The sequence below is a fragment of the Clostridium sp. DFI.1.208 genome (genome assembly GCF_024463855.1).
Classification (GTDB): domain Bacteria; phylum Bacillota_I; class Bacilli_A; order Erysipelotrichales; family Erysipelotrichaceae; genus Clostridium_AQ.
The window spans coordinates 1-57,671 of record NZ_JANGCA010000017.1 but is presented as its reverse complement, the minus strand read 5'-3'; the positions used below and the strand labels follow the sequence as shown (position 1 = coordinate 57,671).

The following is a 57,671-nucleotide window of genomic DNA, read 5'->3' as shown; positions in this document are numbered from 1 at the left end:
TATATTTGCCAAATGCAGACATGGCAGTCTGAAAAGGGCTATGTGAGAAAAGCTGTCGTGTCCTTCACGCTTTTGTGCAGTGAGCCTTCCTGCGCAAAGCATGAGATTGTTCTTTATAAAGCGTGGTGGAGCTGCCAGCATAGGACAGGTTGCTCTCCATGAGACATGTTCTAAGAATTGCGTTCTCCTCGATAAAGGGGAACAGCTCTACAATATGTTTTCTGTTCCCTTTGCTGTCTGCTATTTACATTTGTAAAAACGGCGCTATAATTATAACCATTGGAGGAATGGTATCATGCCTAGAATTGGTAAACGAATCCTGAAATCATCACTGGCAGTATTTTTATGCTTTCTTATTTATCTGCTGCGAAATGAAGAGGGGGTAGTATTTTATTCCTGCATTGCGGCTGTGTTATGCATGCAGCAGGATACATCCAATACACAGCGTGTAGCGGCCAACCGTGTTGTCGGAACCCTGATTGGCGGCTTTTGCGGAATGCTCGTGCTGCTGTTTGAAAAGCATATCCTGCCGGGGAATACGCAGCTTATGCAATATGCTCTCATATCCTTTATGATCATCCCGGTAATCTATATTACTGTGCTGCTGAAGAAAACCTCAGCCTCGTATATCTCCTGCGTGGTGTTCATGAGTGTTACCGTATCGCACGCTGCGGATGTGAATCCCTACCTGTTTGCGATTAACCGTATGATCGATACCCTGATTGGTATTGCGGTTGCCTATGGTATCAACTGCATCCATCTTCCGGTGCATTTGCAGAAGGAGACGCTGTATGTATCTACACTGGATCACACGCTGCTGCAGGAAAATGAACAGCTTTCTCCCTATACGAAGGTGAAGCTGCGTCAGCTGCTGGAGCAGGGGGCTGCCATCACTCTGGCGACGTCCCGCACCCCGGCAACGCTGCTGCCGATCCTGGAGGGTATTCCATTGACGCTTCCGGTTGCTGTCATGAACGGAGCTGCTTTGTATGATTGCCGTACGCAGACCTATTCCCACAGTCGCTGCATGAAAAAGGAACAGGTGGCACACCTGCTGCAGCTGTTGGACGAGGAAGGAATGAATTGCTTCCAGCATGTCATCCTGCATCATATCCTGCATGTGTATTACAGTGATTTCCGCAATCCTTTGGAGGAGGAATATTATCATGAAATGCGCAAATTGCCTTATAAGAGCTACGTGTATGAACATAAAGCACAGGCACATGCCTGTGTATGTATAACGATCATGGATACTACACCGCGTATCCGGCAGCTGTATTCGCGGCTCCAGCGACAAGATGATGCGGCTGATCTACAACTTCATATCCGCACCAGTGAGGAGCATCAAGGATATAAGGTATTGGATATTTACAGTGTGAGTGCCACAAAGCTCGCAGCTGTTCGCACCATACAGAAGGAGGGAGGCTATAAACGACTCTGCGTGTTTGCCTGCCATCAAAGGGATGCTGCACTGATCAGCAGTGCAGATGAAGCGTATACCGTATCTCAGGAAGATGCGGATAGTCAACCGGTCTTTCGCGTGCTGGGAAGCAGGGAAAAGGACAGTGTGATACGTGAGATAGAGCGAAGCTATCACGGTCATCGAAAAAAGAAATAAAAAAACAGAAATGCCAATGCTGTTTTACATATCCCAAGCAGGGATATGCATAAAGCACAATAGTTTTCTGTTTTTTTTCTGTGATGGGGTTATCGTCATATCTGTGAATGACATGCTAGTACAGATTATTTTCAAGCTCTACACAGAAGCGGTATGCATTTTCTGGAAACAGCAGAATGTCACGACCGTCATGGCAGTGAATACAAACCTTATCCTTTGCATACCCGACGTTGAAGGTATCCTGCTGCTTGACGCTTTCAATCTCATCATAGCGCAGAAATCCGCCCCTTCCATTCCACAGCGATTTATGATAGATCAATCCGCTTTCATTCAGAATATATGCATTGTGCGGTGTATAAAAACCATAATAGCAGATCATAAACAGAATCAAGAGTGTCCCTGCGACGATGCAAATTTGAAACAGCGCGTCAAAGGAAATCGGCAATATGGATATGATGATAATTGCAATAATGATAAAATTAACGATCTGCTTGCGGGAACGAAAATGGATTTCCCCCTGGTATATCTCCTGTTCCATGGCCTGCCTGCCCTTTTGATAGACCCTGTTTGCCCCCAGATAAAATAAAATGAAATACAAGGGCCATAAAACTGTCGTAATGCGGAAAAAGAGTGCGTCTGCGTCAAACAGCAACCCGCATACATGCAGGGCGTTCATGAGCAGCGAGGGGGTGAAGCCAAGTGCCGGAATGACGAGGATTTCAAAATTAACATCTATGCCGATTACCTGCTGGTAACAGGAGCGCAGCAGATAATAATAGGTGATAGCTCCAAGCAGACTCATTGCGAGGCTCATATAATTGAAGGTGCTTTCCTTCTGATAAAGCTCTTTATAGCCGTAAACGATCATAAATACCATAAATGCGAGGATTACGGATTTTGCCAGCTCCATATACAAATCCTTCAGGGTATCCATCTGCCGTTCATCCAGCGGGGCCTTTCCTTTGGTTTTCGCATAACGGATGATGTCGCGAAGCAGTGAAGTCTTCATCCTATAATTCCTCCTTGTCATAGTCATCCTCCCAGAACAGATCATCCAGATGCTTATGCAGTGCAATGCAGATTTTGATGCACAGCTTAATGGATGGATTGTAGCGTCCTGCCTCAATCAGTCCGATGGTCTGCCGTGTTGCGCCCACCTTGCTGGCAAGCTCCTCCTGGGACATATTCAGCTCCATGCGTGCCATTTTGATTTTTAGATTTTTCATAGCTGCACTCACCTGTTCCTTCTTCTACGTATATTATTATAGGAAAATCAAGATAGAAAATCAAGGAGATATGAAAAATATATTTTACAAATGCAAAATATATATTGCATTGAATGGGAATCTGTACTATAATGCAAATAGATTAAGGAGGGAAACAGTATGGAACTGCAAGTGCATGATCTGCATAAGAGCTTTGATGGAAGAGAAGTCCTGCATGGAATATCCTTTTCCATTTCCAGCGGTAAGGCGTTGGGACTGCTGGGACGTAACGGTGCCGGTAAATCTACGACGATCCGTATTCTGATGGATGTGTTCAAGGCAGATCAGGGAAATATGAGCATGAACGGCAAAACCTTTCATGCAAAGGATTACAATATCGGCTATCTGCCGGAGGAGCGTGGTCTGTATCCGAAGAAAAAGGTATCCGAGCAGCTGATTTATCTGGCAACACTGCGCGGCATGTCGCACGGGGAGGCAAAGGCCAATCTGAAGAAGTGGCTGAAGCGCCTTGGTATCGAGGAATATGAAAACCGTATTCTGGATACCTTAAGCAAGGGGAATCAACAGAAGGTACAGCTGGCACAGACACTCATGTGCGATCCGGATATCGTGATTCTGGATGAGCCGTTTTCCGGGTTGGACCCGGTCAACTCCCAGACGCTGAAGGAAGTCGTACAGGAACAGATTCAGGATGGAAAGCTTGTTATTTTCTCCTCTCATCAGATGAATTATGTGGAGGAATTCTGCGAGGACATCGTTATTCTGCATCATGGAGATGTGGTGCTGCAGGGGAATCTGAAGCAGATCAAAAAGGAATACGGAAGAAATCGTATCGTGATTCGTGCATTGTATCCCGAAAAGCAGGAGCTTTTGGAGCTGCTGGAAACACAGTGTCAGGAGCTGCTGCATATTTATGAGGAAGTCGAAAACGGCTTTATCATCGAGCTACAGCCGCATGTGAATAAGCGGGACGTGTTGATGAAGCTGCTGGAGCTGGAGGTTGACCTTGAGGCATTCCAGCTGTATGAGGCATCCCTAACGGATATATTTGTTTCAAAGGCAGGTGATGAGGAATGAGAGAATTCTTACTGGTTCTGAAATTTGAACTACAGACGATGATACGCAAAAAATCATTTCTGATATCAACCGTGCTGGTGGCTGCTGCGGCTTTCGTCCTGCTGTCCATACCGCGTGTTTTCTCGGATGATAAGAAAACGGATGATCCGGCATCAGAAAAGGATAAAACAATGCTGATTTATGATGGAAGCGGAATTTTGAAAAACCGGGAGCTGGCAGAAAAGAATTTTCCGGAATTTCGGATTTCCTATGCCAACTCCTTATCCGAGGTAGAGGAAAAGGTGAAAAAAAGTGAGGCAGATGCCGGCTTTGAGGTGAAAACGCCAACCAGCTTCCAATATTATGTGAACAATTCCTCTTTGAATGATGCGAATTCTTCACGCTTCGCAACGCTGCTTCAGCAGCAGTATCAGGCAAGTGAGCTGGCAAAGCTGAAGTATGATGCAGGTAAGGTACAGGCGATTTACCAGACAGAGATATCCTCGGATACGACGGTATTGGGAACGGATGGTATGAATAATTATTTCTATACCTATGTGCTGATTCTGGTGCTGTACATGATGATTTTGATTTACGGCAATCAGATCGGTGTCGGCGTGGCCAGTGAAAAAAGCAATCGTGCGATTGAAATACTGACAACGAGCTGTTCGCCGAATGCTTTGATTTTCGGAAAGGTCATTGCGGGCGCGATTGCCGGTGTCATACAGACAGCCATTATGCTTGGCTCCTTCCTGATCGCCTATCAGCTGAATGCGGATGTATGGGATCATATGCTAGATAAATTTTTGGATATTCCCGGACTGGTGCTGATTACCTTTGCCCTGTTTGGAATTCTGGGATATCTGCTGTTCAGCTTCCTGTTCGGTGCCATCGGAGCCCTGTGCTCCAAGGTGGAGGAGGTCAACGGTGCCACCATGCCAATCCAGCTGCTGATCATCGCAGTCTTCATCATCAGCTTTATCACCCTGCAGAATCCGGATACACTGCTTGCCAAAATCATGTGCTATGTGCCGTTCTCTTCCTGGATGTGCATGTTTATCAATGTGGCAATGGGAAGTGTATCCACAATGGAAATCGTAATATCTCTGGCTCTGCTTGCGGCTACTACGATTGCAATGGGCTTGCTCGGAGCTCGATTGTACCGCAGGGGTACACTGTCCTACGGCAATTCCGTGAAGCTTAAAAATATCATAAAAATGGCAAAGCAAAAAGATTAGAGGCGATGTACTTGGAATATATCATGTATGCCTTTGTGGCAATGGTGCTTTTGATGCTGCTATGGGCATTGCGCTTATTGTACCGTATGCATCAGGAAGAAACAGTGTATGCTGTTTATAAGAAATCAAATTATATGTTCTGTGCCGCCTTTCTAATACTTGGCAGTTTAAATCTATTCAATGAGAAGCGGCTGCTGTATGCGATCATTATGATGGCACTTGGTATTCTGTATGGAATGAGAAGAAGCGGTATCACACAGGATCACCTGTATGTAGAGGGAAGAAGAATTCCTTTGCAGCCGGGGAAGCTCATCACGCAGAAGGAACAGGATGGGTATCTGCAGCTGTATTATGAGCTGGGAATTCATTCCGGTACACTGATTTTTTCAATCGATAAAAAAGAACAGATTGACCAGATTCTGAAAAATCAGGGATATTGAGCAGCGCTGTGCTGTGGCTATAAGAATGAGGCTTTTCTTTCTACGATATAGAAAGAGTGCCTCTTTTTTTCTGCCTGTATAATCAAAGCATAGCGCAGATATTCCGGTTTGATATAGGAAGTGAGAAGTCTGTGGTTCACCACGCAAAGCATTTTGTTTTTCTTCTGTTTGTATCGGGTTAAGATTTTGTAAAACGATGCTGTTTTCAATGATGCCATGATAAACTATCAGGGAGGTGAAGTTATGATGACAAGCTGGGAACCGGTGGTGGATTACCTTCTAGAGAACATGCAGAAGCAGACATATAAAAAGGATGAGCGTCTTCCAAGCGAGCATGAGCTGGCACAGCGTTTTGATCTGACAAGGATAGAAGTACGAAAGGCCTATGACCGATTGAAGGAAATGGGCTATGTATACTCCCAGCAGGGCAAGGGCAATTACTATGCGGGATATCTGGAAAAGGTGGAGCTTGTACTGTCCTCCACAGACAGCTTTTCCATGAAGATGAGTCCATTGGCAGGCCGTTTTTCTACACGCCTGGTAAGCTGCGAGCGCATTGCCTGGCACAAGGATATTCATGAGCGCCTATCGGTGGCGCAGAAAGAGCCTGTTCTCTGTGTGAAGCGGCTTAGATATCTGGATCATATGCCTGCGGCAATGCATATTTCCTATGTGCGGGAACATAGCTTTCCCAACATCAGGGAATGTCTTCAGAAAAATCCGAGCTTGTATGCATATTTCCAAGGCAGAGGCATTCAGGATATCGCCGCGGAGGATACGCAGCTAACCATTTCCACACTGAATACAGAGGAGCGCCTCTACATGAAGGTCAGCGGAATCGTCCCCTGTCTCATGCTGAAGGGCGTAAGCAGAGATCGTAAAACAAATGAAATATTGGAGCTTTCGACCATTATCTATCGGGGAGATAAGTTCATTTTCCGCCTTTGATTGTTTGAAATATAACAATTTGTTTACCCGGCATTCACAAATTCCCTGCCAAAAAGCTTTATCATATGCATGTGCTGAGAAAGCATGAACAATGATAAAAGGAGAAGAATCAGTGATGAAAAAGATGGTGAATCTATGCATGGCAGCGCTCTTATCCTGCAGTATGCTGGCTGGCTGCAGCTCTGGAAAGGATAACAGCGGTAGCGGGGAGAAAAAGGATATTACAATCGCCTTTTTGCCGAATGAGGATGAAAATGCAGAACGCAGCAGTGAGGCTTTCCATATGCTGAAGGAAGAGGTACAGGTGGCTCTGGGTGATAGCTACAATGTGAAAATCGCAAAGCTGGACAATTACAATGCAGTTATGGAGGCAATGGTATCTGGGACTGCACAGATTGCATGGGAGAGCGGCGCAACATTTGCGGCTTCCTATATGAAGGATGATAAGATTCAGCCGATACTGTCCTATGGACCCAACGGTGATCCGGAAAAGAGCGGTTATAATGCCTATATTGCGACGAATAAAAAGCATGCGGCTGATTTTCAGGGAATGAGTCGGGATGAAAAGCTGAAGTCACTGAAGGGAAAATCCTTCGGATTTGTATCTCCGACCTCTACCTCCGGATGTCTGGTACCGACAACGGCGTTCTGGAAGCTGTTTGGACCGGATGGTGATAAAACCGTGACCAAAAAGGAACAGATCAATATTAAAAATGAGGCCGAGGGAGGTATTTTCTCTGAGGTACAAAACGGAGGAGATCATCAGGGTGCAGTGCAGCTGCTGGTAAATGACAAGGTATATGCAGGGGCTTTCTGCTGTACGTATGGCGACAGCTTCAAGGAGCAGCTGGAAATACTGGATACGACCTTCGTTCCAAACGGACCGCTCTGGGTAAATACCGCGGCACTGAATGAAGAGGAAATCAGTAAGCTGACGGATCACTTTGTGAACCTGACAGCGGATAACGCAAAAAACAAGGATTTCTTCGATCAGGAAAAGGGCTTCTTCTTTGAGGCAGAGGAGGATCCTGCGACCTTCAAATTCTTCAAAACCGACATTTCCCGCTATCAGTTTATTCTGGATATGTATCAGGATCAGTAGGCGTATACAAAAGGTATGCGGCTTACGGGAATACGAAATCAAATTGAAAAAAGGGAATCCAATGCTCTTGTATACAACGATAGCGGCTGGATTCTCTTTTTCATAGACACTCGCAGCTGTTTAACGCCGTGCTTAACAGACGGGGCGATCCATACAACCGGCAATGTCAGAAAGCAAACCGGTGCCTTTCTTCGTTAAAGAAAGGATTACGAAGGCTTAACAGCCACTTAACACACACCGGTTAAACCCAGAGTACAATAACCATGTGGTATAAAAAAGAAAAGGTGGTATTGTGAATGAGTGATATATTACGTGTTCAAAACGTTTCAAAGACATATGAAGACAATGCGGTTCAGGCCCTGCGTCATGCCAGCTTTGAAGTGCATGAGGGAGAGCTGATTTCGATCATTGGACCAAGCGGTTCAGGGAAAAGTACATTGCTGCGCTGTATCAATCGGATGATCGATGTGAGTGAGGGCAGTATTCAGTTTCTCAATTATGAGGTAACGAGTGCAAATAAACGGCAGATCAAGGATATCCGCCGTAATATCGGTATGATATTTCAGCATTACAATCTGGTGTATCGTTTGAATGTTCTGGAGAATGTACTTCATGGAAGACTTGGCTATTATCCGACATGGAAAAGTACGCTGGGGATGTATTCGCAAAAGGATATCGAACAGGCCGCAAAGCTTTTGGAAATGCTGGGGCTGGGAGATAAGCTGTATGATAAATGCTGTGATCTTTCCGGTGGACAGAAGCAGCGTGTCGGAATTGCACGGGCTTTGATTCAGAATCCGAAAATTATGCTATGCGATGAACCAATCGCTTCTTTGGACCCGCAGTCCAGCAAGGTGATTATGGAGCATTTAAAGGCGATTACCACAAGCATGCGAATTCCCTGCATTGTGAATCTGCATCAGGTGGATGTTGCGCTGCACTATTCGGACCGCATTATCGGTATGCATCAGGGTAGCATCGTTTTCAATGGAAAACCGCAGGAGCTGGGAAGTGATGTAATTGAAAAGATTTACGGCGTCCCTATGAAGGAGCTGATTAGTAAGGTGGAGGAGGTGAAGGCATGAGCTATTTTACGAAAAAAAGATGGTCTCTGGGCGTATATGCTGCTGTTATCATTATTCTGCTGGCACTGTGTACCTGGCGTCTGGAAATTGACTGGGGTCTCATTCTTTCAAACTTTCAGGTATCCGTTGTGCGCTTTACAAAAACGTATCTTCCGATGGACTTTTCACAGCTGCGTGAACAGCTGTATCAGCTTTGGATCACCATCGTGATATCCATTGCCGGAGCGTTTGTCGGCATGCTTCTTGCCTTCTTCTCCTCGCTGGCCATCTCCAGCAAAACCTCCCGCTATCGGGTGCTGAAATATATGGTTCGCGCTCTTGCGTCCTTGACCAGAAATATTCCGGAGGCTGTCTGGGCGGTTCTGTTGCTTCCACTGCTGTGGTACGGTGATTTTCTCGGCTTCCTCGTCTTATGCATTATCTCCTATGGCTTTTTGACCCGCTCCTTTGCGGATTCCATTGACGAAACAAATGCCAGCTGCATCAAGGCTCTGGAGGCAACCGGTGCTGGCTACTGGCAGATTGTCGTACATGCTGTTATTCCGGAAACCATGCCATCTCTGATTTCCTGGACACTGTATGCGGCGGAAAACAATATCCGAAGTGCTACGGTAGTCGGCATGCTTGCCGGGGGCGGGATTGGGTATCTGATGAGTATTTATCAGGGAGGACTGTATATCGGCTATACGGGGTATCAGCTGATGGCATCCTGCATTCTGCTGATTATTATCACGGTGATTATCACGGATCAAATATCTGCACAGATTAGAAAGAGGATTATCTAATGGAAACATATACACTGACCTCCCCTGGGGCACCGGCACTGAAAAAAAAGAAAAAGGGGCGCTATATCCTGCGCAGAAAGGATACCTCACGCCTGTTGTCCTGGAGTGTGGTGCTTGTCTTTGCGTTTGTCTTTCTCTATTTTGTCCTGCTCATCTGCCCCTATCGATGGGATCAGGTACGGCCACAGCTGCTTGCTACGTATCTAAGCAGCTTTCTGGACTTCACTGCCGTTACACAAAAAACGGCGATGGAGGTATTCACCAGTCTGATCAATACAATAGCCCTTGCCTTTGTCACGACGATTATCGGGGCATGTATCGGACTCCTGCTGGGACTTTTGGCAGCCCGTAATCTTTCGCATCCATGGATTTGCAGTACGGTACGCGGCTTTGCAGGGCTGATTCGTGCCGTACCGACAATTATCTGGGTGCTGATCTTTATATCCGGCTTCGGATTAACCGCTACCACTGCCATTGTAGGGATGAGCTTTCACAGTGTTGCCTATTTCATCAAATCGTATTCCGAAGCCTTTGAGGAGGTTGATCCGGGTGCGATGGAGGCGATGAAGGCAAGTGGAGGAAGCTGGTGGCAGATCGTATGGAGTGCTGTCATCCCGGTATCCTTTACAAAGCTTTTATCCTGGATTGCCATGCGCAGTGAAATGAATTTCGCAGCTGCGGTAATCATCGGTCCTGCGGTTGGTGTTCCGGGGACGATTGGCTCCATTTTGAATTCCTATCAAAGAAGCGGCGGCTATGGTACCGTGGGGCTGTGTGTACTGGCAATCTTTACGACAGCGCTGCTGTTTGAAATCATCATCACCCTGTATAAGCAGAAAAGTATCGTAAACGACTAGAAGCCGATGCGTTTTGCCGAAGCAGGCTTAGATAAAGAAATAAAGCAGCATATGTGAGAAAAAAAGAAGCTCTTTTGCTGCAGCTTGCAACGCAGCTGAAAGCTTCTGATTTCAGAAAATCATGGCAGCACGCGCCGATCGCATGGTGGACACTACCATGCTTTTTGTGTTTCGGTCCGTGCACAGAGTCAGTCCTGCACAGCCTGCGGATGCTTTTTGATCCAGCGGCGATGGGAGGTGTTTCGTTTGACCTCCAGAAATTTCTCTCCGGGAAAATGCAGTGGATTCTCTTTTGTTTTGGCATAGATTTCCAGAATATCCTCTGCATCCTCACGCAGGTATTCCAAATTCATCGAACCATATAGGCGTGCAGGGATTACATACAGGGGAAGCTGGATTTTGTTCTTGTCTGTCATTTGCTGTGCATAATACATCGTATGCGGACAGAGCATTGCAATATCAAATTCCTCCTGATGCTTTTCAAGAAATACAAGGGGCATGAAGGCAACCGATATTTCATCCTCCCAGCCCTTCTCCTGTATTGCTTTTTTAACTTGTACAGAGATAACGCTGGAAGACATGCCCCCACCGCAACAGATAACCATTCGTAACATAAGCTCCTCCTTCGTGTCGCTATTTAGCGACATCATTGTATCACAGGAATAGCAAAAAGGAAAGCGGATTCAGGAAACATATACAATCCCATGGAATTATCGTATAATAGGAAAAGAGTGTGACAAGACAGGAAATCAAAGTAGAAACAAGCAGAACGGATATTCTGTACGATCAGGGAGGGAATGTATGATCAATCTGGATGAGGTGCTGACATTTACAGAGGCAGCGGATAAATGGGGATTGGCGGATGGAAAAACCATTCGTAAGGCAGTCGAGCGCGGACGGTTTGAGCCGCATGAAATTAAAAAGAGCGGGAATGTCTGGCTGACAACCTATGAGGCCATGCAGCGAGTGTTCGGCTGTCCGAGAACCTCTCCCTCTGTCTTGTATTATACGGAGCTTTACGAGAATACAAGAGAGCGTTTGGAGCGTTTCTTTGAAGACGCAGGGAATACCCTGCAAAGAGGGGATATGATTTCCATCGTGGAAAGCAGGGAGCATCCCGAGCGGATATTCTGTATTTTGAAAACAGAAGAGGAGCTGGAGGGCTTGAAGCGGCGATTGAAATATTTTATGAAGTAGTAATGCTGATATGCGAGAAGAAAGGAAGGTCTGCAAGTGAGCCTTCCTCTTTTTGAATCAGCTTTGATATGATCTGGGCACACAGCAAGGGATCATCCGAATTTTCGCTTCATCAATATGCGTACCTGCACGCTTGCATAAACTGCGGCATAAAGCAGCATCTGCAAGGTGTATAGGCCTGTTTCCCTCATGGGCAGCTGTGTCCATTTTGCGCTTTGGATACTGATATCGGAAACCGGTGGAAATACACAGGCAAATATTTTGGGCAGCTGCATATCCTGCAGCAGCGCAGAAAACGTCATAGCGGCTATGATGAGCATACAGGCAAGGGGCAGTGCCAGCTTCTGGTTGGAAACAATGCGCGGGTGCAGAAGTGAAATCATCATACCACCGCATAGGCCGGCACTGACATGCAGGGCAAAATACCCAATCAGCATATCCGCATGGATGGGATACAGTGTAAAGGATGGCCCATTGACCAGATAAAACAGACAGGGAATAAGGAGAATGAAGAAGCTGATAAACAAATCGCACAGGAAAAAGAAGAACAGGCGGCTGCCGTAATACAGCAGTGCATTTCCCCTGCATTGCAGAATCAAAATCTGTTCCTCCAGCGCCTCCTGCTTCTGCAGCACATGCACGCTCCAGCCCACGATGGCGAAGGACAGCATGATGGTTGCCGCAAAGCTGCTGTAGGGATTGATTCCATTCTCATTATAAAAGATGCCGCAGAAGACAACGGTAACCACCAGCGGCATAACCAGTCTGGTTGAGGTCAGGGTTCTGCGTATGTAGTAACGGTTGAGCTCAAAGATTGTTTTCATGATGAAGCTCCTCCAGATGCCAGCCCTGCATCAGATACTGCTGAATACAGGCATCGCTTTCCTCTTTTGCACAGACAAGCTTCTTTTCCTCCTGCTGTCTGCTGAAATGCACATATACCTGTTCCATGACAGGCAGTGAAGCGATCGGCCGCAATACACCATCCTGCAGCTCATATACGATATCCGCAGCCTCCTTAATCAGGCGCTGCTCATGCACGGCCATAAGGATGCATACGTCTTTTTCCTTCAGCTCCTCCATCAGCTCGATGAAGACCCTTTGGGAGGCGGCATCCTGTCCGTTAAGCGGCTCATCCATCAACAGAATATCAGGTGTCTGCAGCAGTGCCTGTATCACTGCCACCTTTTGCAGGCTTCCCTTTGACAGATACTGCATCGGAGTTTTCAACAGGTCATCCATAAAAAATTTATGCGTATATTCCCAAATGACAGCTCGTGCTGTATCTGCATCCATTCCCTGTATGGCACCCATATGCATCAGAAAATCACGGGCATTCATGCGGGTCGTGAAAAAATGATCCGGTATATATTGCAAAACAGCATTATGAAGCTGCAGCTCTCCGCTGTCGATTCGTAAAAAGCCTGCCACAGCATTCAAAAGGGTGCTTTTTCCGCAGCCGTTGTGCCCGCAGATTGCAATGCATTTTCCCGGTATCAGCGGAAGCGAAACATCCTGTAAAACCACATTGCTTCCAAAGGATTTACGAATATGTGTTATCTCCATCGTATCACTCTTTTCCATATACTGTTATGATAGCACAAACGATAGGACTTGTCTGAAAAATACCGTGGCAATATAAAAAAAAGAACAGCAGCAGCTGTCCTGTAGAAGCTTATTTCTCACTGAAATCCTTCATTTTCTGAAGTCCGAAGATGATGGCACCGCCGATGATGAACCAGAGAATTTCAAAGGTTTCAAGGCTGAGGGGAGCCTGTGGAGTTTCCAGTGTCTGCGGTCCCATGATAATTGCATAGAAGGAGCCGAGCATCATTCCGATAATCAGAAAGACCATGATACTGCGGTGCTTTTCCAGCGCAAACTTAATCAGCCGCACAACGGTAATCACGCCGGTTATGATTCCCAACCCGAAGACAAACAAAATCGGCACATAGGAGAAATCAAATCCCATCAAGGCTTTGATTGCAGAGATAATCGGAACATACAGCCCAAAAATCAGCAGCAGTGTGGAACCGCTGATCCCCGGCAGAACCATTGCGGAAATCGCAAACATCGCAGAAATAAAGACGTAGACGATTAAACCGATATCCAGCTTTGCCAGATTGACACTGGAGCCGCTGCCTGCGACCGGATTGAAATAGGTGATCAATGCAACGACGGCGATACCGACAAAAAGCGCTATAATGCTTGGTACATTGAGCCTCATGTTTTCCTTTTCTTCCCGTATCACGATTGGAATCGCAAATAGAATAAATCCCATAAACAGAGAGGATATGGCATAAATCTGTGTATGAAAGATGCTGGCGAGCACAGATACCGCCATAAGGAAGCCGACGATCCAGCCGATTCCCAGCTTCAGCAGAAAGATGACTGCCTCTTTTTTCTGCTGCATATTCCCGCTCATCAGCGCATCCAGTGAACCGATGAATTTATCATAAAAGCCGAGCAGAAATGCAATCGTTCCTCCGGAAACCCCGGGAACACTATCTGCCAGCGCCATACAGAAGCCTCGAATAAAGTTTAATACCACGATGAAGTACCTTCCTTTCGTATCAAGGTTTATTATACTGTATATTTTGTAAAAGCCAACCGCTTTTTTATTAAATTTTCCTAAACAAAAGAAGGAAAAATACTTACCTGTGAGGAACCCTGTACGCTTTTTTACATAGTATGTCCAAAAAGGAGGTAGTTTCATGGCGGTAAGAATCTATGTGGATCAGGGACATAACCCGGGGAACATCAATGCGGGGGCAAGCGGTAACGGGGTTGTGGAATCGGAGGTCACCTATTGGGTGGGAATCTATCTGGCAGGCTTTCTCTATGCAGATCAGCGCTTTGAGGTAAAGGTATCCAGACCGTTTCCGGATACGGTGCTTGGCTATGATCAGGCGAGCAGTCTGCGTGCAAGAGTAGATGAGGCAAATGCATGGCCGGCGGATTATTTTGTCAGTATCCATGTCAACTCTAATCCAAATCCTGCAATCAACGGCTCGGAGGTGTATGTATACCGGGAGAATTCCACAGCATACAATCTGGGAGTGGATGTTTTGGAATCTATAGTCGATCTGGTAGGTACACGCTACAATCAAGTACGGACCAATCCATCCCTCTATGTATTGCGACGGACAAACATGCCGGCAATTCTGGTGGAGCTGGCGTATCTTTCCAATCTGCAGGATGCCGAAAAGCTGCTGAATGACCAGTACCTGTTCGCGTTCTCCATCTATATCGGAATACTGAATTATCTGGGCTATTCCTACGATCCCTTTCCCAGACGCTGAGTGAGGGATTGGAAAAAAGCGTGGATTTCCCTTGCATAAAACAGGGGTTTCTGCTCACTTTGAAGTGTAAGAGGTTACAAGGTAATAAATGGAAATAAAGTAGGAAAAAGTTTTAAAAAGGTTAGTATTTGGGGAGAATTTAAGGTATAATTATGAATCGTTGAGAAGTGAGTGGTGAATGTATGGATATGAATGAATTACTGAAGGAATATAACGTAGAACTGGATGAAAAAAAGCAGGAGCTGTGTTGTGAACTGCAGCATCCTCTTCTGATCAATGGAAAAACAGGGAGTGGTAAAACATTCCTTTTATTAGCCCGTAATGCGTATCTGATGAAGGCTAAAGAGGTTGAGCCGTCGGCTATTTTGAATATTGTGCATGATCCTGCCATCGCCAAGAGAATGGCGAAGGATTACCGCTATATATACTGTGATGATGAACGAATGCCTTCCTTTGTGGATATGCACAGCTTCGCTTATCGAATTATCCGCTTTCATGATAAAACGATACAGCGGGAATCCTGTAAGGCATATCGAGATATGGAGAAGGTGGTTCGCCGTCTGATCAAGGATATGTTTGCATTGGAGCTAAGCGGTGTGCAGCTGCGCCGTTTGATGCGGCAGATCAGCACCTGCCGTACGATGATGATGAGTGAGCGCGAAATTTCCTCTATCAGCGTTGAGGGGATTGATTTTCCGGCTTTTTTAAAGGCATATGATAAGTTTAAGAGTGAGCGCAATATTTATGATCAGGATGATATTCTGTGTGAATGCGCCCGTATTCTAATGAGTACACCGGCTGTTTTGCAGACCTTTGCCTCCCGGTATCAGTATGTGCATATCGATGATGCACAGGAGCTGTCCTTCGTTGCTCATGTCATCATTAAGCTGTTGTTTTCATCGGATTGTCAGATGATGATGCTGGCAGATCGCGATCAGTGTCTGGATTATGATAAGGCGGCGTATCCACAGGCACTGGATAGCTTTGCGGAAGCATATGCGCAGGCGCGCATAGAGCAGCTGGAGGGAAACTGGCGCAATAATCAGACCATCAACGCTCTGGCAAACGAATTTTTCTATAAGGATGAAGCAGCGATGAGCTGCAGCAGTGAGGAAACCTGTGAGGTGAAATTCAAGGGCTTTGCACAGCTGGAGCGGATGTATGAGTATGCGATGCGCATGGTGGTAGAGGATGAAAGTGACATTGCCTTCCTGTATCGTGACGGCGCAATGGCAATGCCTCTTGTGGAGCTATTCATGCAGCATCAGGTACCGTTTCACCTGCATGGAAGCGTAAAAAAGTTTTTGCAGGAGCCGGTTGTCAAGGATCTTTGTAATATCATTGAGCTTTTGATCGATCCAAAGGATATGCGTGCCTTTTATGAGGTATATGAGAAGCTTGGCTTTGATATTTCAAAAAAGGTATTGCTGGAGGTTGCACAGCGTCTGCGGGATGATGAGCATGTGGATGTCTATCAGGCGATGATGGAAAGTAGCTATCGTGCTGCCGGAAAGAAAAAGCTGGCTGCTTCCATGGAAAATATCCGAACCGCATCCACACTGGAAACACACACGATGATCACCTTTATTCTGGATAAGCTGGGCTATCGCGCGCGTTTGCTGAAGGCGAATATCCTGATGAACGATTCCAATCTGCTTGCTTTGCGTGTTATTGCTGAGCGCTACAGCGATCCGGCACAGTTTCTGAATCGTCTGCGGGAAATGGGGGAATTCCTGTGTGAGCCAATCAGCCGTATCCAAATTCGCAGTGTAGCATCTGCCAGAGGTCTGGAATTCAGCCGTGTTGCGCTGCTGGATTGTCTGGGATCGACCTTTCCAAAAGCCGGTCTGCAGGAGGAAGAGCTTCAACTGGAACGCCGTTTGTTTTTTACAGGTATCACCAGAGCAAAGCATCAGCTGGAGTTTTTTACAAGCAAGCGCTGTGATGTAACTCGTCTGGAAATATCTCCATTCATATATGAGCTGCATGCTCCAAAGGAAGAAGAAACAAAGGTGGCGGCACAGCGGCCTGCTGCACAGCCGAAAAAGCTACGGGAGGGCGGCTTACGACGCGGTATGCGAATTACCCATGCCACGCTTGGAGAAGGCCGCATTATGAAAATCAGTGAAGGTATGATGCAGGTACAGTTTCAGACGGAAAGCAAAACACTGAATATCCGTCACTGTATCATGAATGAGCTGATTGATCTGGTATAGAGGAAGCAATGCTAGAAGCTAACATAGGGAAGTCTTGCGTCGATGACAGCAGCAAGGCTTCCTTTTTCTGTGCAGTGACCTTATGGATACATTTACAGAAACCTTTAGCTTCTATACGTTTGCTGTTATAAAAGGACGTCAAAACGAACGTCAATGCTTTACCTGAAATATAAAAAACCCCGCGTTTGCGGGGTTACCTGTTATCATGGCGCCTTAAACAGGACTTGAACCTGTGACCTGCCGGTTAACAGCCGGATGCTCTACCAACTGAGCTATTAAGGCGTTTCTTAAATGCTTAATTATAATACCATAGCTATGCTGCTTTTGCAAGATATAAAATCAAATTTCATGCAATTAACGTCATAAATAAGAAAAGGAAACCGAAAAAAATAGCTCGGTTTCCAGAAACAGGAAGTCTTAGCCCTTTTTGCCTCTGGACTGACGATCCATATCCTCGATAACAATATCATAAATTTCGCCAAGGGTAGCACAGTATTCCAAAACTTTCCAGGGTGTATTCGTATGAAAATGTAGTTTGATAAGCTCAGCATCGCCGACAGCAAGCAGGCAATCTCCTTGAAAATTCTCCATGAAATAATCGTGAATGGCATCCTCACATAAATCAGTACCCTCAATTAAAAGCTGTGTATCATAACGGTATTCCAGCATATGCCAATCTCCTTTCTAAGCATGATGCTATTATATCATAATGCAACGCATAGGGGATAGGGCTTTTATCGTGTTTCGGAAGCAGCAGGATTCTTTGTATAAAGCTTTAGTTCATGATTAAAATATAATAATTAATGATAAACGATAAAAATATATTGAAAAATATAAAAACTATGCTAGAATGTAAGTAGATGGAGGTGTTCCTATGAAACTGAAACAACCTGTAAACTGGAAGCATACGACGTTTCTCTGGATACTGAGATTCACGCTATGTGGTGTGGCTGTATCCATTGTTTTTCAATGCCTGAAGATAATTGAAATCTTTCAAATGCCGGAACAAAGCCTGCAGTTTATTCCATGGGAGGTCAACAATGTTGTAACGCTTGCCCGGCTATTGGCAGAAAGCGGACTCTTCACCAGTCGGTTTTATGCCGTATTTGACTCCCTGCTTGCAATTACAAATGCCAGCATATACGCTCTTTTGCTTTTGTGGGGCATACAGGCAGTAAAGGAAGCCGCAAAGACAACACCGTTTTTAACAGACATATTGAAGAAATTAAAAATCAGTATACTGCTGCTGGCAGGCTTTCATTTCCTTCTCGTCTTTCTGGAATTTCTTCTGGCTCTGATATTCCAGCCGCCCATTGATTGGATTAGCTTACTTTTCGATGTTGTTCGTAATCTTTTTGAGAGCCTGATTATGCTGGGAGCATTATGGTGTCTGATACATGTCTGGATGCATGGGGCAGCTTTGCAGCATGAGCTTGATGAAACAATATAAGGAGGCAGGACTATGAGAAAAAATAAGAATAGACTTATGAAGGGATTGCTGTACGGTCTTGTCGTATGCGGAGTCATCGTCATTAGCTTAAGACTGTATTCGATGTATACGATCTGCATATCTCCGGATTCCTTTTTCGAGCCTAATCTGCCGCGGGAGGATCTTATTCTTGTTACTGGAAAAAGCTTGTCCAATGTGCTTATGAGCGTGGAGCTCACCTCAGATAAAGCCGCCGCCTTGATCGAGGCTACGATCGGTTTATTTGCTGAGATTATACAAATCGTTATTTTAATTCTTGCCCTACACATCTTCCAGAGAAGCGCTATTCATCGACCTTTTCAGGCGGATATGATAAACTGGTTACAGGTCTTCGCTATTCTCTACTGTATCCTTCCTATTGTACAGAGTCTGTTTATCATCTGCGTTCTGGGGTTGAATCAGGTAAATTTATATCCAAGGCTCATACTGTTTCAAATTCTTGAAATCAGTCTACAGGTGTTACCGGGGTTAGCGATTATCGGTATTGCAAAGGTGTTCCGGTATGGGTATAGCTTGCAAAATGAAGTGGATCAGATTCTCTAGGAGGTGAATTATGGCAATCATATTAAGACTCGATCGTGTCATGGCAGATCGTAAAATATCGTTGAATGAGCTGGCAGATCAGGTAGGAATCTCCAATGTTAATCTTTCAAATTTGAAGCGGGGAAAGGTAAAAGCCATCCGGTTTTCAACCCTCGATAAAATATGTGAGGTACTGGATTGCCAGCCAAGTGATATTCTGGAATATCAGCGAACAGAGGAGCAATAAATACAGATATGAAAAAGGAAGCCCATTATGTCACCTTCCTCGGCGTCTGCGGATGTATGTAATGCACAGATGCCGAACATGATAATGTGGACTTCCTTTTTTAGTATTTCGTACCCGGTGAATGCAACTGCTTACTTTTATCATAAGCGAGCAACAGCAGCACCATGCACACCTCAAACAGTGTCATAAGGATATATGGAACTTCATTACCTGCATGATCCGCAGGATTGATGGCAAACAGGTGAAGGCAGAGATTCCATGAGAAATGATACATCATAGAGGATAAAAGATTTCCATCACTCCACTGAAGTAGATACTCATATACAAAGCTTTCTGCTATACAGCCGATAAAGAAGCAAAGCAGAGGGACTTCTATGCCATTCTGATAGAAATAATGATAATGCCAGAGAAACCAGATGATACCGGTAATGACAGGGACATACCATTCCTTTTCCAAATGCTCTTTCAAATAAGGGCGCAGATATCCGCGCCATCCGATTTCTTCTGCAAAAAAAGCCCATACAATGACAATGAACTGCAGGTCATAATTCAGAAAATGTCCGGATGAAGAAGTACCTGTGCATAGCCTTGCGAGCAGCATGGGGGCAAGGGAAAACACACAGGGGAATAGGAGTGCGGTGCCGGATTTCCCGCCTGTAAAATTCTTCTTAAAAAAACTTAGGAGCTGTCTGTTCTTCGCTAGAACAAGAAGAGCGGCGATACTGGGGGAGGCTGCTTCCAGCCCGTAGAACAGAAGCTGTAATACAGGATGCACGCTAGTTCGCTGACACAATACAAAAAAGAAGGGCATGAGAAAAGTCAGTAAGAGAAACATGCATATATCGTTTGTTTTCGTCTTCATCATCACGCAGTCCTTCCTGTTTAAATAATTGCGAATATCCAACGGTAATTTTATACGATTTGGAAAATATAAAACTTCAGATACGAGGTTTCTTCCATTGTCCACAGAATAGGATGGTCATGATTCTGCTGTGTAACGGATACCTGCTTCAGGGTTACTCCTGCTTCCTGTGCGGATTCACGCAGCATCTTTTCAAAATTATCTATTTCCATAAAACGGGAACAGCTGCAGGTAATGAGATAGCCGCCTCTTCCCAACAGCTTCATAGCCTGCTTGTTAATGCGTTTATAGCCGCTGTAGGCGTGGTCAATCGTTCTTCTGGATTTTGTGAAGGCAGGTGGATCCAGCACAATGATGTCGAACTGTCCTTCTTTACACGTATCCAGGTATTTGAACACATCCGCTTTCACAAAAGAAATCCTGTTTTCGAGATGATTCAGCGTTGCATTGGCATATGCCTGATCCAATGCAGTCTGCGATACATCGACAGCGACAACCTGACTGGCATTTCCATACGCTGCATTCAATGCAAAGCCACCCGTATGCGAGAAGCAATCCATTACACGTTTTCCATGTGCCATTTCACGAAGCAGAACACGGTTAGCTTTCTGATCTAGAAAATATCCGGTCTTCTGCCCGTTTTCAACATCCACATGAAGCTTCAAGCCATTTTCATCAATGATGGTTGTGGTTGGCAGCTGCATCTGCTTCCAGTATCCCTTTTCCAGTGGCAGACCTTCCTTGGCACGCACCTTGATATCATTGCGCTCGTAAATTCCTTTTACATCCTGTCCGTCTTCTCTTAACACCTCAAGCAGCACCTCATACAGCATATCCTTTCGCTGTTCCAGTCCATAGGAACTGATCTGTGATACCAGAATATCATTATAGCGATCCACTGTAAGCCCGGGAAGCTGATCTGCCTCTCCGAAAATAAGACGGCAGTTGGTAATGTTTTTGCTTTCCAGCGTTTTGCGAAACGCATATGCAAATCGGATTCTTTCTTTGAAAAATGCTCTGTCAAATGTATCTGTTGTATCCTTTGACAGGATTCTCACCGTGATATGACTGTTTCTGGACAGAAAGCCGGTTCCAAGATAGCGATCCTTGGTCGTTACGATATCAACAAGTGCACCGTTCTCTATATTTTCGTCAAGCTTGACAACGTTGTTTTTATACATCCACATTTGTTCGTTGTCCAGCCACTTTTCTCCTTCTTCACTGATTATGACCCTAGGAAAATTTCTATTCATATATGCCTCCATTCTCTCGCTTCACACGAGCTTTTCATGAAACTGCGCTTCCATATACACGTTATAATATTCTTAAAGAAGAAGTATATGACGAGCATGTGGAGGTGCGTAATGTTCACTGTTCCTTTGTTGAACCCATATGTATATGTGGGCAGTCGCCTGTCCATGCAAGGCGTTTATTGCCCTTGTGGATGTACTGCCAATGAATACTCTTGTTATTTCATCCGATATACATGCGAGCATTGGTACGCCGGTACCTCACGAGTTTAATCCCCTGTATTATATCATACATTTCGCTTCGTCTAAATGCTTACCGGCAGGTATGATAGCGCTCTTATGCATAGGAAGGCGGCAAGACATCACAATATTTATAGCATACGGAAATAGCGGTTTTGCTTGCTTTTCTTCAACTACGCCATTGCGTGCTGTGGAAAGGGGAGGTAAAGGCTAAGCGATATAAGAAAAGAGAATTTACTACTCATGTTGCTTATTGATAAACCCCTGTCTGATATAATGATCCCTTTTCTGTTTACTGCAATATACATAATAGCTGCTTATAATGAAAACCATCTGTGCAAGGGTTGTGACAATACCGATGCCTAGAATGCTGGAGGAATGAAAAACACTGCATAGGATACTACCAATCACAAGCAGCAGCACATACATCATATAATCTTTTAAGACGATTTTTCTTTTTATGAGCAGATAGTAGATGAGACCTATGATAAACAAATCAAAGAGACCGAATACAGCTTTTAAATCATACAGCAGCATGTACAGTTGTATACATATTAAAACTACAGCACCTATAAATTTCTGATTTTTCATACAGCTCCCTCACGTTTCACCTATTCATATCAAATCCGAGTGATACAAGGTCAGAAAGACCTTCTACTGTATCTTAATTATAGCATAACCACGATAAGGGATAGAAGGTAATTCTGTCTCGCTGTTGATACTTGATGGGAATAGATACATGCGATGAAGCTATATGCATGACATGCGCATCGTAGGAAACCATGGCAATCGTCAATGCCTTATCAATAGCATGTATAGCATAAAGAATCATTCTTATGGCAATTATCTGTTTCTTTTGTCCTCCCCCATTCGCAGAGCTATCCTGCGTACATAAAAAAAGCCCTTATTTAGGGCTTCATTGACTATTGGTGACGCGTACGGGATTCGAACCCGTGAATGCTTGCGTGAAAGGCAAGTGAGTTAACCGTTTCTCCAACGCGCCATCATAAACCGCGAATGCCTGTTAATAATACCATAAGAAGAAATACTACGCAAGCCTTTTGTTGAAAAAAATGAAAAAAATTCTAAGCTTACATGAACGATAGAATATCGTGGAAACAAATCAGGGCAAGTGTATGAATTGTATGGAAATAAAGCTTTTCAATTTGCAGAAATACCGCGTATAATATATGCGGTTAGATAAATGAGGTAGGAAGATGAAGAAAATATTATTTTTAACAACTGGTGGAACCATCGCGTCCAGCTCCAGTGAAGAAGGTCTGGTGCCATCCCTGACAAGCGAGGAAATTTTGCATTATCTGGGGGAGCATCATGGCGATATTGAAATAACCTGTGAGGATTTGCTGCGTCTGGACTCCAGTAATATGCAGCCGGAGGAATGGCAGCTGATTGCAAGGCGCATTGCAGAGGCGAAAAGCGGATACGATGGCATTGTTTTGAGCCATGGTACAGATACGATGGCGTATACAGCCGGAGCGCTTTCCTTTATGCTGCGCAATCTGGATATTCCCCTGATCATAACAGGAAGTCAGCTTCCGCTGCTTCATCCGTTGAGTGACGGTGTGGAGAATATTCGAGTGGCGTTTACTGCCGTCTGTGAGGATATCCAGGGCGTTTACGTGTGCTTTAACAGGAAAATCATGCTGGCAACGCGTGTTGTTAAGGTGCGAACGATGAATTTCGATGCCTTTGAAAGTGTGAACATAGAGCCGTGCGGACGGGTGGATGCCAGAGGTCTGCGTATGAATAAGCAGCTGCTGATTCATCCAACAAATGCGTTTGCTTTAGAGGATGAGCTGTGCAAGGAGGTCGTTTTGATCAAGCTGATACCGGGCATGAATCCACTGCTGTTCGATAAGCTGGCGGAAATGGATATCCGCGGCATCGTCATTGAAGCCTTTGGTGCCGGAGGAATCAATTTTGTACGCCGTGATTTGATCAGCAAGCTGGAAACAATCGTTGCCCGCGGGATCAGTGTGGTCGTATGCAGTCAGTGTCTTTATGAATACAGTGATTTCTCCATCTATCAGACCGGTCAGAAGGTATTGCAGCATGGTGTGATTCAGGGGTATGATATGACAAGTGAGGCCTGTGTTACCAAGCTGATGTGGGCGTTGGGAAAAAGCACGGATACAAAGGAAGTAAAGCGGATATTTGAAACCAATTATGTCAATGAGATAACATTGCCATAGACAGGTGCTGTCTTTGCGTATGGATTTAGGACAATCAGAAGCTATTAGCAATCAAGAACCCATATCCGATTGAAGGCTTCTGTTTTCTTATGTTTGCCCAGCTGCCTGAAAATGGAAACCGGACTTCTTTTTGCTTGAAGAAAACGATGGCTGTCACGGGGGAGTATGCGTTGAATTACCCTTATTTTATCGTTTTCAGCTATAGTAAGCTAAAATATAAGGGTAGACATCATTTAGTATTAAAAAACATATAAACTGGTACAATATATCAGTTGACATTTCATTGACAGAATGCTACGATATGCTTGGTGATAATATGACAGAAAAAAGAAAAGCACCGGCGTTCCATTGTCCCCGCTGGGAAGAACTGCCGGATATGGATTTATATATGGATCAGGTCGTAACCCTGTTAAATGAATATCTGAAGCCGTTTCATGCCAAGGATCAGGAAAAGATGGTAACCTCCACCATGATCAATAATTATGTGAAGCATGGAATCGTTTCCCCGCCCGTTAAAAAGAAATACACCAAGAATCACGTTGCCTATCTGATGGTTGTCTGTATCTTAAAGATGGTGTATCGCATGGATGAAATCAGCAAGCTGATTCGGGTGCAGATTTACAAGTATCCCATTGATCAGGCATATAACTATTTCTGCGCCGAGCTGGAATGCTGTCTGAAATGCATCTTCGCACATAAAAAGGTGCATCATGCGCCCAGTGACGATGAGGGAAGCCTTGTAGTTGATTTGATACGTAATACCGTGCAGGCGGTGGCTTACACGATATATGTACGGCACGAGCTGGAGCATCCTCAGATCATGATACAGGAGGAATCCGATACATAGCCGGCTTTCACAGTAAAATGTGAGAGCTTTTTTTATTTTTGTTTATTTCCCTCCATAAGCCGCATATAGTATAGCAAGAGGGATACCAATGAACGAACTGCTTGTGATTGCCTGGCTGCTGCTTCCTGCATCCGCTTTACTGATACAGTATTATCTCATACAAAAACGACAGAATTTGCTGTGGATTCTGCCGCTTTTGAGTCTGGCCGTCACCTTTTTCATCGGACTGGCGGCTGTATTGTATGCTTTTTTCCTGATTATATTCACAAAGGTTCTGATGGCAGAAGATCCGCATCAAAGCTGATGACCTCACTTGTTTTCATATCCATAATATATTCATGGGAAACGATCCAGCGCCGATTTTTATAATCCCGTGTCCGCAGATACAGAAAGTCGGTATAAAAGCGAAGGTGAAAGCCGACCTGATCCTGAGAATCTCCATGCTCTATGTGAACGAAGGATGGCAGATTGATCAAAAACAGATTGCGTCTTGCCAAAACCTCGCAGAGTGCAAAGCTGTTGTGCAGATGTCCGCTGATGAATATGATATGCGGGTGTACGTCCTTCAGCATATCCACCTGCAGATGCTGCTGTGTACCGGTATGATCTTCACTCATCACATGGGTATCCTGCAGCGGCTGATGTGCAATGATGCAGACCGGCTTGCTTTTATCATCCTGCTTCAATCCGTTTAACAGCCAGTCCACCTGCTTTTTGCTGAGAATCATATCGTCCTTGCTGGGACGCTCACTATTTAATATATAGAAATGGATGCCTTCTACATACCGGTCATAGTAAATGCCTTCCGCATGCCGCGGCAGAAGCTTTCGATATTCCGGATGAATACGGTTTTGTGTGCGTGAAAACAGATTGTAGAGATCGTGATTTCCCAAGGCGGCAAGGATATGAATCGGAAATTCCTGCAGCTGGGTAAGCACCTGCTTCATTTGAAACGGATAGCCGTTATTTGTCAAATCACCGCATATTGCCACATGGCGAACCTTGCGCTTCCATATATCCTCCAATGCGGCTTCCAGCTTCGCATTCTGTCTGGGGAAAGCGATGTGCAAATCAGACAGCAGCTCCATTTGCAGAAGGCTTTTTTCATTACAGATCCGATTGGCAAAGGCTGTTCTTTTTTTATCCATAGCAAATCTCCTCCTGCTGTATATTGTGGACAGAAAACGGTCTTCTATAACGCATAGAGGAAAAGAATTGCAGGCAGGTGAGCTGCTTTTTCACGGTTGAAAATTTACAATTTCTGTTTATATCTTTTTTCGCTTGTGATACTATAATACTGAACGTAAAAGAAAGTTGAGGTATGCGAAGATGGATTATGCAAAAGAAGCACTGCGTCTGCATGCAGAGTGGAAAGGAAAGCTGGATATCAATCCCAAGATGGAAATCAATACCAAGGATGATCTGAGTCTGGCATATACACCGGGGGTGGCAGCTCCCTGTCTGGAAATTGAAAAGGACATCAACAAAAGCTATGAGCTGACCGGCCGTGGAAATCTGGTAGCGGTTGTAACCGATGGAACTGCGGTACTTGGATTGGGGGATATCGGTCCGGAGGCAGGAATGCCGGTTATGGAGGGAAAATGTGTTCTATTTAAGGAATTCGGTGGCGTAAACGCAGTTCCTTTATGCATCAAAAGCAAGGATGTAGATGAAATCGTACATACGGTTGCCCTATTATCCGGCAGCTTTGGCGGCATCAATCTGGAGGATATTGCAGCACCGCGCTGTTTTGAAATCGAGGCGAAGCTGAAGGAGCTGTGTGATATACCGGTATTCCACGATGATCAGCATGGAACCGCCATCGTTACCGCAGCTGCTTTGTTAAATGCGGTAAAGCTGACAGGCAAAAAAATGGGGGATCTGCGCATCGTCATTAACGGTGCAGGCTCTGCAGGTATTGCGATTGCCCGCTTGCTGCTGAATATGAATTTCGGTGATGTTATCTTATGCGATTCCAAGGGGAGTGTATATAAGGGAAGAGAAGGCATGAATGCCGGCAAGAAGGAGATTGCTGAGCTGACGAACAAGGGACTGTTGAAGGGAAGTCTTGCGGATGCCATGAAGGAAAGCGATATCTTCATCGGGGTATCCGCTCCGGATGTGGTCAGTGAGGCTATGGTAGCCAGCATGAATGAAAAATCCATCGTCCTGCCAATGGCAAATCCAGTGCCGGAAATCATGCCGGACAAGGCTAAGCATGCCGGTGCCTTCGTGGTAGGAACCGGGCGCAGTGATTTTGCTAATCAGATCAACAATGTTCTGGCATTCCCTGGTATCTTCCGTGGTGCCCTGGATGTTCGCGCAAGCGATATCAATGAGGAAATGAAGGTTGCCGCTGCATATGCGATTGCTTCCTTGGTACGTGATGATGAGCTGAGCGTAGATTATATCATACCAAGTGCATTGAATAAAGAGGTAGGTGCCGTTGTTGCCAAAGCTGTTGCACAGGCGGCAAGGGACAGTGGTGTAGCACGTATATAATGAAACAGAGAAATACGGTGATAATAATAAAATCGCCGTATTTTTTGTTTTGGAACGCAGAAAAGAGGAAGCACTTTTCATGGAAGCATACATGCAGGATGATTATTTTACTGCGCCTGTATACAATCCTTTGCTTGCTGCTTTCAAGGGAAACGACTCCATTCTCAGGTCATCAGAGATTCCCATATGTTCATACGCAAAAGGCAATGAAGCATTACGCTGTCATTGCCTTTTTGTGCATATCCTCCTTTTCAAGCAAGGATATATGAAATTTTCCAGCATTGCCATGATTTTCTTTTGATGATTTCGGGCAACGCGTAGATGCTGCCATTCAAATGCCGGAAAGAAGCATCACACCATTTTTTCCGCTATGACATAGGCATCAAATTCTTCCTCACTCAAAAAGCCGAGCTGTACACAGGCCTCTTTTAGCGAGATACCTTCCTGATAGGCTTTTTTTGCCGTTCTTGCGGCGTTCTCATACCCGATATGCGGGTTCAGGGCAGTAACAAGCATCAATGAGTGATGCAGATATTCCGCCATTTTTTCCTCATTTGCACGAATACCCTCTACACAGTGGATGCGGAAGCTGCGCAGACCATCACTGAGCAGGGTGACAGATTGCAGGAAATTGTAAATGATAACCGGCATAAACACATTCAGCTCAAAGTTTCCCTGACTTGCCGCAAAGCCGATTGCCGCATCATTTCCCATAACCTGTACGGCGACCATGGTCATCGCTTCACATTGTGTCGGATTTACCTTGCCGGGCATGATGCTGCTTCCGGGCTCATTTTCCGGAATATGAATTTCCTGTAGACCGCATCGCGGCCCGCTTGCCAGCCAGCGTACATCATTTGCCATCTTCATACAGTTTGCCGCCAGGGCCTTCAGCGCACCATGAGCAAAGCAAATATCGTCCTTCGCTGACAGGGCATGGAATTTGTTCGGATCGCTGATACATTGGGTAGACAGCTGTTCGCTCAGCTTTTCACAGACGAGATCGCCAAACCCTTGCGGTGTATTCAGACCGGTACCGACTGCTGTTCCTCCGATGGCAAGCTTGCGCAGGGAATCGATTGCCTTCTGCAGCATATCGATATTGTTCTCCAGCATTCCCCTCCATCCGCTGATCTCCTGTGAAAAGCGCAGAGGGGTCGCATCCTGCAGGTGTGTCCGTCCGATTTTGATGATATTCTGATTTTCTTTTTCCAGACGTTTTAAGGTATGGATCATTTCCTCCAGCTGCGGCATGAGCTGCTTACGGATTGCTTCGATTGCTGCGATATGCATAGCCGTAGGGAACGTATCATTGGAGCTTTGCCCCTTGTTTACATCGTCATTGGGATGCAGCAGCTTTTCCCTTGCAAGTTCATTTCCACGATTGGCAATGACCTCATTCACATTCATATTACTCTGTGTTCCGCTTCCCGTCTGCCAGACAGCAAGTGGAAAGTGAGCATCCAGCTTGCCGCATAAAATCTCATCGCAGGCAGTAGCAATCGCATCCAGCTTACGCTTTGTTATACGTCCAAGCTCGTGATTGACCTTTGCACAGGCCAGCTTCAAATGTGCAAAGGCATAGATGATACGCAGAGGGATTTTTTCATCCCCGATTTTGAAATTCTCATAGCTGCGCTGTGTCTGGGCACCCCAGTATTTATCCTCTTCTACAGCGATTTCACCCATGGAATCGTGTTCCATTCGTGTTTTCATAGACACACACTCCTTTTTATCTCTATACTGATTTTACCATGTTCCGGTATGAAAAAAAAGAGCCAGACAGGAAAGTGCGGCTCTCATAAAATAATGCGCAAAAGCAAAAGACAGAGAAGCAGAAGCCCCGCAATGCTGGTTCCGATGATTCCCAGTATTAAGCCGGCAACCGCTCTGCCTGCCGGAGAAATCGCGCTGGCTCTGGTACTCATGACGATGGCAAGGATACCGCAGGTCAAGGAAGCAAGCGCTGTCACCATTCCCAGCAGCCACCAGAAAAAGGAAAGCAGGATAGCCGGTACACACAGAGATACAGAAACAATGCCAAGAACCATGGAAGCAATCGCTGTACGCACAGCTGTGCTGTTCATATCAAATCCTTCCTTTCAATATAAAACGGGCCGTCGCCCGTTTAACCGCCAATCTGATAATCGTCATCCAGTACCTTGATCTGACTGTCTCCGATAATGAAATAATGCGGATAGTGATACAGCAGATTCTTATTCACAAAGGAAATACTGCCCAGCAGAATATCCACGGATTCAATGGATGTACGTGTCATAAGATCGGAAATAAAATTGAAATCTGTTTTCATGTCCTTGTACTGTGCATCGGAGAATGTGTAGATGGTATCTTCCGGAATAAAGCCGGTTGTTCGGCTCAGCGGCTTAACGACATTTCTTGCATAAGCAGGAGCACTGATTTCGTAGCCATTCATACTCAATGGCGTACCATATTCCACAATCGCCTTTAGGATACGTGCATTGCCAATCACCTTTTCCAGTGAATCATCCTTAACATTGATGACAAATTTACGGCCCTCTGCAAACTGATTGATATGATATTCGTTCTGGAAGAACAGATACATATGATGATTCAGTGTCTTTGCGACCTCCTCTTTTACCGGCTCATATCCGACCCAGCCTCCAAAATCATTTACATCTGCAATTTCGATTCCATACATTACTTGTTTCATATGAATTCTCCTCTCGTGTGTAGTTCTTACTTATATTATATACTGAATTGATTGTAAAAAACAGATTTTACGTACAAATTCTCCATGCTTTTCCTTATACAGAAGCAGCTGTCTGTCGCATTGGTATACGTGCCTGTGCGAATGCCCTGAAAAAACACAGGGAGTACAAGCGGTGAATTCAGCATCTGGATCCTGCCCCTGCTGTGAGGTCTTCTGCGGATATTATTTTTTTCAACAGGTAAAATAGAAGTGTGGCAATTCCGCTCTCTTGTTTTCTTTTACAAATTTCTATTATTTCCCATATACATATGATAAAATTATACAAAGTAACACCAGTGCTTTTACGGAACCTGTGTGCTGTATGCACAGGCTGCGGCATAGGCTTTTGATAGAGAGAGAGGATATGGGGATGAGTAGAAAACGGATTTGTGAGGATTGCGGAAATAAGTGCAATGATGAATATTGTCCGATTTGCGGAAGGAAAACAAAGGTATACACCGAAGCTTCCCGTCAGGAGGATATGCTGTATGATGCCGCAAAGTATCAAACTGCTTTTGATACGAAAAAAGCGGAGAGTGATGTGTTTGAAGAAAAGAAGGAACGCATTGATGACAGTGAGCGGGGAAGGGAGCACCGCTATAATCATCCCCATGCGAAGGATTTACGCCTGCGCATGGAAAAGGGCGGACATCCGTATTATGAGCATATCAAGAAAGGATCAGCGCAGAAAAATATCCGCTTGGTACAGCTGTTCAGCCTGTTGCTGATTATCGGTATCGTGATTGCGGTTGCCGTAGTCGCTGTGACCTCCTATCGCAGTGATTCCTTTCCATCCGCAGAGGGTGGCGAGGAGAATGCGGATGGCTTTGTGAGTGGAAATATATCCAAGCATGAGGTAAATGAAAAGGTTTCCCTGACCTGTATGGTAAAGGATTATGATTATGCAGAAGGTGTGCAGACGGTGATCGTGGAAAACAACAGCCCGTATTTCGTGAAAACGGATTTGATGAGAGGGGAGGAACCGGTAGGATATTTGAATCTGCCATCCCATTCAAAAACGGAACATCTGATATATGAGGAAAATCTATCCTCCTGTGAGAATAAAATCTACGGAGTGTATGAAATGGAGATTGAAAAGCCGCAGATAGCTTATAAATTCACAGACACGTATGAGGATGACTACACATTGCGTGCCAGAATCGATCTGATGGAATCCATAGATGAAGAACAGCTTGCCGTTCTCATGCGTTATCTGTATGCGCAGGCCAGTGAATCCTTTCTGTATGAGCTGTATGAGGTGAACATCTATCAAGGCGATCAATACCTGTTCGATTCCTATTTTGACTTTACACGAGGAACCATCAAATTCAATTCCATAGACGCATCTTTTACTCCAGAGGACATCGTTATCGAAAATTAGGACTTTTTCAAATAATGAAAACGTGGTAAGATAGTAAGGTATATGAAGGAGAAATAGGTTATGAAACATACAGTACGTTTACAGGAAGAGATTTCAAAAAATGTATCCGCAAGAAAACATATCACAACACAGATTGAATACTTCTGCGACAGTGAGGAGGATACAAAAAATCTGACACAGAATATCACAGAGGTACTGACAAAGCATCTTGGTGACAGCAGACTTGCCAAAATCACCTACGACTATCACCCTGCTGAGAAAAAAGTGGAAGTCGTAATCATCGAACACCAGTAAGAAGCAATGCGATGTCTTTCAGGCACCGCTTTTTTTATTTAACACCCCGCTGTAGTAGATGGGAATTCAATACATAGAAAACATATGGGAAAAGCGTATGTTATCTGGCTGCTGGGTGGTTCTATAGGTCGACCACGCATTGTGCTCAAACAGCAAATTGTCGGGATTGGAAGATTCTGAGGAATTCTGCGAATCCACGTGCTTGTCGTTTTTTTCCTTCTTTCCTTTTTCTTTTATCAATGAAAAAAGGAGCCGGTATATATAAGAGGGCAGATAGATGCGCTCTTGCTTTTACAGCTCCTTGTTTGATTTACTGTGAAACGGATGAGAAGCAGAAAAAGAGGTTCTTACACGCTTGCGGGTATAACCTGAAACGGAGGATTCAAAACGATGGCGTTCATCAGTAGAAGCTGAATTCTCTGTTTCATAAACACCCTAAAGTAAGAAGGATCGAAAAAGACGAATGCTCTTTTTCTATGCCTCCTGCTGTAAGTGATGGTACAGCTATTTTTGATAGACGTGCTCGATTTCAGCAACATACATGGTATGATAATCCTTCTGCGGATAATTTTTCTCAATCAAAGCGGCATCCAGAAAGCAGTCCTCCTGCATTTCCTGTGCATACAGCTTACGGCACACGAGTACCGTGTTTGCTTCTGTAAAATAAGGGGCATCATGAACAAAGGCGGTATGCAGACCAGCTTTTTCAATCTTTTTCTCCTCTCTGCCACTGACCGTGCCAAGATAGGAAAGTGTTTTGCGATACTCCTCATCATAAAAGGTAAGGGTAAAGCGCTCTTGCTGATCGATAAATTCCTTGGTGTAGCGCTGCGGGCGCAAAAATACGAAAGAAACCATCTTGTTCCATAGAATTCCCATGCCTCCCCAGGAAGCCGTCATGGTGTTTACAACACCATCCCTTTCTGCACTTACCAGCATCCATTCCTTTCCGATCATCGTGAATGTGTCGCTGTGCAGTTGATTTGTCTGTATCTCTTTAAGCTCCATAGTATCAGATCCTTTCTTTTCCATTATTATAGTGTATGCAGTTTCCTTTTACAAGTTGAATACGTTGGGTTTCCCACTTGCAAAGCTGCACGTTGTGCATTATGATAGCCTTATGGAAAGAGGGGATCGGTTGATGAACATAACCTATATTACACACAGCTGTTTTCTGGTAGAGCTGGATTGCTGTTATCTGCTGTTTGACTATTACAGGGGGAAGCTGCCAAAGCTGAAAGAGGATAAGCCATTGTATGTGTTTGCCAGTCATGTGCATGCCGATCACTACAGCAACAGGATTTTTAAGCTGAAGCATACGCAGACTACATGGATGTTATCAAGTGATATTGTAACTGCACATCCCCATATACAGGTAGAAGCAGGACAGTGCTATACGGTGGATGATTTGAAGCTTCGCACGCTTGCTTCCACGGATGCGGGTGTTGCTTTTTTGGTGCGTGTTCAGGGGAGCTGTATCTATCATGCCGGTGATCTCAACTGGTGGGATTGGGGTGATGAGGATACGCCGCAGGAGAGTGCAGAGATGAAGGAGCGCTATTTCCGGGAGCTGCAAAGCATACAAGGGATGCATTTTGACGTCGCCTTTGTACCGGTTGATCCCCGATTGAAAGAGCGTGCGCTGAAGGGAGTACGGGCTTTTCTTCAATATGCCTCATGCGATGTTTTAATACCAATGCATTTCTGGAAGGATAACACTGTCTTTACACAGCTGCGAAATTCAGAGATTGCAAGCATAAAATCTATGCAGATCTGGCTGGGATTTCAGGAGCTGGAAACGTTTACAAAAGGATGATATTTCTTCACCTTCCTGTAGAAGTTTTTCCTGAAGTATGCTACTATTGTACTATATAAACAATAGAAAAGGGAGTATGGATAATGGAAACAAAAGAAATCATCAAACATGCCTTAAAGGATTATCAAAATATCACCGGCTTGCGCAGCTATGTTGTGTATGACAATACCGTGATTCAGAGTGCTTCGGAGAAGAATTATTTCTGTAAGTGCTTGAAATCCAGCAGTAAGGCTTTGAAAAAATGTGAAGAATGTACAGAGGAAACGTATGAGAATGCGAGAAAAATTGATCATGAGTGTGTGTATTCCTGTCATGCCGGTCTGATCAAATGGGCGGTTCCGGTACAGCGCGGTGATTTCCACTGTGTTATCGTCAGTGAAGGCGTGCTTGCCATGAAGCAGATGGAGGATGCCGATAAGTGGGCGAGGTATCTGAGTAAGGAGTATCAGCTGGATGAGAGCATGCTGCTGAAAAATTTCAAGATCATACAGACGATGGATGAGGATCAGATGAATGCTTCCATCGAGCTGTTAAAGGATTTGCTGTCCTATCACTTTGCTATGGCAGAGAAGCATGCTTAGCGTTTTTTCGCTGCATACAGAATATGTCGTGAGGAAAGCAAGTGCGAAATGAAGTTATTTTCAGCTTACGGCGTTTATGAAAAAGGTAATCCGAATTCCTATTGATATACAATAGCTTGGATTACCTTTTATTTTGCCTTATGGTTGAGCTTTTACAGCTTGCAATGGCTATGCTGTCTGTCTGGGCAAGGGGATTGGAGGTTATAGAAGCCCTGCATTGATTTTTTTGGAATACAACGGTGTACTCTGGAATACCTTACCGCTCGCTTGCAGATACCCGGAGCATACAATGCTTACTATAGGTTCTCACCATTTGATTGAATCACGTGGGCATACCAGGAGAAGGATTTCTTTTTATAACGCTTTAGCGTGCCGTTATGGTCTTCGTCTTTGTCTACATAGATATAACCGTAGCGTTTCCGCATTTCTCCGGTGCTCGCACTGATCAGATCGATGCAGCCCCATGTTGTATAGCCCATCAGATCCACACCATCCTCACAGACAGCATCCCGCATGGCACGAATATGCTCTCGCAGGTAGCCGATGCGATACGTATCCTCAACACTGTCATGGCTTAATACATCGTTGGAGCCTAACCCGTTTTCAACGATAAATAGTGGCTTCTGATAGCGGTCATATAGAGCATTAAGGGTGATTCGTAATCCAAGGGGATCGATTTGCCATCCCCATTCACTTGCCTGCAGATACGGGTTTTCAATGGATGGGAAGACATTTCCCTTTGCTGTAGCCTGCAGCTTAGGATCAGCACTGGCAACGCCACTGTTGTAATAAGAGAAGGAAACAAAATCTACACAGCCCTGCTTTAAGATTTCCGCATCCCCCTCCAGAAGCGGAAGCTGTATCTGCTTTCGTGCAAGCTCCTTCAGGGCATAGGAAGGATAATAGCCGCGAACCTGTATATCCGGGAAGTAATAGTTTTCACGATCCTTTAACAGTGCCTCCATTACATCCTCCGGTTTACAGGAATATGGGTACATATTGCCTGCCGCAAGCATACAGCCAATTTGATTATTCGGGTCTATGCGATGTGCTAAAGCAACCGCAAGAGCACTGGCAATCAGCTCGTGATGTGCTGCCCGATAGCATACTGCTTCTTTGTTTTCATCCTTTGCAAAGCTTAATCCGGCGGCCATGTATGGCATATGCAGAATCATATTGATCTCGTTGAAGGTGATCCAGTAGCGAACCATTCCCTTAAAGCGCGTAAACAGTGTCTCACACAGTCGCAGATAAAAGTCTACCATCCTGCGCTCTCTCCATGAACCATATGTCTCAATCAGGTGGAGAGGAACATCAAAGTGATTGATTGTGATGAGTGGCTCTATGTTATATCTGCGACATTCCTCTATAACACTCTCATAAAAGCGGAGTCCTTCCTCATTTGGTGTTAACTCATCGCCTTTTGGAAAAATGCGTGACCAGCTGATAGAAAATCGGTATACGCGAAAGCCCATTTCTGAAAAGAGGGCGATATCCTCCTTATAATGATGATAACCGTCAATCGCTTCCCGTGAAGGAAAGCGTGCTGTTGCCGGCAAGCACTTAGGGTCCAAAGCACCACTCGCTACCGCAAAGCGCAGCTCACCATATGGAATGAAATCAACATTGGATAATCCTCTGTTACCTTCCTGATATGCGCCTTCATACTGATTCGCCGCAGTGGCACCGCCCCATAAAAATGTTTCCGGAAATTTTTTCATAACTGCCTCCAATCCTGCACGCCTTGTGCGTGTGTTTCTATATATGTAATTGTTAAGCCTGTCGGCTTCAAACGATCTGATTGTTCTAACAACATCAGCGAATGACTGTTAGAAGCTCCTCACTGCTTTTCAGTCCGGTTTCCAGAATATCCAGATACTGACTACTGTTTGTGATGACGACCGGGGTGATCAGCGAATAGCCTGCCTTACGAATTTCTTCCATATCAAATTCCAGCAGCTTTTGTCCGACCGTGACACGCTCTCCCTGTTGGATTACAGGATGAAAATGCGTTCCTTCCAACTGTACGGTATCCATGCCGACATGAATCAGTATTTCCACACCGCTGTCTGCTGTGATACCGATCGCATGATAGGTAGGAAACAGGGTGGTGATAACACCGTTTACCGGAGAGACAACTTCTCCCTGATCCGGTTCAATGGCAAGTCCCTTACCCAGAATCCACTGAGAAAAGGCCGCATCCTTCACATTGGATAAAGGAAGGATTTCTCCGTGCAATGGCATGGCGATGATTTCCTTATCCAGCAACTCTTCGGATACAGAGGCATCCTTTGCTTTGATTGTATCTGCAGCCTTGTCATCCGTAAAGAACAGCATCGTTAAAATAAAACCGACAAGCATGGCAAGAATAGCACCAATGATACCAACATACAGGGAATCCATATTGTTTGTCGCAGGATCAATCATAGCAGGGAATTCAAAGATGCCAAGACCGCCCATGATGAATTCCTTCAGATTTGCAAATCCGAAATAGGCACCAGCGATGGCGGAGGCGATACAGCTGATGATAAATGGCTTTTTCCTAGGTAATGTGATTCCATAAATTGCAGGCTCTGTAACTCCGAAGATACCGGAAATAGCTGCCGGTACACACAGCGCTCGCAGCTTCTTATCGCGTGTTTTGATCAGCATGGCAATTACGACAGCTGTCTGTGCAAAGGTTGCGCCAAAGAATGGCATCATAACATTGTCGAAGCCCATTGTCGCAATATTATTGATATAGATCGGTATGAAACCCCAGTGCAATCCGAAGATGACCAGTACCTGCCAGAAGCCTCCGACAAGTGCGCCAGCCAGCATAGGAGAGAAGTTTCTTACATTCATAATACCTTCGGCGATCAGATTGGATGCGAAGGTTGCAATCGGGCCAATGACGATAAAGCCGCACAGCAGCGCAATAAATAAGGTGAACATCGGCACAAAGAAGAATTTTAATGTTTCCGGAATCAGCTTATTCAACTGCTTCTGACATTTTGAAGCAAAGAAACAAATTAAAATAACCGGCACGACAGAAGATGTATAATCCATTGTGATAACAGGAATACCAAAGATATCCATGTATACAGGGGATTCAAACAAGGTGCCGGCAAACAGTGTATACAGCGGTTCTCCTCCTCCGGAAAGCGTGGACTGCTGTATTGCAGGATAGCACAGCGCTGCACCGATCACCAATCCGACAAACGGCTTTAAGCCGAATTTCTTTGCGGATGTGTAGCCAAGCATAATCGGAAGATACATGAAGAGGGCATCTCCAATCGTATTCATGAAAATGGCAGTACCACTGGTATCCGTATACCATCCAAGTGCCAGAAACAAGGCATTTAGACCCTTTAGCATACCAGCTGCGGTCATGATGCTCAGAATCGGCTGAAAGATTCCCGAAATCGTATCAATAAGAGCGTCAAAAACATTCTTGTGTTCCCTTGTTTCCTCCTGTGTACTGACAGTAATGCCTGCTGCTTCACACACATCTGCATAAACTGCAGGCACATGATTGCCAATAACGACCTGATACTGTCCGGCTGATTTCATAACAGTGACAACACCCTCCATATTTTTCAGAATGTCATCATCAGCCTTGCTTTCATCCTTTAACTGAAAGCGAAGACGCGTGATACAGTGTACCAGCGAAAGGATATTTTCCTTTCCTCCTACATGCTTGATAATATCGTTTGCGAGTTGCTCATATTTTCCCATTTTTTTACCTCCATTTTCTAAATTAAATGTGAATATGAAATTGAAGGTTTAGCCAACTGAATGTAACTACCCAAAATGTGCTGCTTGTACTGTACGACCCTCCTTTCTGTAATCTATATCCAGCTTCTGGTATGAAGCGGAATTACTTTGATTTTTTAACAATTCGTTCGATGTGAATCGTCAGATACAGCTGTTCCTCACCGGACAGGCAGTAATCATAATTGCGAACAATGAAATCCGTGATTTTGCGGACGCACTGATAGGATTCCTGATATTGCTCCCGCACGACCTCCAGCAGCTTATCATTGCCCTCCTCATGGCAGGTGGTATGTGTCAGAAGCCGCTGTGCAAAAAATTTCAGATGGGTGATGAAACGGTAATAGTATACAGATTCCTCATCAAAGGACACCCGACAGGTATACTTAATGATGTGGATGATTTCCTGCATGACCTTTGTCAATCCATACATATCTCCGACAGAATCCTCCATTTGCGCATTCACGATATGCAGGGCAATAAAACCAGCCTCATCCTCTGGCAGCAGGATTCCGGTCTTCTCCTGAATGATATGCAGTGCGGTTTTGCCAATCTGATATTCCTCCGGATAAAACTTTTTGATTTCCCACAGCAGAACATTTTTGACAAAGATGTTGTCCTTGCTGCGTTCAATGGAGGTATGGATGTGATCGCTAAGTGAGATGATGGTACCTTCATTGAGCTTTTTGTTTAGCTTTTGCAGCGCTGTTTCCATAATGGTTACAGCCGCATCCATTTCCTGAAGGGGAATCTCATTTAGCAGATCACTAAGGTGACCGCTTTGCTCTTTTGAGGCCATCGTGAATTTCTTTTCAATCATGCGTTCATCAAATTGATCACCCGGATGCTTTTTGAATCCGATGCCGCGTCCCATGAGAATCAGCTCTTTTTCTGCTGCGTCCAGAACGATGACAATATTGTTGTTAATCACCTTATGTATTTTCATTTCATACCCTTCTTTCAATAAAAAAAACCTACACATATACAAATGTCCCAAAAAACTACTTGCATATCTGTAGGTTTAGCTTACCATGACGTAATAACTACCCACATACAGATACTAACATACTGAATTTTTTTTTGCAAGCGTTTTCTGCCAAGCTTTTTATTTTCTGTTGGAGCGGGTGTTACGATCCATTGCTTTTGCATAAAGGAAATCGGTATACTGCAAAATCATAAGGGGAAAGTAGGCTGTGGGGAATTGATAGCCATAGTATTTCTTGGTGTATGTGCGGGGTCTCTCAGAAGTTAGCCAGTGAGCGATGAACGATCATAAGTTTATGATGCCATCCAAGTGGAGCCTGCCTATATGTCATAAAGCAAATGATTAGGGGGTAGGTGATTCCACATGCTTTCAGACAGTCAAAGCAGTATGCATAGCTTTTGTATTCTTATGTGAATACGAGGGAAATACAGCATAAGTAAGCGTTTTAAAATGAATCACAAGATTTCCGAGACATATGAATGGCGAAAAGAAAGTGTATCCTTTATAATAAAGACAGCTACAATAATAGAGAAGAGGGTGATTTTATGACAATTACAAATCCATATATACTGGCGGCTATTGGAACCGGGTTTACGTTTTTGATGACCGCACTGGGTGCAGCGACAATATTTTTGATTCGCAAGGAAATGAAGCAGGGGATGCAGTCCGCCTTTCTCGGCTTTGCGGCAGGTGTGATGATTGCGGCTTCCGTCTGGAGCCTGTTGATTCCCAGCATGGAGCAGGCAAAGGAGCTGGGAATGCCGGAATGGCTGCCGGCAGGCGGCGGCTTTGTATTAGGCGGTCTGTTTCTGCTGGCGCTGGACAAGGCATTGCCGCATCTGCATCCGGGAAGTGATGTTCCCGAGGGTCCGAAGAGTTCCTTGAAGAGAACGACGATGCTGGTCTTTGCCGTTACACTGCATAACATTCCTGAGGGCATGGCAGTCGGTCTGTCCTTTGCTTTATCCACATCAGCAGGAGCCTCTACAACGCTGGCTGCCGCTATCGCACTGGCCATCGGAATCGGCCTGCAGAATTTTCCAGAGGGTGCTGCCATTTCCTTACCGCTGTACAAGGAGGGCTGCTCCCGTGCGAAATCGTTTCTGTATGGTGCATTGAGCGGTATCGTCGAACCGATTGCGGGTATTGCTACGGTTGCAATCGTCGGCGGGGCTACGGTAGCTATGCCTTGGCTGCTGTCCTTTGCGGCTGGTGCCATGATCTATGTGGTGGTGGAGGAGCTGATTCCGGAAGCAAATCTGGATGCGCATTCCCATGCCGGAACCTACGGTGTCATGATCGGGTTTCTGATTATGATGATCATGGATGTCGCTTTGGGATAAAGCGGAAATCTAAATTATTATTAGGGTCAAGAAAATAGCAAAAACGGGTCGCATTGACCCGTTTTTCTCTATACTGTATCAGATGTTTCTGGCAAGCTCGTAGGCATCCCAGATGGCATACATAATATTGTGTACCCGGTTGGAGTCTCCGATATTGTATACCGGAATGTCCATATCCTTCAATTCCTCATAAATTCTATTATTTGCAACGTAGCCGATGGAGGTGATGATGCCATCCGCAGGCAGCAGCTTTTCACCCTGTGGCGTGGAAATGACAACGCCCTCATCGCTAGATTTCACAACGCTGGATTTGGTGTGCACATCGATCTTGTGGTAGGTGATCAGATCCTCCAGCATGAAGTGATTCATATGCGGCAGAGCACCAGCTCCACCCAGAATGTCATCCGCTATTTCTACAACTGTGACATGGCTGCCCTGCTGTGCCAGCCAGATTCCTGTTTCACAGCCGACAAGTCCGCCACCGATGATGACAACATTGCCACGGATGTTCTTCTGTCCCAGCAGCACCTCATCTGCACTCGCAACCTGCAGAGGTCCTTCAACCTCCATATGTCTTGGTGTTGAACCGCTGGCACATACAATGACATCCGCATGATAGCTGTCGATGGTATCCGGGGTAACCTCATGATGATAGCGGACATCGACCTGCAGCAGCTCCAGCTGTCGCTTGTAATAGGAGATCAGCTTGCGGTCATAGCGTTTAAAATGCGGTACTCCGCCGGGAATCAGGTTACCTCCCAGCTGATCGCTTTTTTCACACAGAATGACGGAATGTCCCCTGAGAGCACAAACCCGTGCTGTTTCCAGCCCTGCAACACCGCCGCCGATGACGAGTACGGTTTTCTTTGTACAGGCTGCAGAGATACCGTAAATTTCCTCTCGTCCGCAGGCCGGATTTACTGCACAGCAAATCGGACCATTGGCAATTCTTCCCAGACATCCCTCGTGACAGCCCAGACATGGCCGGATTTCGTCTGTTCTTCCGGTTCTGACCTTTTCTGCGAATTCAGCATCTGCCAGCAGCGGACGGCCATAGCTGATGATATCACAGCAATCCTGCAATGCTGCCACAGCCATATCCGGATCATCCATTCGTCCTGCCAGAATGATCGGTACGCTGACCTCTTTTTTCAGAATCTTTCCAAATTCGCGGTACATGCCATCTTCAAAATACATTGGCGGATGATTCCAGTACCAGGAATCATAGGTTCCCGCATCAACATTCAATGCATCATAGCCGGCTTGAACCAGTATTTTCGCTGCTTCAATGCCTTCCTCGATATCCTTTCCGGCCTCTTCGTACTCCTCCTGCGGCAGACCTCCCTGACGAAGTCCCTTCATACAGCTCTTCAGACTGTAGCGCAACGATACAGGAAAGTCAGGTCCGCAAACCTTTTTAATTCCCTTGACAATCTCCGTAGCAACACGCAGACGGTTTTCCAGAGAACCGCCGAATTCATCACTGCGTTTATTAAATAAAGCAATCGCAAACTGATCCAGCAGATAGCCCTCGTGAACCGCATGGATTTCCACACCGTCAAAGCCTGCCTTTTTCGCAATCGCCGCAGATTCGATAAAGCGTTTGATCAGGTTCATGATTTCCTCTTTGGTCATTTCACGGTGTGTAATACGCGGGTCAAAACGATTGGTATTTTCACTTGGTGCGATATGCTTTGCCGTAAAGCCGGGCAGGGCACTGCGCCCCAGACCGCCGGTCAGCTGTAAAAAAATCTTAGAGCCATGTGCATGGATGCGGTCGTTCATGCTATAGGTGCTGTGAATGAAAGCCAGCGGATTGCTTGTCGGACATGGCAGTCCGTTAGCAGGGATGCCCTCGATACTCATATCGACAGAGCAGATTCCGGTGATAATCAGACCAACGTTGTTTTTTGCACGCTCAACGTAATAGTCCTGCAGCCGCTGATTGAATCCGCCGAAGGAATCCGCATATCCGACAGGTCCCATCGGTGCCATGGAAATCCTGTTTTTTATCGTACAGGATCCAATGCTTGTCGGTTGAAACAATTCTCGATGATGTGTCATAAAGTCCTCCTTACCGAATGCATTCGGTCAATATCTAATTTCATTCTAACAGGCAATGTAAGCGTTGTCAATACCACAGAACGCATTCGGTGAAAGGATTTGTATGTATGTGGGAGGTGTGGTATAATCATCTGGAAATCGAGTGAAGGACAGTATAAAAAAGCGCCTGGAAAAGCGTCCGTGCTGCAACACATGCTGGCGTCATACTTCACATAGGAGGGCATTTGGATGGAGAAGAAACAAACCAGAAAGCAGCAGGCACTGCAGACGCGTGCCAATATCCTTGCTGTATGTACCAGACTGCTGCGGGAGCATACCTTTGATGAGCTCAGCATTACCATGATCTGCAGGGAGGCGGATATATCCGTCGGTGCCTTCTATCATCACTTTAAAACGAAATCCGATATCATCGTAGAGCTGTACCGAGACGTGGATGCTATCTTCATGAACGATGTCTTGCCTGCCTGCTGCCTGTTGCCACCGCTGGAAGCGATTTTACAATATTTGTGTGAGCAGTGCGGCTATGCGGAAACGATGGGAATTGACAGCATCAAAAATGTATATAAGGCACAGATTGATAATGGAAATGCTTTTTTTGCGTCCAATGCGCGCGGACTGCCAAACGGCTTGCGGCTGCTGCTGCAGCGTGCGGTGAAGGAGCGCTGTCTGAAAGCGAATACGGATATCGAGAAGCTGCTGGAGGAACTGCTGATTATGAGTCGTGGTGTCATCTATTACTGGTGTATCCGAAACGGGGAAATCGATATGCGAAGCTATATCTATCATATGGCAGAGGGATATCTGCAGGCTTATCTTGCGAAAGCGGACGCAGCGTTGTGATTTCCATACCAAACGGGTATAAACATGATGCGGATTCCACAGAATTCACAAAAAAATGAAGAAAATGTACAGAAAATTGAAAAAACTGTACTTTTTTTAAATTCTTAACGTATTCCTTATTGATTTGTGTTAAAATATTGATAAATGATAAACGCTTACATATTTGTATAAAGGAGGCAATTTATGACGTTCATGAGACAGGAACTGATTCAGGATATACGAGATGCAGTCGGTGAGAAGCCAACTGCCAGAACCCTATACAAGGCAATCAACAGCGCACTGCGTAAGCAGATGGCGAATATGGAGCCTATTGTATCCGAGCGAAAGCTGTATTATATTTCTGCGGAGTTTTTGCTGGGAAAGATGCTGACAAGCAATCTGATTCATATGCATGCACTAAACGAGGTAAAGGCCCTCGTCGCGGAATATGGAAGAACATGGAAGGAAATACAGGATATCGAGCAGGAGCCAAGTCTTGGAAACGGCGGACTGGGAAGATTGGCCGCATGCTTTCTGGATTCCATAGCAGAGCTGAATCTGTGTGGCGACGGTATCGGCTTATATTACCATTTCGGTCTGTTTGAGCAGCGTTTTCATAATCATAAGCAGACAGAGCTGCCAAATGCATGGATCGACAACACGGTCAGCTGGTTTGAAAAGGTGCCGGTTGATTTTCAGGTAAAGCTTCCCGACTGTACGCTGCAGCCGGTACGCTATGATATGGATGTTATCGGCTTCGATGGGAAAAAGAACCGCCTGCATCTGTTTGACGTGGAAAGCGTAGAGGAAACCATTGTCAAGGAGGGAATCCATTTTGACAAGACGGATATTCAGCATAATCTGACGCTGTTTCTGTATCCGGATGACAGTGATGAGCAGGGCAGACTGCTTCGCATCTATCAGCAGTATTTCATGGTAGCCTGCGGTGCACATATGATTCTGGAGGAGCAGAAGCAGCTGGGGCATGATCTGCACAGGCTGTATGAGCATGCCGTGATTCAGATCAATGATACCCATCCATCCCTGATCATACCGGAATTGATATATCAGCTGATGCAGGAGGGAATCCATATGAAGGAGGCGGTGCGCATAGTTGAAAAAACGTGTGCGTATACCAATCATACGATTCTGGCAGAGGCTCTGGAAACCTGGCCGATGTCCTATCTGGAAACCGTAGTTCCGCATTTATGCGGCATTTTGCAGGCACTGGATACAGCAGCAGATCAGCGCAGCAGTGCAGCTGCCGTGGCATTGATCGATGCGGACAATCGCATGCATATGGCACATATGGATATTCATTTCGGGAAAAGCGTCAACGGGGTTGCAGCGCTGCACACAGAGATACTGAAGCAAAGCGAGCTGCATGCCTTTTATGCGCTGTATCCCGAAAAATTTAACAACAAGACCAATGGCATCACCTTTACACGCTGGCTGCATGCCTGCAATACACAGCTGTATACGTATCTGATGGAGCTGCTGCATATGGATACCTGGCAGGATGAGCGCCTTGCACAGCTGCATGCCTATGCTCAGGATGCGGAGGTCATTGCACGACTGCAGGAAATTAAACAGGAAAAGAAACGGGAGTGGTGTACACATATTCAAAACAAGCAGAAGGTGGCAATCAATCCCAACAGTATTTTTGATACGCAGGTCAAGCGCCTGCATGAATACAAGCGGCAGCAGATGAATGCGCTGTGGATTATTTATAAACTGAAGGAAATCCGCAGGGGGAATCTGCCGATGCGTCCGATCACCTGTATTTTCGGAGCTAAGGCTGCACCTGCTTATACGATCGCGAAGGATATCATTCATGTGCTGCTCTGTCTGCAGGATATCATCGCACATGATGCCAAGGTATCTCCGTATCTGCAGGTTTGCTTTATTGAAAACTACAATGTGAGTGAAGCGGAGCTCATCATTCCGGCAAGTGATATATCTGAGCAGATTTCGCTGGCAAGCAAGGAGGCCAGCGGAACCGGAAACATGAAGTTTATGCTAAACGGTGCGCTGACGCTGGGGACCAGGGATGGTGCTAATGTGGAGATTGCCGATCTGGTGAAAGAGGATAATATTTATATCTTTGGTAAGAGCAGTGAAGAGGTCATTGCACATTATGAAAAGGCAGATTATTGTTCACGGGATTACTATGAACAGGATGCTATGCTGCAGGAGCTGGTGGATTATATAATCGGTGAGGAGATGCTTGCGACAGGAGATCAGGAATCACTGCATCGTTTCTATCAGGAGCTGCTGAACAAGGACTGGTTCATGACACTGCTGGATACCAGAGAGTATATAGCATGTAAGGAACAGATGCTGAAGGATTATGAAAACCGAGAGCTTTGGGGACAGAAAATGCTGCACAATATCGCATGCAGCTCCTTCTTCTCCAGCAAACGTACCATTGAGGATTATGACCGTGACATCTGGAACTTAAGATAGGAGGAATTATGGAGAGACAAACTGGAATTTTAATGCCTATTTCGTCATTGCCGGGAAATCAGGGAATCGGTGATTTCGGCAAACACACCTATCGGCTCATAGATGCCATCAGTAAGCAGCATATCCGCATCTGGCAGATTCTGCCGCTGAATCCTGTAGGCTATGGGAATTCGCCCTACCAGCCGTTTTCATCATATGCAGGGGATGAAATCTACATCAGTGTGGATACATTAGCAGATTATGGACTCCTCAAGCAAAGCTCTATTCGCAATTATAATAAATTTTCAGAAACGGTGGACTATGACGGCGTGCGTGCTTTCAAGGCACCGTATCTGAAAAAGGCATATAAGACCTTTTTGAAAATGCAGGATACCTTCTCTCAGGAATATCAGCTGTTTTGTTCCACTGCTCAGTGGCTGTATCCATATGCTGTTTTCATAACGCTGAAGAAGCATAATCAAATGGCAAGCTGGACACAGTGGCCAAAGGAACAGCGGGAATGGATTCGCAACCGGCGCTTTTCGTTGAAGGAGTTTGAGGAGGAAATCCGCTATGAGCAGTTTCTGCAGTTCATCTTCTATAAGCAATGGAATCAGGTCAAAGCATATGCGAATGCACATGGTGTGGAAATCATGGGAGATCTGCCGTTTTATGTCGGACTTGACAGTGCGGATGTCTGGCAGAATCAGGAGGACTTCCTGCTGGATCCGCAGGGAAATCCAAGTCATATCGCAGGGGTACCACCGGATTATTTCAGTGAAAACGGACAGCGCTGGGGAAACCCGATCTATAACTGGAAGCAGATGAAGAAGGATCACTATGATTTTTGGATGGAGCGTCTTGCCTGGAATCAGCAGCAGTATGATATCATCCGTCTGGATCATTTCCGTGCCTTTGATACCTATTGGAAAATACCGGCATCCTGTCCGACTGCGAAGGACGGGGAATGGATCATGGGACCTTCCTATGAGTTTTTCGATGAGGTATTTCGCAGATTTCCGGATATTCGCCTGATTGCAGAGGATTTAGGCGATTTACGCAGACAGGTTGGCAAGCTGCGTGACCATTACGATTTGATGGGGATGAATGTCATTTCCTTTGAGCTGCAGCCCAAGCTGCTCAAGAAACCCCGTAAGGAGCATATCATTTTGTATACGGGAACACATGATAATGACACACTGGAGGGCTTTTATCAGCAGCTGACACAAAATCGCCGCATTGCTCTGCGCAGATTTTTCCATAACTGCGGTTATGATAACCGGATGTTCCATGAGCTGGTAATTCGCTATTGTCTGGATAGTGCTGCCGATGTTGTAATTCTTCCAATGAGTGATATTCTCGGCCTAAAGAGTGAGGGGCGACTGAATACACCGGGAACGATTGGCAGTCCCAACTGGGAGTGGAAGGTTAAGAATCTCAAAGAATTTTATGCGCTGCTGCCTAAGCTGGGGGAATGGATTCAAACAAGCGGGCGTAGCTGATCGTCGCAAGCGTGCAGGAGGCAGAGCCTTCATACGCATGCATGTATGAGAAAATAAAACAGGGTAATCCAACGATTGAAGGTATCAATGGCAGGCTGGATTACCCTTTTCATAAACACCTGAAAGTAAAGGTTTCTTTATATCTGTGCTTTTATTGTATGCAGCACATTGCAAAATACAATAAAAGGAAAGGAAATCGAAGCAAGCGGGGCTGCCGCACATAGAAAAGGCTTTCCCATCCGTGGTGGAATGGAAAAGCCTGTTTAGATACTGCTTTTATAGTGATGCCTGTACGGTATTTCTGCGATATGATAGAAATCAGCGATTCTGGTTTGGCGCCTGCTGAGAGGAGCCCTCATCCGTAGAGGATGCTGTATTATCTGCTTCACCGAGTGTTACGGTAAAGGTTTTTGTAGAACGATCCCGCAGCACGGTAATTTTCATCGTTTCTCCTGCCTTGTGGGAATTGACGGCTGTTTTCACATCGGAGATGCTTTCCACATCCTTGTCGTCCACCTTTAAAATCTGATCGCCGGCCTGCAAGCCTGCCTTATCTGCAGCCTTGCCCTTTACTACACTGTTGATATAGACCTGTGTGCTTGTATCGGAGCTAAACGGATTGTTGCTGGTGCCAAGCGTCAGCGTCACCCCCAGTGATGCACGGCCCTTTACATAACCGTTTTCAATCAGGTTTGTTATGACATCCTTCGCACGGTCGATTGGAATGGCAAAGCCCAGCCCTTCAATATTGGAGCCGCTTGACTTGGCGTTTACGATACCGATCAATTCGCCCTGATCATTGAACAATCCACCACCGGAATTTCCCGGATTGATGGCAGCATTTGTCTGTAGAAGGTGCATGGTCTGATTGTCGATCGTAACCTCCCGATCCAGTGCGGAAATAATGCCGCTTGTTACGGTGCCGCCGAGCTCACCGAGTGGATTTCCAATAGCGACCGCCGTGTCACCGACCTCCAGCTTGGAGCTGCTGCCCATGACCGCCGGCTTCAGATTCGCTGCCTCTATTTTGATAACCGCCAGATCGGTGGATGCGTCGGTTCCGATCAGCTTGGCATCATAGGATTTTCCATCCTTGGTTGTCACCTTGATTTTACTTGCACCTTCAATGACGTGATTGTTTGTCACGATGTATCCATCCTTGCTCAGAATGACACCGCTGCCGGCACCGGATTGCACCGCCTGCTGGAAATATTCATTTGTGGAAACGGATTCCGTTTTGATTTCCACAACACTGTCCATTGCTTCGTTTGCGATATCCTTAACCGACATACTGGTTGCATTTGCAGTATTGTTCTTGGAAGAATTGGTTTTCTCAACTGCCTGATAAAGAACGGTTCCATTTCCATCGCCCTTGCTCAGCTGATATGCCAGTGTGGCACCTCCAAAGCCGCCTCCGATGGATACCAGCAGACATCCGCTGATAATGCAGGCATTGCGGTGTCGTTTGACAAACGATGGCTTCCTATCCTTCTGCGGGGCTGGCCCGGAAGCATCCATGTTCATTTCAGGGTTCTGTGTTTTTTCATTGAACGAATTCTGTTTCGTTTCTTCCTCATTATGTTCTTCATATACTTCAAAGTCTTCCATGTGTGTGTCCTCCTTTTATGCATAAGACTACAAGTGACATAGTCATTTTACGTGTCTTATTTTACAAAAACATTATCTCAGAAAAATATAGCAAATGTGTGAATTTCTTATGAATTCTGGATGGAATGTGTGAAAACATGCCGCAAAAAATCGAAAAAAACAGATTTTACGCAGAAAAACACGGAAACTTCCTTAACCATACAGACATGTTGTGCTATAATGAAAAGGGATTTTCTGAAAAGAAATGAATATCGTCTGTATTTTGCGATTAACATAAGAGAAAAGAGAAGTAAAAAAGTCGGAGGGTAAAACACATGGCTAAAACTACGAAAAAGAAAACATTGACTAAGAAATCGACAGCAAAGGCAACTACAAAGGCTGCAGCTAAGACTGAAACAAAAGCGGCACAGGAGCAGCTGAAGCTGACAGCGGAGCCGGAAGCGAAGAAAATAACCGCAGAGAAGGAACCGGAAAAAATCACAACGAAAAAGGTTGAGAAAATCACAACCGCCAAGGAGGCAGAAAAGCTGACGACAGCCCCTGCACCGGAAAAAATTGAGACAAAGGAAGCTGTAAAGCTGGAAACAAAGACAGCGAAAGCTTCAGAAAAAGCTGAAGAAAAGCTGACGGAAGCAAAAGCGGAGGCTAAGAAGAAACCGGCAGCGAAGAAAACTGCAGCAAAGAAAACAGTGAAAAAAGAAGAGAGTAAAGAGGAAGCGGCAAAGGCTGAAGAGAAGCCTGCAAAGAAAGCTGCCAAAAAATCAGCGGGAAAAACAGCAGCAGCGAAGGCGGCTGAGCCAGCAGCAAAAAAGGCTGTGAAGAAGAGCGAGGAAAAGAAGGCAGAGAAGAAGCCGGCAGTCAAAAAGCCGGCAGTCAAAAAGCCGGCAGCGAAAAAAGCTGCACCGAAAAAGGCTGATAAGGAAAAGCTGGAAGCCTATGCTGCATTGTCTTTGGACGAAGCGATTCAGAAGGCACAGGCGATGGGTGTACAGCATGTATATGAAGACTACACAAGATTCCTTCTTGATGAGGCAGACAGTAAGCAGATTGCGAAAAACATCATTGATGGAAACGCTCTATTAGACAAAGGCTTCACATATGATAAGGACGGCTTCGATACAGACTTGATTTCTGTCGTTCTGGAAAAGGTGGCAGATACCATGGATGTTAAGGCTATGGATTATAAAGAGCTGAAGAAGGATATCGCTGCATGTCTGAAGGCTGAGATGAAAGACGATGCAGAAGCAAATGCTGCGGAATACCTGAAGGAATTCAAGGTGTGTGAGAAGCTGCTGATGATCGGGCAGCGCAAAAACATTACCGATGCAGCAATCGTTAGTGATCTGATTGGTGCGGATGTGGATGCATTTGTAGCGCATTTCTTCCAGTTTGCATATGCGATTCTGCCAAGCTGGCAGTATGATGATGTAAAATTCTATGAGGATTTTGCATTCGCTGTTCTATCCCAGTACAGTGATCTGTATGAGAAATATCAGTTGAATATCCTGTTGGATGTAGCGGATCTTTATATCAAGCATGGTGATTTCGGTCATGGTGATGAATGCTACGGCTATATCCTGCGCGACAACCAGATTAAGGATTATATTTATTACCGTTTTGCTTCTGTGTATGAAAGCATTGACTTCAACAAGGCGAAAGCACTTGCCTATGAGTCATTACAGTATGTTGACGGGCGTTATACGTACTACCAGAGCATCATGGATATCATCAATAAATAAAGAAAGCTATGACCGGGAATCCTGTGATTTTCGGTCTTTCTTTATGCTGTTAATACTGGAAACCAATACCGGCAGCGAAGCAGGATTTCTCTATGCTATCGAGAATGCAAAAACAGGATAACATTATAAGTCATTTATAAATCGAGGTGTGTTTCTTATAGGCGGTGGTATATAGTATTCCCTGAGGCAATCGTGGTGTGAAAAGGAATGTTTTTTCTAAAAAATAAAAAAAACGCTTGACGTAATGGAATATTATTTGTTATACTATACAGGCAGTTAGAAGTATGGCGCGTTGGAGAAACGGTTAACTCACTTGCCTTTCACGCAAGCATTCACGGGTTCGAATCCCGTACGCGTCACCATGTACAAATTTAACGAACTATGACAAATAGTTCGTTTTTTTATAAATCTGTGGTATCTGACTATAATCTTTCCTTAAAGTTTATAGTCGGGTACCACTTTTTTGTTATTCGGAGGTAAGGATATGGCTGATAAAACGGACATTATACGCAATAAAAGAATCGTTTCTAACTTCACTCCGCAAGAAATGGAGCAAGTGGAAGAGCTTAGAACGCGAGTAAATATCAATACCTATGGAAAATTAGTTCGTGTTATCTTACTTGCCATTGCCAGAAACCCTGAGTTTGCGTTCCTTGCTTCTAAAGATGATGTTTGGGATGACTTACCTGAGGACATCAGAGAAAATATAGCATTGATTAGTAAGCTTGACGACACATTGGATATTCTGAATGATCAGGGGGTGTTCGATGGGGATGGAGAGGAGGTAAAGAATGGTCCCGGGACTTGAGTTGATAAAAAAGATCCATGCCGGTGCTGATGATACCTGTTATTCCTCCATCCTCACCACTTGGGAAGAAAAATCGAGGTATGAACGATTGGAAGAACTGATGTCTCTTTTATGTAAAGGTATGGATATGCAAACGGCTGTAAATCAGCTGCATATCACTCCGGCCGGCGCAAAAGCTTTGCTGAAGGATTGCGAACATATCCGGATGGATAAAGGAAAACGATGTATGTATGATCATATGCTACAGACCTCTATCTTTCTGGACCAATGTGAAGAAATGATATGCGCTCAAGCGGAAGATGTCTATTACTCACTCAATAGCTTTTATAAGCCTAAGAAAGCAGGCAGTAATGTCAGACATATCAATGCTATGGTATTGGATTTTGACTATTACAAGGATGACAGGTTTATGGACTGGGAAGCTGAAAGATTTTATAAAAAGAAGATTAAGGACAAGCTTCCCTTCCCTCCGACTGCTGTCATGGATTCCGGTCGTGGTCTTTATGTCATCTATGCATTCCAGCACTGTTCCTACCATATGGAAGGTCTCTACAGAGCCATCATGAAGGCGTTCTATATCCGTTTTGAAGAATTATGCATCGATGCCGGTGCGATGCTCATCACGCAGGTGATACGACTACCCGGTACGATCAACAGTAAATCCGGAAGACAGGTAAGGATCCTGCAGTATGAGGATACGGATTACCGTATCCAGGATTTCATTGAAATGCTCCCCTGGTCAGTGATGGAGGTCAAGCAACATCGGCTGAAAAAGGAAAAAAAGAAAAAGCCGGAGAAGGAAGTGAAAAAGGACATATCGGCAAGGAAACCTTATTTTAAAGATTTCTATGAAGACATGCGAAAGCTGATCATCCTAAGGAATCATAACTGCCAGTATGAAGGATACCGAGAGTTGCTGCTATATCTTGTAAGAGAAAGAGCCGTCTGGTCGGGATATACGATCAAGGAATCGGTCGACCTTGCTATGGAGCTGAATAAGGAGATGCATCAGCCCTTGTCTGAAAAGGAAGTGGAAACTGTTTGCAGACCATCGCCGGGGAGACACAAATGTTCGATTGCGAAGATCATCGAAAAACTGAATATCGTGGTGGTTGAGCAAAAAAGGCTAAGAGTACTTAAGCGGAAGTGGTTGAAGAAATCAGAGTATGCCAAAAGGAAACGCAAGAATACACTGACGAATCTAACACCCAAACAGCAGGAGATCCTGGAAAGGAGAACGAGAGTATGTGAACTGAAGAACGTACATCATCTGAAGAACAAAGATATCGCCGATATCCTTGCGGTCGACAGATCTCTAGTCACGAGGGACCTGCAGCATATCAAGCAGAATCCCTCCAGATTCAAGATCTTATTAAAAGATTACATGGATAGGCTGAAGGAAAGAAGAGAAACCGATGACTATCGACTACGGCTCACCTATCAAAGGCAACAACAGCTTGAAAAATGGATGGGGTATGCACAGACAGCCCTGGATTACCTAGTACGTGATCTGGATGTGTCCGTGACCTAAACACAAGCGGAAACGAGGGCTATAGAAATACGTTAATTTAGCAGGTATGCCTAAACCTATATCGAAGAAACAACTCCTAAAACGGCTGAAAACAAGCCGTGGCGCATGTACTCAGATGTGCAGAGATAAGGGAGTTGCAAAAAAATAGGCAGCATTGAAAAATCTGTGCAAGGGTGTTTTCGAAGAAGTATGACAACCATAAGTTTCCTCTTAAATAGCCTTTTGAGGGGCATCCCCTTGCTGACGAAAACGAAAGAAAGAAGGACAAGAACATGAAAGAATACAGCATAAAACTAAGACTTACGGCAACAGAGGCAGAACAGCTCGTAAAAGCTGCAGCACAGCACGATCAGAAGGTTTCCGAACTCCTGGAATCCTTCGTATACGACTTGGTTTCTTCCGATGAGCATCGTGGAGGAGATGAGGAGACGGAAGCAGCACAACAGTGGTATCAGCGATGCAATGAGGCGTTATACCTACATCATACGACCTCATTAACAGAAACGGAAGCACTGCAACAGGCGGAAACGGATGCACAGAAGCGCTGCATACAGGAAGCTTTTCAGCACGTTCCTCTTTACTTTGAAGCATGGATCAAAGCTACGATGGCAGAGGATGGCGTGATCATGGAAGATCAGGATCATGAGCGTGTACACTTTTTTATCAATACATATAATACTGTCGAATTTGACGGTGGATACGGAAACAGCTGTAATGATTTGGAGCGTGTCTGTACATATGAAAAGATCACATGGGATGAGGTAGAAGCTCGCCTGCGCAGCTACACGAAAGAGCATCAACAGGAATTACAGTATCACCTGCGAGAATGTTTCAAACAACTGCCAAAGCAAGACGACAGTATCGACTATGTGCAGATAAAGATGACGAGGGATATATATCGTCTGGAAGCGATGCTGCGTGAGATCCTTGGAAACTTCTGTTATGAGTGAGCCACTGTTCGAATTGGATGAAACAGGAGAAGGAGGTAGTGTGACATGAAGAAAGCAAAGACAGGAAGTGTCCCTGCATGGGTACTATCACATCTGAAAAGATACGGTAATTGTGCCATCGGAAGGAAGATCGCAAAAGAACTCGGAGATGAATTATTACCCCTCCTGCGAGAAGAGGGTTACGTTTGTGAGTTCCTCACGATCGATCATACTGGGGAAGGAAAAAGCGGAACGACCTACCTCGTCAGATGCCTATGCGGAAACAGAAGATAACAGCTGTACTTCATATGTTGCGCTACTTACATCAAGGCTGTGTCGGATATGCACAACATATTGAAATGCAGAAATGGATTCGACAAAAAGGATTGCATAACGTCTATCACTTCATGTGGGAAACCTTCCAAGATGCTTGGAAGAGGTGAAAGCGTCATGAATAGAAAGGAAAAACGGAAATGATGAAAAAAATCAGACGTATCATCATCGTATCGGCAATCATACTATCAGCCGCATTACCAGGATTGAAGAAACTGCAGCCGTTGGAACAGGAAGGCGTGAAGCTGACAAAATGTACGGATGGCGATACCGCCCATTTCATGATCGATGGGCAAGATACGACGGTGCGATTCCTAGCCATCGATACACCGGAGACGAAAAAGCCAAACACGCCGGTACAACCCTATGGCAAAGAAGCAAGCCAATATACATGTGATGCCCTTAGCAGCGCAAAAGAGATCCGTTTGGAATATGAAAAAGAAAAGACCGATAAGTACGGAAGGTGTCTGGCGTGGGTGTTCGTAGATGATGAATTACTGCAGGAAAAGCTCATACGAAAGGGATACGCCAAAGTAGCGTACCTATACGATGAGTATACGTATACCGGCAGATTGCAAAAAGCAGAGAAAGAAGCGAAAGAGCGAGAGCTGGGTCTATGGGATAAGGAATAAGGAGAATTTTATGAATGAAAAAGAGAACCCACACGTATAAGTTTACGATTTATTTTGATCGTAATGCAAATTGTGAATGTGAGACTGAAGAAATATCTTACGAGGAACTCACAAAGATGTTGAATATGCCAGTGAAACAGGCATTGAATAAGTTTGGATATATAAATTTAAGAATAGAAGTATTAGACCATGAGGAGATGAAATTATGTCACATACAAAACAATATGAGCTGATCATAGAGCGTGCAAAGGATTTGCAGATCATACAGATGGAGGAGGATCTTCTCAGTATCATGATGGATCTTGAAAGTGCAGATGAGACGTTCCACGTACGTTGGGATGACTTATTGGCCGCAGATGATTTTAACTTCGTACATGATGTTTGCGGCATCCGGAATCACATCGTCCGGGATGATTTTCCATCACATGGTTTTGGATACTTCGTACCACGTTTTGCGGGAGATAGGACATGATGATCCTGCGGTTAGAATTCGTACACGAAAGTGAAAGGACACAACTTCTAAAGAAGATCCGGGAGGATTATATCATCGTGGAAGAAAGTAAGGTGACCCCTTCCAAAAAGAAAAACAGCAAGAAGCTGCTGCAATTCATAGAAATAGAGAAACGGGTCTAGCGGTACCACGCACTGGTACAACGAAAACGAAAACAGAAACGTAAAGAGGAGAAACAGAAATGAATAAAATCATCGCTATAACGAATAGAAAAGGTGGCAGTGGAAAGACCACGACTGCTAAGAATCTAGCATATGACCTCACACTGAAAGGTAAGCGGGTACTGCTTATCGATCTAGACCCACAGTGCAATGCGACCGAAGGTCTTACACGCAGAAAATATAAGAGAACGGTCATCGGGATGCTGCAATGGATGCCGGTACGGAAGTGTATCTACAAAACAAGATTCAAAGATTTGGATATCCTGCCAGGGAATGATTATCTTGCAAGTACAGAGGTACAGGACAATATCTTGATAAAACAGGTATTACCGGTCCGAGAGGATTATGATCACATCATCATCGATACATCCCCCTATTTCAATAAGCTCACCGCAGAGATACTGAAGATCAGTGACTTAGTCATCATCCCTACTCTGCTGGAAGATGATTCCATGAAAGGAGTCATGACGACGATCCTGGAATTGATGGCATTGTTCGGGGATACGATCCGCTGTAAGGTCTTGGCGACGATGGTTGACGACAGCAGATTTGCCGAGAATCTATTAACAGCCTTGAAAAAGGATGTCGGAATCTTGTGTTTTGATACCTTTATCCGAGAGAATCACATAGCAGTAAGAAGAGCCAGAAAGCGTCAGGTACCGCTCTCCTATCGCTATCGGTATACATCGAAAGCCGCCCGAGACTATGAAAGACTTACGGCAGAATTACTGGAGGTGATATGATATGGCGAAGAAAAGTATCCTCGGGGAATTCATGCAAAGTTCTGCAGGAAAGAAGCTGGGCTTTGACAATCACATCAAGAACATCCATTATACTAAAATCAAGCGACCACAACGAAATCGCGAATTAAGAAGAATCGATGAATTGGCTGAAGATATCCGGGAGGACGGTCTGGAAAATAACCTTCTGGTACGAAAGATAGAAGATGACAGATACGAAGTAGAACTGATCGGAGGGGAACGCCGATATTCTGCGATCCTGCGGAATATCGAATATGGAGATAGGACCTATGAATATATCCCCTGTAAGGTCTTGACGATGAGTGATATAGACGCACGGAAACGTTTGATCTTGAACAATATGGAAAATGATCCGTTGACGAATGCCGAAAAACTGGAAGCTGTCGAGGAACTGAAAGAGATATACAAAGCAAAGAAGGAGGCCGGTGAAAACATCCCGGGGCGTATCCAGACGATCATCGCAAGTGAGATGGGGCTGAAGAAATCCCAGATAGCCAATTATGAAAAGATCCTGAATCATGCATCAGAGGAAGTCAGAGAGAGCATCCGGAAAGAAGAACTGCCTCTGGATGCAGCTGTGACACTGGTGGATCTGGATGAGGAGGAACAACGCCGATTTCTGAACGAACATGATACCTACAGTAAGAAAGCGGTGGAATCTTACAAAGAAGCAAAGCATGCGCAAGAGCAGCCGATCGAAAAGCAACTCTATTATGATGAATACGATGAGATCCAAGAAATCGATATAGAGGATGTAGATCAAAGGAAGGATACAGAGGTTGATGAAATCTTAGAAAGTGAAGCATGGGACAGCAGAACAGATACGCCCCCTATTGAAACAATCGAGGATATCATGACAGATATCGTCAATAGCATGGAGAAACTGGAGACGAAACTTCGTGGCGTCGAATTCCGTGACGAATATGCACAGTTTCAAAAGATCCAACGAGAGATCGATACATTGATGGAAAGATTAGGTCTGGTCTATGAAGAAGCGTAAGTTCTATGTCTTTGTACCAGTCACTAGTGCAAAGGAAAGAGGTCTTCGATGTATGAATCCTTATCATTGGAATCGTATGTATTTCATTCAGCGTATTGTCATATGCCCTTTGCAAGGTAAGTGATGAAGCTGATAGACGAGCAGGATATGACGAATAAAAAATGTACCAGTCACTGGTACATTCGAGCATTCCTACCATACATCTTATGAAAAAGATCCGATAAGATGGATATTCATATGAAAAGGTGTCATGAGCCATATCTCGGCATAAACATAAGAACCACATATGGAGCGGAGAAAATCATGCTAATGTTCCCGGAATACATCATCGTTCTCGGAAACAGATGAAATTGTGAAAATCAGTCAGTACTGTAAAAAGTTGAGATTCTTTTCCGCAATATCCCATCTTCTGGACGATCGTAGAAACATGAGAGTAAAATGTAATAAAGAAGTTCTTCTGTATGCATGGATCAGGCCTCTACGATCGGCTACAAGCTAGGATATGATCCTCTTATAATTATAACAGATAAGAAAGAAAAAGCCAGAATAATGCAAGGCAATCGTACCAATCACTGGCTGAAGTGAAAAGTTAAATTCCACTTTCAAAGTAGCTAAGTAGAAAAGACTCTTACACAACAATCTAGTTGAATTTACACTTACAATTGCATTTAGTCTTTCATATATCCTTTTTTATATCTATGA

58 protein-coding genes and 3 tRNA genes are annotated in these 57,671 nt (G+C 44.9%); 39 read left to right on the top strand and 22 right to left on the bottom strand.

Features of this window, described 5'->3' with window-relative positions; translation table 11 throughout:
• Positions 1-295: 295 nt before the first annotated feature.
• On the top strand, positions 296-1,618 hold the full coding sequence (locus NE665_RS10640) for an HAD hydrolase family protein (protein WP_117442949.1): 1,323 nt from the start codon (positions 296-298) through the stop codon (positions 1,616-1,618).
• 115 nt (positions 1,619-1,733) lie between these two features.
• Here NE665_RS10640 and NE665_RS10635 read toward each other — a convergent pair whose 3' ends face one another.
• Both NE665_RS10635 and NE665_RS10630 read right to left on the bottom strand, forming a co-directional pair.
• Complete coding sequence (locus NE665_RS10635) at positions 1,734-2,627, bottom strand: hypothetical protein (protein WP_117442948.1); 894 nt, start codon at positions 2,625-2,627, stop codon at positions 1,734-1,736.
• 1 nt (position 2,628) lies between these two features.
• A complete protein-coding gene (locus NE665_RS10630) occupies positions 2,629-2,844 on the bottom strand; it encodes a helix-turn-helix transcriptional regulator (RefSeq protein WP_117442947.1) in 216 nt (71 codons plus the stop codon).
• A gap of 159 nt (positions 2,845-3,003) precedes the next feature.
• On the opposite strand from NE665_RS10630, the gene NE665_RS10625 reads away from it, so the two are divergent.
• From NE665_RS10625 to NE665_RS10590, 8 genes are all read left to right on the top strand, one after another.
• Positions 3,004-3,921 carry an ATP-binding cassette domain-containing protein gene (locus NE665_RS10625; protein WP_117442946.1) on the top strand — a complete coding sequence of 306 codons (918 nt, stop codon included), beginning with the start codon at positions 3,004-3,006 and terminating at the stop codon, positions 3,919-3,921.
• The gene (locus NE665_RS10620; RefSeq protein WP_117442945.1) at positions 3,918-5,138 is read left to right on the top strand and encodes an ABC transporter permease; all 1,221 of its coding nucleotides are present in this window, start codon (positions 3,918-3,920) and stop codon (positions 5,136-5,138) included. Before NE665_RS10625 ends, NE665_RS10620 begins: the two co-directional genes overlap by 4 nt.
• Before the next feature lie 11 nt (positions 5,139-5,149).
• On the top strand, positions 5,150-5,578 hold the full coding sequence (locus NE665_RS10615; RefSeq protein WP_233104940.1) for a hypothetical protein: 429 nt from the start codon (positions 5,150-5,152) through the stop codon (positions 5,576-5,578).
• A gap of 243 nt (positions 5,579-5,821) precedes the next feature.
• Positions 5,822-6,526 carry a GntR family transcriptional regulator gene (locus NE665_RS10610; protein WP_117442944.1) on the top strand — a complete coding sequence of 235 codons (705 nt, stop codon included), beginning with the start codon at positions 5,822-5,824 and terminating at the stop codon, positions 6,524-6,526.
• Between the two features lie 115 nt (positions 6,527-6,641).
• Entirely contained in the window at positions 6,642-7,628 is a 987-nt protein-coding gene (locus NE665_RS10605; protein ID WP_117442943.1) for a PhnD/SsuA/transferrin family substrate-binding protein, read from the top strand.
• 296 nt (positions 7,629-7,924) lie between these two features.
• Complete coding sequence (gene phnC / locus NE665_RS10600; RefSeq protein WP_117442942.1) at positions 7,925-8,713, top strand: phosphonate ABC transporter ATP-binding protein; 789 nt, start codon at positions 7,925-7,927, stop codon at positions 8,711-8,713.
• Entirely contained in the window at positions 8,710-9,498 is a 789-nt protein-coding gene (locus NE665_RS10595) for an ABC transporter permease subunit (protein WP_117442941.1), read from the top strand. The genes phnC and NE665_RS10595 overlap by 4 nt, the downstream gene beginning before the upstream one ends.
• The gene (locus tag NE665_RS10590) at positions 9,498-10,355 is read left to right on the top strand and encodes an ABC transporter permease subunit (protein ID WP_117442940.1); all 858 of its coding nucleotides are present in this window, start codon (positions 9,498-9,500) and stop codon (positions 10,353-10,355) included. Before NE665_RS10595 ends, NE665_RS10590 begins: the two co-directional genes overlap by 1 nt.
• 188 nt (positions 10,356-10,543) lie before the next feature.
• Here the strand turns inward: NE665_RS10590 and NE665_RS10585 are convergent, their stop codons facing one another.
• A complete protein-coding gene (locus tag NE665_RS10585) occupies positions 10,544-10,969 on the bottom strand; it encodes a hypothetical protein (protein WP_117442939.1) in 426 nt (141 codons plus the stop codon).
• 187 nt (positions 10,970-11,156) lie between these two features.
• Between NE665_RS10585 and NE665_RS10580 the strand changes: the two genes are divergently transcribed.
• Positions 11,157-11,552: a helix-turn-helix domain-containing protein gene (locus NE665_RS10580; RefSeq protein WP_117442938.1), complete on the top strand. Its 396-nt coding sequence runs from the start codon at positions 11,157-11,159 to the stop codon at positions 11,550-11,552.
• A 92-nt stretch (positions 11,553-11,644) separates the two neighbouring features.
• On the opposite strand, the gene NE665_RS10575 is transcribed toward NE665_RS10580, so the two are convergent.
• The 3 genes from NE665_RS10575 to NE665_RS10565 all read right to left on the bottom strand — a co-directional run bounded on the left by NE665_RS10575 (position 11,645) and on the right by NE665_RS10565 (position 14,106).
• Entirely contained in the window at positions 11,645-12,376 is a 732-nt protein-coding gene (locus NE665_RS10575; protein ID WP_117442937.1) for a hypothetical protein, read from the bottom strand.
• On the bottom strand, positions 12,360-13,118 hold the full coding sequence (locus tag NE665_RS10570; protein ID WP_117442936.1) for an ABC transporter ATP-binding protein: 759 nt from the start codon (positions 13,116-13,118) through the stop codon (positions 12,360-12,362). The genes NE665_RS10575 and NE665_RS10570 overlap by 17 nt, the downstream gene beginning before the upstream one ends.
• Before the next feature lie 109 nt (positions 13,119-13,227).
• Positions 13,228-14,106 carry a DUF368 domain-containing protein gene (locus tag NE665_RS10565; RefSeq protein ID WP_256302539.1) on the bottom strand — a complete coding sequence of 293 codons (879 nt, stop codon included), beginning with the start codon at positions 14,104-14,106 and terminating at the stop codon, positions 13,228-13,230.
• 160 nt (positions 14,107-14,266) lie between these two features.
• On the opposite strand from NE665_RS10565, the gene NE665_RS10560 reads away from it, so the two are divergent.
• The gene (locus NE665_RS10560) at positions 14,267-14,854 is read left to right on the top strand and encodes an N-acetylmuramoyl-L-alanine amidase (RefSeq protein ID WP_117442934.1); all 588 of its coding nucleotides are present in this window, start codon (positions 14,267-14,269) and stop codon (positions 14,852-14,854) included.
• Between the two features lie 182 nt (positions 14,855-15,036).
• Positions 15,037-17,070, top strand: coding sequence for an ATP-dependent helicase (locus NE665_RS10555; RefSeq protein ID WP_117442933.1), 2,034 nt, complete (start codon positions 15,037-15,039; stop codon positions 17,068-17,070).
• Between the two features lie 206 nt (positions 17,071-17,276).
• Here NE665_RS10555 and NE665_RS10550 read toward each other — a convergent pair.
• Together NE665_RS10550 and NE665_RS10545 are read right to left on the bottom strand one after the other, a co-directional pair.
• Positions 17,277-17,352: transfer RNA gene (locus NE665_RS10550), tRNA-Asn, on the bottom strand.
• Positions 17,353-17,487: 135 nt separating this feature from the next.
• Positions 17,488-17,739 (bottom strand): kinase to dihydroxyacetone kinase, encoded by a 252-nt coding sequence (locus NE665_RS10545; protein WP_117442932.1) that lies wholly within the window; start codon positions 17,737-17,739, stop codon positions 17,488-17,490.
• 205 nt (positions 17,740-17,944) lie between these two features.
• Here NE665_RS10545 and NE665_RS10540 point away from each other — a divergent pair, with 205 nt between their 5' ends.
• The 3 genes from NE665_RS10540 to NE665_RS10530 are packed head-to-tail and all read left to right on the top strand — an operon-like array spanning position 17,945 to position 19,328.
• A complete protein-coding gene (locus tag NE665_RS10540) occupies positions 17,945-18,520 on the top strand; it encodes a hypothetical protein (RefSeq protein WP_117442931.1) in 576 nt (191 codons plus the stop codon).
• A gap of 12 nt (positions 18,521-18,532) precedes the next feature.
• Entirely contained in the window at positions 18,533-19,102 is a 570-nt protein-coding gene (locus NE665_RS10535) for a hypothetical protein (protein ID WP_117442930.1), read from the top strand.
• Between the two features lie 10 nt (positions 19,103-19,112).
• The gene (locus tag NE665_RS10530; protein ID WP_009269461.1) at positions 19,113-19,328 is read left to right on the top strand and encodes a helix-turn-helix transcriptional regulator; all 216 of its coding nucleotides are present in this window, start codon (positions 19,113-19,115) and stop codon (positions 19,326-19,328) included.
• A gap of 100 nt (positions 19,329-19,428) precedes the next feature.
• Here the strand turns inward: NE665_RS10530 and NE665_RS10525 are convergent, their stop codons facing one another.
• The 4 genes from NE665_RS10525 to NE665_RS10510 all read right to left on the bottom strand — a co-directional run bounded on the left by NE665_RS10525 (position 19,429) and on the right by NE665_RS10510 (position 22,683).
• The gene (locus NE665_RS10525; RefSeq protein ID WP_233104585.1) at positions 19,429-20,193 is read right to left on the bottom strand and encodes a type II CAAX endopeptidase family protein; all 765 of its coding nucleotides are present in this window, start codon (positions 20,191-20,193) and stop codon (positions 19,429-19,431) included.
• A gap of 47 nt (positions 20,194-20,240) precedes the next feature.
• A complete protein-coding gene (locus NE665_RS10520) occupies positions 20,241-21,443 on the bottom strand; it encodes a class I SAM-dependent rRNA methyltransferase (RefSeq protein WP_117442929.1) in 1,203 nt (400 codons plus the stop codon).
• A gap of 474 nt (positions 21,444-21,917) precedes the next feature.
• Entirely contained in the window at positions 21,918-22,271 is a 354-nt protein-coding gene (locus tag NE665_RS10515) for a hypothetical protein (RefSeq protein ID WP_117442928.1), read from the bottom strand.
• Positions 22,272-22,607: 336 nt separating this feature from the next.
• Positions 22,608-22,683, bottom strand: a tRNA-Glu gene (locus NE665_RS10510).
• A gap of 214 nt (positions 22,684-22,897) precedes the next feature.
• On the opposite strand from NE665_RS10510, the gene NE665_RS10505 reads away from it, so the two are divergent.
• The 3 genes from NE665_RS10505 to NE665_RS10495 all read left to right on the top strand — a co-directional run bounded on the left by NE665_RS10505 (position 22,898) and on the right by NE665_RS10495 (position 25,044).
• Positions 22,898-23,893: an asparaginase gene (locus NE665_RS10505; RefSeq protein ID WP_117442927.1), complete on the top strand. Its 996-nt coding sequence runs from the start codon at positions 22,898-22,900 to the stop codon at positions 23,891-23,893.
• A gap of 316 nt (positions 23,894-24,209) precedes the next feature.
• Positions 24,210-24,740 carry a DUF1836 domain-containing protein gene (locus NE665_RS10500; protein WP_117443005.1) on the top strand — a complete coding sequence of 177 codons (531 nt, stop codon included), beginning with the start codon at positions 24,210-24,212 and terminating at the stop codon, positions 24,738-24,740.
• A gap of 88 nt (positions 24,741-24,828) precedes the next feature.
• Positions 24,829-25,044, top strand: a complete 216-nt coding sequence (locus tag NE665_RS10495) for a hypothetical protein (protein WP_002608317.1) — start codon at positions 24,829-24,831, stop codon at positions 25,042-25,044.
• On the opposite strand, the gene NE665_RS10490 is transcribed toward NE665_RS10495, so the two are convergent.
• The gene (locus tag NE665_RS10490; RefSeq protein ID WP_117442926.1) at positions 25,004-25,888 is read right to left on the bottom strand and encodes a metallophosphoesterase; all 885 of its coding nucleotides are present in this window, start codon (positions 25,886-25,888) and stop codon (positions 25,004-25,006) included. The genes NE665_RS10495 and NE665_RS10490 overlap by 41 nt on opposite strands.
• A 181-nt stretch (positions 25,889-26,069) precedes the next feature.
• Between NE665_RS10490 and NE665_RS10485 the strand changes: the two genes are divergently transcribed.
• Both NE665_RS10485 and NE665_RS10480 read left to right on the top strand, forming a co-directional pair.
• Positions 26,070-27,242, top strand: coding sequence for a malic enzyme-like NAD(P)-binding protein (locus NE665_RS10485; protein ID WP_117442925.1), 1,173 nt, complete (start codon positions 26,070-26,072; stop codon positions 27,240-27,242).
• A 79-nt stretch (positions 27,243-27,321) separates the two neighbouring features.
• Positions 27,322-27,543 carry a hypothetical protein gene (locus NE665_RS10480; protein WP_117442924.1) on the top strand — a complete coding sequence of 74 codons (222 nt, stop codon included), beginning with the start codon at positions 27,322-27,324 and terminating at the stop codon, positions 27,541-27,543.
• 50 nt (positions 27,544-27,593) lie between these two features.
• Here NE665_RS10480 and fumC read toward each other — a convergent pair whose 3' ends face one another.
• The 3 genes from fumC to NE665_RS10465 form a co-directional block, all read right to left on the bottom strand.
• Positions 27,594-28,958: a class II fumarate hydratase gene (gene fumC / locus NE665_RS10475; RefSeq protein ID WP_117442923.1), complete on the bottom strand. Its 1,365-nt coding sequence runs from the start codon at positions 28,956-28,958 to the stop codon at positions 27,594-27,596.
• An 83-nt stretch (positions 28,959-29,041) separates the two neighbouring features.
• On the bottom strand, positions 29,042-29,329 hold the full coding sequence (locus NE665_RS10470; protein WP_117442922.1) for a hypothetical protein: 288 nt from the start codon (positions 29,327-29,329) through the stop codon (positions 29,042-29,044).
• A 41-nt stretch (positions 29,330-29,370) separates the two neighbouring features.
• Entirely contained in the window at positions 29,371-29,934 is a 564-nt protein-coding gene (locus NE665_RS10465; RefSeq protein WP_117442921.1) for a hypothetical protein, read from the bottom strand.
• A gap of 409 nt (positions 29,935-30,343) precedes the next feature.
• Here NE665_RS10465 and NE665_RS10460 point away from each other — a divergent pair, with 409 nt between their 5' ends.
• Complete coding sequence (locus NE665_RS10460; protein WP_117442920.1) at positions 30,344-31,354, top strand: hypothetical protein; 1,011 nt, start codon at positions 30,344-30,346, stop codon at positions 31,352-31,354.
• Between the two features lie 60 nt (positions 31,355-31,414).
• Complete coding sequence (locus tag NE665_RS10455) at positions 31,415-31,648, top strand: hypothetical protein (protein WP_117442919.1); 234 nt, start codon at positions 31,415-31,417, stop codon at positions 31,646-31,648.
• Between the two features lie 504 nt (positions 31,649-32,152).
• Here NE665_RS10455 and NE665_RS10450 read toward each other — a convergent pair.
• Complete coding sequence (locus NE665_RS10450; protein WP_117443004.1) at positions 32,153-32,656, bottom strand: flavin reductase family protein; 504 nt, start codon at positions 32,654-32,656, stop codon at positions 32,153-32,155.
• Between the two features lie 133 nt (positions 32,657-32,789).
• On the opposite strand from NE665_RS10450, the gene NE665_RS10445 reads away from it, so the two are divergent.
• Both NE665_RS10445 and NE665_RS10440 read left to right on the top strand, forming a co-directional pair.
• A complete protein-coding gene (locus tag NE665_RS10445; protein ID WP_117442918.1) occupies positions 32,790-33,464 on the top strand; it encodes an MBL fold metallo-hydrolase in 675 nt (224 codons plus the stop codon).
• An 83-nt stretch (positions 33,465-33,547) separates the two neighbouring features.
• The gene (locus NE665_RS10440; protein WP_117442917.1) at positions 33,548-34,045 is read left to right on the top strand and encodes a PocR ligand-binding domain-containing protein; all 498 of its coding nucleotides are present in this window, start codon (positions 33,548-33,550) and stop codon (positions 34,043-34,045) included.
• 296 nt (positions 34,046-34,341) lie between these two features.
• On the opposite strand, the gene NE665_RS10435 is transcribed toward NE665_RS10440, so the two are convergent.
• The 3 genes from NE665_RS10435 to NE665_RS10425 all read right to left on the bottom strand — a co-directional run bounded on the left by NE665_RS10435 (position 34,342) and on the right by NE665_RS10425 (position 38,744).
• Positions 34,342-35,766, bottom strand: a complete 1,425-nt coding sequence (locus tag NE665_RS10435; protein ID WP_117442916.1) for a 6-phospho-beta-glucosidase — start codon at positions 35,764-35,766, stop codon at positions 34,342-34,344.
• A 94-nt stretch (positions 35,767-35,860) separates the two neighbouring features.
• On the bottom strand, positions 35,861-37,762 hold the full coding sequence (locus tag NE665_RS10430) for a beta-glucoside-specific PTS transporter subunit IIABC (protein ID WP_117442915.1): 1,902 nt from the start codon (positions 37,760-37,762) through the stop codon (positions 35,861-35,863).
• A 142-nt stretch (positions 37,763-37,904) separates the two neighbouring features.
• On the bottom strand, positions 37,905-38,744 hold the full coding sequence (locus NE665_RS10425) for a PRD domain-containing protein (protein WP_117442914.1): 840 nt from the start codon (positions 38,742-38,744) through the stop codon (positions 37,905-37,907).
• A gap of 584 nt (positions 38,745-39,328) precedes the next feature.
• Between NE665_RS10425 and NE665_RS10420 the strand changes: the two genes are divergently transcribed.
• Positions 39,329-40,126 (top strand): ZIP family metal transporter, encoded by a 798-nt coding sequence (locus NE665_RS10420; RefSeq protein WP_117444916.1) that lies wholly within the window; start codon positions 39,329-39,331, stop codon positions 40,124-40,126.
• A gap of 78 nt (positions 40,127-40,204) precedes the next feature.
• Here NE665_RS10420 and NE665_RS10415 read toward each other — a convergent pair whose 3' ends face one another.
• A complete protein-coding gene (locus tag NE665_RS10415; RefSeq protein WP_117444917.1) occupies positions 40,205-42,190 on the bottom strand; it encodes an FAD-dependent oxidoreductase in 1,986 nt (661 codons plus the stop codon).
• A gap of 228 nt (positions 42,191-42,418) precedes the next feature.
• Between NE665_RS10415 and NE665_RS10410 the strand changes: the two genes are divergently transcribed.
• The 3 genes from NE665_RS10410 (at position 42,419) to malQ (ending at position 46,956) form a co-directional block, all read left to right on the top strand.
• Positions 42,419-43,030, top strand: coding sequence for a TetR/AcrR family transcriptional regulator (locus NE665_RS10410; RefSeq protein WP_117444918.1), 612 nt, complete (start codon positions 42,419-42,421; stop codon positions 43,028-43,030).
• A 183-nt stretch (positions 43,031-43,213) separates the two neighbouring features.
• Positions 43,214-45,475, top strand: a complete 2,262-nt coding sequence (glgP, locus tag NE665_RS10405) for a glycogen/starch/alpha-glucan family phosphorylase (RefSeq protein WP_118654645.1) — start codon at positions 43,214-43,216, stop codon at positions 45,473-45,475.
• Positions 45,476-45,483: 8 nt separating this feature from the next.
• Entirely contained in the window at positions 45,484-46,956 is a 1,473-nt protein-coding gene (malQ, locus tag NE665_RS10400; RefSeq protein ID WP_117444920.1) for a 4-alpha-glucanotransferase, read from the top strand.
• 318 nt (positions 46,957-47,274) lie between these two features.
• On the opposite strand, the gene NE665_RS10395 is transcribed toward malQ, so the two are convergent.
• Positions 47,275-48,564 carry a trypsin-like peptidase domain-containing protein gene (locus tag NE665_RS10395; protein ID WP_117444922.1) on the bottom strand — a complete coding sequence of 430 codons (1,290 nt, stop codon included), beginning with the start codon at positions 48,562-48,564 and terminating at the stop codon, positions 47,275-47,277.
• Positions 48,565-48,878: 314 nt separating this feature from the next.
• Here NE665_RS10395 and NE665_RS10390 point away from each other — a divergent pair, with 314 nt between their 5' ends.
• The 11 genes from NE665_RS10390 (at position 48,879) to NE665_RS10340 (ending at position 56,969) form a co-directional block, all read left to right on the top strand.
• Positions 48,879-50,303, top strand: coding sequence for a neurofilament protein (locus tag NE665_RS10390; protein WP_117444924.1), 1,425 nt, complete (start codon positions 48,879-48,881; stop codon positions 50,301-50,303).
• Positions 50,304-50,589: 286 nt separating this feature from the next.
• A tRNA-Glu gene (locus tag NE665_RS10385) sits at positions 50,590-50,665 on the top strand.
• Positions 50,666-50,787: 122 nt separating this feature from the next.
• Positions 50,788-51,111 (top strand): hypothetical protein, encoded by a 324-nt coding sequence (locus NE665_RS10380; RefSeq protein ID WP_117444925.1) that lies wholly within the window; start codon positions 50,788-50,790, stop codon positions 51,109-51,111.
• Positions 51,095-52,642 (top strand): hypothetical protein, encoded by a 1,548-nt coding sequence (locus NE665_RS10375; RefSeq protein ID WP_168388954.1) that lies wholly within the window; start codon positions 51,095-51,097, stop codon positions 52,640-52,642. Before NE665_RS10380 ends, NE665_RS10375 begins: the two co-directional genes overlap by 17 nt.
• Before the next feature lie 272 nt (positions 52,643-52,914).
• Complete coding sequence (locus NE665_RS10370; RefSeq protein WP_217780631.1) at positions 52,915-53,592, top strand: hypothetical protein; 678 nt, start codon at positions 52,915-52,917, stop codon at positions 53,590-53,592.
• Between the two features lie 45 nt (positions 53,593-53,637).
• On the top strand, positions 53,638-53,865 hold the full coding sequence (locus NE665_RS10365) for a hypothetical protein (protein WP_117445070.1): 228 nt from the start codon (positions 53,638-53,640) through the stop codon (positions 53,863-53,865).
• 179 nt (positions 53,866-54,044) lie between these two features.
• Positions 54,045-54,536, top strand: a complete 492-nt coding sequence (locus tag NE665_RS10360) for a thermonuclease family protein (RefSeq protein WP_009270394.1) — start codon at positions 54,045-54,047, stop codon at positions 54,534-54,536.
• Positions 54,537-54,741: 205 nt separating this feature from the next.
• On the top strand, positions 54,742-55,008 hold the full coding sequence (locus NE665_RS10355; RefSeq protein WP_117445068.1) for a hypothetical protein: 267 nt from the start codon (positions 54,742-54,744) through the stop codon (positions 55,006-55,008).
• Positions 55,005-55,169, top strand: a complete 165-nt coding sequence (locus NE665_RS10350) for a hypothetical protein (RefSeq protein ID WP_009270397.1) — start codon at positions 55,005-55,007, stop codon at positions 55,167-55,169. Before NE665_RS10355 ends, NE665_RS10350 begins: the two co-directional genes overlap by 4 nt.
• Positions 55,170-55,228: 59 nt before the next feature.
• Positions 55,229-55,951, top strand: coding sequence for a ParA family protein (locus NE665_RS10345; protein WP_117445067.1), 723 nt, complete (start codon positions 55,229-55,231; stop codon positions 55,949-55,951).
• 1 nt (position 55,952) lies between these two features.
• Positions 55,953-56,969 (top strand): ParB N-terminal domain-containing protein, encoded by a 1,017-nt coding sequence (locus NE665_RS10340; RefSeq protein ID WP_168388957.1) that lies wholly within the window; start codon positions 55,953-55,955, stop codon positions 56,967-56,969.
• Positions 56,970-57,671 lie beyond the last annotated feature (702 nt).

Bases quoted from the DNA above. Each gene is read 5' to 3' on its own strand.
- NE665_RS10640 (WP_117442949.1), top strand. From the start codon at position 296: ATGCCTAGAATTGGTAAACGAATCCTGAAATCATCACTGGCAGTATTT.
- NE665_RS10635 (WP_117442948.1), bottom strand. From the start codon at position 2,627: ATGAAGACTTCACTGCTTCGCGACATCATCCGTTATGCGAAAACCAAA.
- NE665_RS10630 (WP_117442947.1), bottom strand. From the start codon at position 2,844: ATGAAAAATCTAAAAATCAAAATGGCACGCATGGAGCTGAATATGTCC.
- NE665_RS10625 (WP_117442946.1), top strand. From the start codon at position 3,004: ATGGAACTGCAAGTGCATGATCTGCATAAGAGCTTTGATGGAAGAGAA.
- NE665_RS10620 (WP_117442945.1), top strand. From the start codon at position 3,918: ATGAGAGAATTCTTACTGGTTCTGAAATTTGAACTACAGACGATGATA.
- NE665_RS10610 (WP_117442944.1), top strand. From the start codon at position 5,822: ATGATGACAAGCTGGGAACCGGTGGTGGATTACCTTCTAGAGAACATG.
- NE665_RS10605 (WP_117442943.1), top strand. From the start codon at position 6,642: ATGAAAAAGATGGTGAATCTATGCATGGCAGCGCTCTTATCCTGCAGT.
- phnC (WP_117442942.1), top strand. From the start codon at position 7,925: ATGAGTGATATATTACGTGTTCAAAACGTTTCAAAGACATATGAAGAC.
- NE665_RS10595 (WP_117442941.1), top strand. From the start codon at position 8,710: ATGAGCTATTTTACGAAAAAAAGATGGTCTCTGGGCGTATATGCTGCT.
- NE665_RS10590 (WP_117442940.1), top strand. From the start codon at position 9,498: ATGGAAACATATACACTGACCTCCCCTGGGGCACCGGCACTGAAAAAA.
- NE665_RS10585 (WP_117442939.1), bottom strand. From the start codon at position 10,969: ATGTTACGAATGGTTATCTGTTGCGGTGGGGGCATGTCTTCCAGCGTT.
- NE665_RS10580 (WP_117442938.1), top strand. From the start codon at position 11,157: ATGATCAATCTGGATGAGGTGCTGACATTTACAGAGGCAGCGGATAAA.
- NE665_RS10575 (WP_117442937.1), bottom strand. From the start codon at position 12,376: ATGAAAACAATCTTTGAGCTCAACCGTTACTACATACGCAGAACCCTG.
- NE665_RS10570 (WP_117442936.1), bottom strand. From the start codon at position 13,118: ATGGAGATAACACATATTCGTAAATCCTTTGGAAGCAATGTGGTTTTA.
- NE665_RS10560 (WP_117442934.1), top strand. From the start codon at position 14,267: ATGGCGGTAAGAATCTATGTGGATCAGGGACATAACCCGGGGAACATC.
- NE665_RS10555 (WP_117442933.1), top strand. From the start codon at position 15,037: ATGGATATGAATGAATTACTGAAGGAATATAACGTAGAACTGGATGAA.
- NE665_RS10545 (WP_117442932.1), bottom strand. From the start codon at position 17,739: ATGCTGGAATACCGTTATGATACACAGCTTTTAATTGAGGGTACTGAT.
- NE665_RS10540 (WP_117442931.1), top strand. From the start codon at position 17,945: ATGAAACTGAAACAACCTGTAAACTGGAAGCATACGACGTTTCTCTGG.
- NE665_RS10535 (WP_117442930.1), top strand. From the start codon at position 18,533: ATGAGAAAAAATAAGAATAGACTTATGAAGGGATTGCTGTACGGTCTT.
- NE665_RS10530 (WP_009269461.1), top strand. From the start codon at position 19,113: ATGGCAATCATATTAAGACTCGATCGTGTCATGGCAGATCGTAAAATA.
- NE665_RS10525 (WP_233104585.1), bottom strand. From the start codon at position 20,193: ATGATGAAGACGAAAACAAACGATATATGCATGTTTCTCTTACTGACT.
- NE665_RS10520 (WP_117442929.1), bottom strand. From the start codon at position 21,443: ATGAATAGAAATTTTCCTAGGGTCATAATCAGTGAAGAAGGAGAAAAG.
- NE665_RS10515 (WP_117442928.1), bottom strand. From the start codon at position 22,271: ATGAAAAATCAGAAATTTATAGGTGCTGTAGTTTTAATATGTATACAA.
- NE665_RS10505 (WP_117442927.1), top strand. From the start codon at position 22,898: ATGAAGAAAATATTATTTTTAACAACTGGTGGAACCATCGCGTCCAGC.
- NE665_RS10500 (WP_117443005.1), top strand. From the start codon at position 24,210: ATGACAGAAAAAAGAAAAGCACCGGCGTTCCATTGTCCCCGCTGGGAA.
- NE665_RS10495 (WP_002608317.1), top strand. From the start codon at position 24,829: ATGAACGAACTGCTTGTGATTGCCTGGCTGCTGCTTCCTGCATCCGCT.
- NE665_RS10490 (WP_117442926.1), bottom strand. From the start codon at position 25,888: ATGGATAAAAAAAGAACAGCCTTTGCCAATCGGATCTGTAATGAAAAA.
- NE665_RS10485 (WP_117442925.1), top strand. From the start codon at position 26,070: ATGGATTATGCAAAAGAAGCACTGCGTCTGCATGCAGAGTGGAAAGGA.
- NE665_RS10480 (WP_117442924.1), top strand. From the start codon at position 27,322: ATGGAAGCATACATGCAGGATGATTATTTTACTGCGCCTGTATACAAT.
- fumC (WP_117442923.1), bottom strand. From the start codon at position 28,958: ATGAAAACACGAATGGAACACGATTCCATGGGTGAAATCGCTGTAGAA.
- NE665_RS10470 (WP_117442922.1), bottom strand. From the start codon at position 29,329: ATGAACAGCACAGCTGTGCGTACAGCGATTGCTTCCATGGTTCTTGGC.
- NE665_RS10465 (WP_117442921.1), bottom strand. From the start codon at position 29,934: ATGAAACAAGTAATGTATGGAATCGAAATTGCAGATGTAAATGATTTT.
- NE665_RS10460 (WP_117442920.1), top strand. From the start codon at position 30,344: ATGAGTAGAAAACGGATTTGTGAGGATTGCGGAAATAAGTGCAATGAT.
- NE665_RS10455 (WP_117442919.1), top strand. From the start codon at position 31,415: ATGAAACATACAGTACGTTTACAGGAAGAGATTTCAAAAAATGTATCC.
- NE665_RS10450 (WP_117443004.1), bottom strand. From the start codon at position 32,656: ATGGAGCTTAAAGAGATACAGACAAATCAACTGCACAGCGACACATTC.
- NE665_RS10445 (WP_117442918.1), top strand. From the start codon at position 32,790: ATGAACATAACCTATATTACACACAGCTGTTTTCTGGTAGAGCTGGAT.
- NE665_RS10440 (WP_117442917.1), top strand. From the start codon at position 33,548: ATGGAAACAAAAGAAATCATCAAACATGCCTTAAAGGATTATCAAAAT.
- NE665_RS10435 (WP_117442916.1), bottom strand. From the start codon at position 35,766: ATGAAAAAATTTCCGGAAACATTTTTATGGGGCGGTGCCACTGCGGCG.
- NE665_RS10430 (WP_117442915.1), bottom strand. From the start codon at position 37,762: ATGGGAAAATATGAGCAACTCGCAAACGATATTATCAAGCATGTAGGA.
- NE665_RS10425 (WP_117442914.1), bottom strand. From the start codon at position 38,744: ATGAAAATACATAAGGTGATTAACAACAATATTGTCATCGTTCTGGAC.
- NE665_RS10420 (WP_117444916.1), top strand. From the start codon at position 39,329: ATGACAATTACAAATCCATATATACTGGCGGCTATTGGAACCGGGTTT.
- NE665_RS10415 (WP_117444917.1), bottom strand. From the start codon at position 42,190: ATGACACATCATCGAGAATTGTTTCAACCGACAAGCATTGGATCCTGT.
- NE665_RS10410 (WP_117444918.1), top strand. From the start codon at position 42,419: ATGGAGAAGAAACAAACCAGAAAGCAGCAGGCACTGCAGACGCGTGCC.
- glgP (WP_118654645.1), top strand. From the start codon at position 43,214: ATGACGTTCATGAGACAGGAACTGATTCAGGATATACGAGATGCAGTC.
- malQ (WP_117444920.1), top strand. From the start codon at position 45,484: ATGGAGAGACAAACTGGAATTTTAATGCCTATTTCGTCATTGCCGGGA.
- NE665_RS10395 (WP_117444922.1), bottom strand. From the start codon at position 48,564: ATGGAAGACTTTGAAGTATATGAAGAACATAATGAGGAAGAAACGAAA.
- NE665_RS10390 (WP_117444924.1), top strand. From the start codon at position 48,879: ATGGCTAAAACTACGAAAAAGAAAACATTGACTAAGAAATCGACAGCA.
- NE665_RS10380 (WP_117444925.1), top strand. From the start codon at position 50,788: ATGGCTGATAAAACGGACATTATACGCAATAAAAGAATCGTTTCTAAC.
- NE665_RS10375 (WP_168388954.1), top strand. From the start codon at position 51,095: ATGGTCCCGGGACTTGAGTTGATAAAAAAGATCCATGCCGGTGCTGAT.
- NE665_RS10370 (WP_217780631.1), top strand. From the start codon at position 52,915: ATGAAAGAATACAGCATAAAACTAAGACTTACGGCAACAGAGGCAGAA.
- NE665_RS10365 (WP_117445070.1), top strand. From the start codon at position 53,638: ATGAAGAAAGCAAAGACAGGAAGTGTCCCTGCATGGGTACTATCACAT.
- NE665_RS10360 (WP_009270394.1), top strand. From the start codon at position 54,045: ATGATGAAAAAAATCAGACGTATCATCATCGTATCGGCAATCATACTA.
- NE665_RS10355 (WP_117445068.1), top strand. From the start codon at position 54,742: ATGTCACATACAAAACAATATGAGCTGATCATAGAGCGTGCAAAGGAT.
- NE665_RS10350 (WP_009270397.1), top strand. From the start codon at position 55,005: ATGATGATCCTGCGGTTAGAATTCGTACACGAAAGTGAAAGGACACAA.
- NE665_RS10345 (WP_117445067.1), top strand. From the start codon at position 55,229: ATGAATAAAATCATCGCTATAACGAATAGAAAAGGTGGCAGTGGAAAG.
- NE665_RS10340 (WP_168388957.1), top strand. From the start codon at position 55,953: ATGGCGAAGAAAAGTATCCTCGGGGAATTCATGCAAAGTTCTGCAGGA.